At 71.1% G+C, this 55570-nt stretch carries 56 protein-coding genes and 1 pseudogene (2 of these 57 only partly in view); 29 read left to right on the forward strand and 28 right to left on the reverse strand.

Features of this window, described 5'->3' with window-relative positions:
- From hpf to MUY14_RS44350, 3 genes are all read left to right on the forward strand, one after another.
- A protein-coding gene (hpf, locus tag MUY14_RS44340) for a ribosome hibernation-promoting factor, HPF/YfiA family (RefSeq protein WP_247018838.1) crosses the window boundary here: on the forward strand, positions 1 to 139 show its 3' end. 548 nt of this gene lie to the left of the window's left edge; the window shows 139 of its 687 coding nt (coding positions 549-687); its start codon lies beyond the left edge, outside the window; the stop codon is at positions 137 to 139.
- 206 nt (positions 140 to 345) lie between these two features.
- The gene (gene secA, locus MUY14_RS44345) at positions 346 to 3231 is read left to right on the forward strand and encodes a preprotein translocase subunit SecA (RefSeq protein ID WP_247018839.1); all 2886 of its coding nucleotides are present in this window, start codon (positions 346 to 348) and stop codon (positions 3229 to 3231) included.
- 66 nt (positions 3232 to 3297) lie between these two features.
- Positions 3298 to 4500, forward strand: a complete 1203-nt coding sequence (locus MUY14_RS44350) for a cytochrome P450 (protein ID WP_247018840.1) — start codon at positions 3298 to 3300, stop codon at positions 4498 to 4500.
- 510 nt (positions 4501 to 5010) lie between these two features.
- Here MUY14_RS44350 and MUY14_RS44355 read toward each other — a convergent pair.
- Complete coding sequence (locus MUY14_RS44355) at positions 5011 to 5469, reverse strand: Rv3235 family protein (protein WP_247018841.1); 459 nt, start codon at positions 5467 to 5469, stop codon at positions 5011 to 5013.
- Positions 5470 to 5656: 187 nt separating this feature from the next.
- Between MUY14_RS44355 and MUY14_RS44360 the strand changes: the two genes are divergently transcribed.
- A complete protein-coding gene (locus tag MUY14_RS44360; RefSeq protein WP_247025530.1) occupies positions 5657 to 6031 on the forward strand; it encodes an HAD-IA family hydrolase in 375 nt (124 codons plus the stop codon).
- A gap of 4 nt (positions 6032 to 6035) precedes the next feature.
- Here MUY14_RS44360 and MUY14_RS44365 read toward each other — a convergent pair whose 3' ends face one another.
- Positions 6036 to 6797: an RNA methyltransferase gene (locus tag MUY14_RS44365; protein ID WP_247018842.1), complete on the reverse strand. Its 762-nt coding sequence runs from the start codon at positions 6795 to 6797 to the stop codon at positions 6036 to 6038.
- 34 nt (positions 6798 to 6831) lie between these two features.
- On the opposite strand from MUY14_RS44365, the gene MUY14_RS44370 reads away from it, so the two are divergent.
- Complete coding sequence (locus tag MUY14_RS44370) at positions 6832 to 8238, forward strand: wax ester/triacylglycerol synthase family O-acyltransferase (RefSeq protein ID WP_247018843.1); 1407 nt, start codon at positions 6832 to 6834, stop codon at positions 8236 to 8238.
- Positions 8235 to 8726: a DUF6912 family protein gene (locus MUY14_RS44375; protein ID WP_247018845.1), complete on the forward strand. Its 492-nt coding sequence runs from the start codon at positions 8235 to 8237 to the stop codon at positions 8724 to 8726. The genes MUY14_RS44370 and MUY14_RS44375 overlap by 4 nt, the downstream gene beginning before the upstream one ends.
- Before the next feature lie 39 nt (positions 8727 to 8765).
- Here the strand turns inward: MUY14_RS44375 and MUY14_RS44380 are convergent, their stop codons facing one another.
- The 4 genes from MUY14_RS44380 to rsgA all read right to left on the reverse strand — a co-directional run bounded on the left by MUY14_RS44380 (position 8766) and on the right by rsgA (position 12528).
- Positions 8766 to 9647, reverse strand: coding sequence for an NAD(P)-dependent oxidoreductase (locus tag MUY14_RS44380; protein WP_247018847.1), 882 nt, complete (start codon positions 9645 to 9647; stop codon positions 8766 to 8768).
- Positions 9648 to 9697: 50 nt separating this feature from the next.
- Positions 9698 to 10444 (reverse strand): hypothetical protein, encoded by a 747-nt coding sequence (locus tag MUY14_RS44385; RefSeq protein WP_247018849.1) that lies wholly within the window; start codon positions 10442 to 10444, stop codon positions 9698 to 9700.
- A 69-nt stretch (positions 10445 to 10513) separates the two neighbouring features.
- Complete coding sequence (locus tag MUY14_RS44390) at positions 10514 to 11404, reverse strand: LppX_LprAFG lipoprotein (protein WP_247018850.1); 891 nt, start codon at positions 11402 to 11404, stop codon at positions 10514 to 10516.
- A gap of 101 nt (positions 11405 to 11505) precedes the next feature.
- Positions 11506 to 12528 carry a ribosome small subunit-dependent GTPase A gene (gene rsgA / locus MUY14_RS44395; protein WP_247018853.1) on the reverse strand — a complete coding sequence of 341 codons (1023 nt, stop codon included), beginning with the start codon at positions 12526 to 12528 and terminating at the stop codon, positions 11506 to 11508.
- 116 nt (positions 12529 to 12644) lie between these two features.
- Between rsgA and MUY14_RS44400 the strand changes: the two genes are divergently transcribed.
- The 3 genes from MUY14_RS44400 to MUY14_RS44410 are packed head-to-tail and all read left to right on the forward strand — an operon-like array spanning position 12645 to position 14340.
- Positions 12645 to 13391, forward strand: a complete 747-nt coding sequence (locus MUY14_RS44400) for an SOS response-associated peptidase (protein WP_247018854.1) — start codon at positions 12645 to 12647, stop codon at positions 13389 to 13391.
- Positions 13388 to 13996, forward strand: coding sequence for an alpha/beta family hydrolase (locus tag MUY14_RS44405; protein ID WP_247018855.1), 609 nt, complete (start codon positions 13388 to 13390; stop codon positions 13994 to 13996). The genes MUY14_RS44400 and MUY14_RS44405 overlap by 4 nt, the downstream gene beginning before the upstream one ends.
- Positions 13963 to 14340 carry a Pycsar system effector family protein gene (locus tag MUY14_RS44410; RefSeq protein ID WP_281506230.1) on the forward strand — a complete coding sequence of 126 codons (378 nt, stop codon included), beginning with the start codon at positions 13963 to 13965 and terminating at the stop codon, positions 14338 to 14340. The genes MUY14_RS44405 and MUY14_RS44410 overlap by 34 nt, the downstream gene beginning before the upstream one ends.
- 20 nt (positions 14341 to 14360) lie before the next feature.
- Here MUY14_RS44410 and ybaK read toward each other — a convergent pair whose 3' ends face one another.
- Positions 14361 to 14837, reverse strand: a complete 477-nt coding sequence (gene ybaK, locus MUY14_RS44415; RefSeq protein WP_247018857.1) for a Cys-tRNA(Pro) deacylase — start codon at positions 14835 to 14837, stop codon at positions 14361 to 14363.
- A gap of 194 nt (positions 14838 to 15031) precedes the next feature.
- Between ybaK and MUY14_RS44420 the strand changes: the two genes are divergently transcribed.
- Positions 15032 to 15655, forward strand: a complete 624-nt coding sequence (locus MUY14_RS44420) for a sigma-70 family RNA polymerase sigma factor (RefSeq protein WP_125312718.1) — start codon at positions 15032 to 15034, stop codon at positions 15653 to 15655.
- Positions 15652 to 15972 (forward strand): mycothiol system anti-sigma-R factor, encoded by a 321-nt coding sequence (gene rsrA, locus MUY14_RS44425; protein WP_247018860.1) that lies wholly within the window; start codon positions 15652 to 15654, stop codon positions 15970 to 15972. The genes MUY14_RS44420 and rsrA overlap by 4 nt, the downstream gene beginning before the upstream one ends.
- A 64-nt stretch (positions 15973 to 16036) precedes the next feature.
- On the opposite strand, the gene MUY14_RS47440 is transcribed toward rsrA, so the two are convergent.
- Positions 16037 to 16111: a 50S ribosomal protein bL37 gene (locus MUY14_RS47440; protein WP_371827656.1), complete on the reverse strand. Its 75-nt coding sequence runs from the start codon at positions 16109 to 16111 to the stop codon at positions 16037 to 16039.
- A 100-nt stretch (positions 16112 to 16211) separates the two neighbouring features.
- Between MUY14_RS47440 and MUY14_RS44430 the strand changes: the two genes are divergently transcribed.
- A complete protein-coding gene (locus tag MUY14_RS44430; protein ID WP_247018862.1) occupies positions 16212 to 16424 on the forward strand; it encodes a biotin/lipoyl-binding carrier protein in 213 nt (70 codons plus the stop codon).
- 2 nt (positions 16425 to 16426) lie between these two features.
- A complete protein-coding gene (locus MUY14_RS44435) occupies positions 16427 to 17947 on the forward strand; it encodes a sensor histidine kinase (protein WP_247018863.1) in 1521 nt (506 codons plus the stop codon).
- Between the two features lie 305 nt (positions 17948 to 18252).
- Here MUY14_RS44435 and MUY14_RS44440 read toward each other — a convergent pair whose 3' ends face one another.
- Positions 18253 to 18507, reverse strand: coding sequence for a WhiB family transcriptional regulator (locus tag MUY14_RS44440; RefSeq protein ID WP_043777259.1), 255 nt, complete (start codon positions 18505 to 18507; stop codon positions 18253 to 18255).
- A 275-nt stretch (positions 18508 to 18782) separates the two neighbouring features.
- Positions 18783 to 19769 carry a diacylglycerol kinase family protein gene (locus MUY14_RS44445; RefSeq protein WP_247025531.1) on the reverse strand — a complete coding sequence of 329 codons (987 nt, stop codon included), beginning with the start codon at positions 19767 to 19769 and terminating at the stop codon, positions 18783 to 18785.
- Between the two features lie 313 nt (positions 19770 to 20082).
- Here MUY14_RS44445 and MUY14_RS44450 point away from each other — a divergent pair, with 313 nt between their 5' ends.
- Positions 20083 to 20553 (forward strand): hypothetical protein, encoded by a 471-nt coding sequence (locus tag MUY14_RS44450; protein WP_247018866.1) that lies wholly within the window; start codon positions 20083 to 20085, stop codon positions 20551 to 20553.
- A 14-nt stretch (positions 20554 to 20567) separates the two neighbouring features.
- Here the strand turns inward: MUY14_RS44450 and MUY14_RS44455 are convergent, their stop codons facing one another.
- The gene (locus tag MUY14_RS44455; RefSeq protein ID WP_247018867.1) at positions 20568 to 21050 is read right to left on the reverse strand and encodes a GNAT family N-acetyltransferase; all 483 of its coding nucleotides are present in this window, start codon (positions 21048 to 21050) and stop codon (positions 20568 to 20570) included.
- A 1-nt stretch (position 21051) separates the two neighbouring features.
- On the reverse strand, positions 21052 to 21642 hold the full coding sequence (locus MUY14_RS44460) for an acid phosphatase (protein WP_247018868.1): 591 nt from the start codon (positions 21640 to 21642) through the stop codon (positions 21052 to 21054).
- An 83-nt stretch (positions 21643 to 21725) separates the two neighbouring features.
- On the opposite strand from MUY14_RS44460, the gene MUY14_RS44465 reads away from it, so the two are divergent.
- On the forward strand, positions 21726 to 22199 hold the full coding sequence (locus MUY14_RS44465) for a hotdog fold domain-containing protein (RefSeq protein ID WP_247018869.1): 474 nt from the start codon (positions 21726 to 21728) through the stop codon (positions 22197 to 22199).
- Here MUY14_RS44465 and MUY14_RS44470 read toward each other — a convergent pair.
- Positions 22196 to 22864, reverse strand: coding sequence for a hypothetical protein (locus MUY14_RS44470; protein WP_247018870.1), 669 nt, complete (start codon positions 22862 to 22864; stop codon positions 22196 to 22198). The genes MUY14_RS44465 and MUY14_RS44470 overlap by 4 nt on opposite strands.
- A gap of 136 nt (positions 22865 to 23000) precedes the next feature.
- On the opposite strand from MUY14_RS44470, the gene MUY14_RS44475 reads away from it, so the two are divergent.
- A complete protein-coding gene (locus MUY14_RS44475; protein WP_247018871.1) occupies positions 23001 to 24611 on the forward strand; it encodes a GMC oxidoreductase in 1611 nt (536 codons plus the stop codon).
- Here the strand turns inward: MUY14_RS44475 and MUY14_RS44480 are convergent.
- From MUY14_RS44480 to MUY14_RS44490, 3 genes are all read right to left on the reverse strand, one after another.
- Positions 24601 to 25035, reverse strand: coding sequence for a MarR family winged helix-turn-helix transcriptional regulator (locus tag MUY14_RS44480; RefSeq protein WP_247018872.1), 435 nt, complete (start codon positions 25033 to 25035; stop codon positions 24601 to 24603). The two genes, MUY14_RS44475 and MUY14_RS44480, sit on opposite strands and share 11 nt — an antisense overlap.
- A complete protein-coding gene (locus MUY14_RS44485) occupies positions 25032 to 25445 on the reverse strand; it encodes an SRPBCC family protein (protein WP_247018873.1) in 414 nt (137 codons plus the stop codon). The genes MUY14_RS44480 and MUY14_RS44485 overlap by 4 nt, the downstream gene beginning before the upstream one ends.
- 65 nt (positions 25446 to 25510) lie before the next feature.
- Positions 25511 to 26116: a dTDP-4-dehydrorhamnose 3,5-epimerase family protein gene (locus MUY14_RS44490; RefSeq protein WP_247018874.1), complete on the reverse strand. Its 606-nt coding sequence runs from the start codon at positions 26114 to 26116 to the stop codon at positions 25511 to 25513.
- Between the two features lie 357 nt (positions 26117 to 26473).
- Here MUY14_RS44490 and MUY14_RS44495 point away from each other — a divergent pair, with 357 nt between their 5' ends.
- Positions 26474 to 27655 (forward strand): NADP-dependent malic enzyme, encoded by a 1182-nt coding sequence (locus MUY14_RS44495; RefSeq protein WP_247018875.1) that lies wholly within the window; start codon positions 26474 to 26476, stop codon positions 27653 to 27655.
- Between the two features lie 126 nt (positions 27656 to 27781).
- Here MUY14_RS44495 and MUY14_RS44500 read toward each other — a convergent pair whose 3' ends face one another.
- Positions 27782 to 29191 carry a bis-aminopropyl spermidine synthase family protein gene (locus MUY14_RS44500; RefSeq protein WP_247018876.1) on the reverse strand — a complete coding sequence of 470 codons (1410 nt, stop codon included), beginning with the start codon at positions 29189 to 29191 and terminating at the stop codon, positions 27782 to 27784.
- A 93-nt stretch (positions 29192 to 29284) separates the two neighbouring features.
- Here MUY14_RS44500 and MUY14_RS44505 point away from each other — a divergent pair, with 93 nt between their 5' ends.
- The 4 genes from MUY14_RS44505 to MUY14_RS44520 are packed head-to-tail and all read left to right on the forward strand — an operon-like array spanning position 29285 to position 32596.
- Positions 29285 to 30370, forward strand: a complete 1086-nt coding sequence (locus MUY14_RS44505; protein ID WP_247018878.1) for an ABC transporter ATP-binding protein — start codon at positions 29285 to 29287, stop codon at positions 30368 to 30370.
- Positions 30367 to 31035, forward strand: coding sequence for an ABC transporter permease (locus tag MUY14_RS44510; protein WP_247018880.1), 669 nt, complete (start codon positions 30367 to 30369; stop codon positions 31033 to 31035). Before MUY14_RS44505 ends, MUY14_RS44510 begins: the two co-directional genes overlap by 4 nt.
- Positions 31032 to 31715, forward strand: a complete 684-nt coding sequence (locus MUY14_RS44515; RefSeq protein WP_247018882.1) for an ABC transporter permease — start codon at positions 31032 to 31034, stop codon at positions 31713 to 31715. Before MUY14_RS44510 ends, MUY14_RS44515 begins: the two co-directional genes overlap by 4 nt.
- On the forward strand, positions 31712 to 32596 hold the full coding sequence (locus MUY14_RS44520; RefSeq protein WP_247018883.1) for an ABC transporter substrate-binding protein: 885 nt from the start codon (positions 31712 to 31714) through the stop codon (positions 32594 to 32596). The genes MUY14_RS44515 and MUY14_RS44520 overlap by 4 nt, the downstream gene beginning before the upstream one ends.
- Here MUY14_RS44520 and MUY14_RS44525 read toward each other — a convergent pair.
- The 4 genes and pseudogenes from MUY14_RS44525 to MUY14_RS44540 form a co-directional block, all read right to left on the reverse strand.
- Positions 32593 to 33888, reverse strand: coding sequence for an erythromycin esterase family protein (locus MUY14_RS44525; RefSeq protein WP_247018884.1), 1296 nt, complete (start codon positions 33886 to 33888; stop codon positions 32593 to 32595). The genes MUY14_RS44520 and MUY14_RS44525 overlap by 4 nt on opposite strands.
- A gap of 94 nt (positions 33889 to 33982) precedes the next feature.
- Positions 33983 to 34180: pseudogene (locus MUY14_RS47175) on the reverse strand (LysE family transporter); the annotation flags it as partial.
- Positions 34177 to 35136, reverse strand: coding sequence for an LLM class flavin-dependent oxidoreductase (locus MUY14_RS44535; protein WP_247018885.1), 960 nt, complete (start codon positions 35134 to 35136; stop codon positions 34177 to 34179). The gene MUY14_RS44535 and the pseudogene MUY14_RS47175, both read right to left, overlap by 4 nt.
- A 13-nt stretch (positions 35137 to 35149) precedes the next feature.
- Positions 35150 to 35668 carry a GNAT family N-acetyltransferase gene (locus tag MUY14_RS44540; RefSeq protein WP_247018886.1) on the reverse strand — a complete coding sequence of 173 codons (519 nt, stop codon included), beginning with the start codon at positions 35666 to 35668 and terminating at the stop codon, positions 35150 to 35152.
- A 232-nt stretch (positions 35669 to 35900) separates the two neighbouring features.
- Between MUY14_RS44540 and MUY14_RS44545 the strand changes: the two genes are divergently transcribed.
- Both MUY14_RS44545 and MUY14_RS44550 read left to right on the forward strand, forming a co-directional pair.
- Complete coding sequence (locus tag MUY14_RS44545; RefSeq protein WP_247018887.1) at positions 35901 to 37442, forward strand: S8 family peptidase; 1542 nt, start codon at positions 35901 to 35903, stop codon at positions 37440 to 37442.
- An 86-nt stretch (positions 37443 to 37528) separates the two neighbouring features.
- The gene (locus MUY14_RS44550; protein WP_247018888.1) at positions 37529 to 38233 is read left to right on the forward strand and encodes a hypothetical protein; all 705 of its coding nucleotides are present in this window, start codon (positions 37529 to 37531) and stop codon (positions 38231 to 38233) included.
- 55 nt (positions 38234 to 38288) lie between these two features.
- Here the strand turns inward: MUY14_RS44550 and MUY14_RS44555 are convergent, their stop codons facing one another.
- The gene (locus MUY14_RS44555) at positions 38289 to 41993 is read right to left on the reverse strand and encodes a multifunctional oxoglutarate decarboxylase/oxoglutarate dehydrogenase thiamine pyrophosphate-binding subunit/dihydrolipoyllysine-residue succinyltransferase subunit (protein WP_247018890.1); all 3705 of its coding nucleotides are present in this window, start codon (positions 41991 to 41993) and stop codon (positions 38289 to 38291) included.
- A 259-nt stretch (positions 41994 to 42252) separates the two neighbouring features.
- Here MUY14_RS44555 and MUY14_RS44560 point away from each other — a divergent pair, with 259 nt between their 5' ends.
- Complete coding sequence (locus MUY14_RS44560; RefSeq protein WP_247018892.1) at positions 42253 to 42525, forward strand: hypothetical protein; 273 nt, start codon at positions 42253 to 42255, stop codon at positions 42523 to 42525.
- Here the strand turns inward: MUY14_RS44560 and MUY14_RS44565 are convergent.
- The 4 genes from MUY14_RS44565 to MUY14_RS44580 form a co-directional block, all read right to left on the reverse strand.
- Entirely contained in the window at positions 42522 to 43127 is a 606-nt protein-coding gene (locus tag MUY14_RS44565; protein ID WP_247018894.1) for a DUF4291 domain-containing protein, read from the reverse strand. The genes MUY14_RS44560 and MUY14_RS44565 overlap by 4 nt on opposite strands.
- A gap of 50 nt (positions 43128 to 43177) precedes the next feature.
- Positions 43178 to 46924 carry an ABC transporter transmembrane domain-containing protein gene (locus MUY14_RS44570; protein ID WP_247018896.1) on the reverse strand — a complete coding sequence of 1249 codons (3747 nt, stop codon included), beginning with the start codon at positions 46922 to 46924 and terminating at the stop codon, positions 43178 to 43180.
- Between the two features lie 97 nt (positions 46925 to 47021).
- Positions 47022 to 47903, reverse strand: coding sequence for an ABC transporter permease (locus MUY14_RS44575; RefSeq protein WP_247018898.1), 882 nt, complete (start codon positions 47901 to 47903; stop codon positions 47022 to 47024).
- Positions 47903 to 48937 (reverse strand): ABC transporter ATP-binding protein, encoded by a 1035-nt coding sequence (locus MUY14_RS44580; RefSeq protein ID WP_247018899.1) that lies wholly within the window; start codon positions 48935 to 48937, stop codon positions 47903 to 47905. Before MUY14_RS44580 ends, MUY14_RS44575 begins: the two co-directional genes overlap by 1 nt.
- Before the next feature lie 419 nt (positions 48938 to 49356).
- Between MUY14_RS44580 and MUY14_RS44585 the strand changes: the two genes are divergently transcribed.
- Genes MUY14_RS44585 through MUY14_RS44595 form a run of 3 tightly spaced genes read left to right on the forward strand, consistent with a single transcriptional unit; the run spans position 49357 to position 52525 of the window.
- On the forward strand, positions 49357 to 50022 hold the full coding sequence (locus MUY14_RS44585) for a response regulator transcription factor (protein ID WP_247018902.1): 666 nt from the start codon (positions 49357 to 49359) through the stop codon (positions 50020 to 50022).
- Positions 50015 to 51367 carry an ATP-binding protein gene (locus MUY14_RS44590; RefSeq protein WP_247018904.1) on the forward strand — a complete coding sequence of 451 codons (1353 nt, stop codon included), beginning with the start codon at positions 50015 to 50017 and terminating at the stop codon, positions 51365 to 51367. The genes MUY14_RS44585 and MUY14_RS44590 overlap by 8 nt, the downstream gene beginning before the upstream one ends.
- Positions 51368 to 51412: 45 nt before the next feature.
- Positions 51413 to 52525 (forward strand): acyltransferase, encoded by a 1113-nt coding sequence (locus tag MUY14_RS44595; RefSeq protein WP_247018906.1) that lies wholly within the window; start codon positions 51413 to 51415, stop codon positions 52523 to 52525.
- A gap of 1 nt (position 52526) precedes the next feature.
- Here MUY14_RS44595 and ald read toward each other — a convergent pair whose 3' ends face one another.
- Positions 52527 to 53642 (reverse strand): alanine dehydrogenase, encoded by a 1116-nt coding sequence (gene ald, locus MUY14_RS44600; protein WP_247018908.1) that lies wholly within the window; start codon positions 53640 to 53642, stop codon positions 52527 to 52529.
- Positions 53643 to 53814: 172 nt separating this feature from the next.
- On the opposite strand from ald, the gene MUY14_RS44605 reads away from it, so the two are divergent.
- Entirely contained in the window at positions 53815 to 54750 is a 936-nt protein-coding gene (locus MUY14_RS44605) for a zinc-binding dehydrogenase (RefSeq protein WP_247018909.1), read from the forward strand.
- Between the two features lie 124 nt (positions 54751 to 54874).
- The gene (locus MUY14_RS44610; RefSeq protein ID WP_247018911.1) at positions 54875 to 55195 is read left to right on the forward strand and encodes a hypothetical protein; all 321 of its coding nucleotides are present in this window, start codon (positions 54875 to 54877) and stop codon (positions 55193 to 55195) included.
- 65 nt (positions 55196 to 55260) lie between these two features.
- Here MUY14_RS44610 and MUY14_RS44615 read toward each other — a convergent pair whose 3' ends face one another.
- Positions 55261 to 55570: the 3' end of a zinc metalloprotease gene (locus MUY14_RS44615; RefSeq protein ID WP_247018914.1), read on the reverse strand. It continues 599 nt past the right edge of the window; the window shows 310 of its 909 coding nt (coding positions 600-909); the start codon falls outside the window, past its right edge — the gene reads right to left on this strand; the stop codon is at positions 55261 to 55263.

The following is a 55570-nucleotide window of genomic DNA, read 5'->3' on the forward strand; positions in this document are numbered from 1 at the left end:
CATGACGGTGGACCAGGCTCTCTACGAGATGGAACTGGTCGGCCACGACTTCTACCTCTTCAACGACTCCGAAGCGGGCCGGCCCAGCGTGGTCTACCGGCGGAAAGGCTTCGACTACGGCGTGATCCGGCTCGGCTGAGCCGGCTCTAAGGAGGCCTCTGCGGACGGCCCGCACGCGCTCGCGTGCGGGCCCTCCGCATGTCAGGACGTACGGCGTGTGCACACGACGGCCACCGTTCCCTACGATGGGGGTGGGAAGGTGGTGCCGAACACGGCGGCCACCGCGGGAGAACCTGCCCGGGACCGGCCTGGGCGTGCTCATATTCAGCTAGTGAGGTCGACCGGATGGTGCTGAACCGCCTGCTCCGCGCGGGTGAGGGCAAGATGGTGAAGCGGCTGCGCAACATCGCCGATCACATCAACACCCTCGAAGACGACGTCAAGGACCTGACCGACGCCGAGCTGCGGGCCAAGACCGAGGAGTTCCGCAAGCGGAACAGCGACGGCGAGTCCCTCGACGACCTGTTGCCGGAGGCCTTTGCGGTCGTCCGGGAGGCCGCCAAGCGGGTGCTCGGCCAGCGGCACTTCGACGTCCAGCTGATGGGCGGCGCGGCCCTGCACCTCGGTCAGGTCGCCGAGATGAAGACCGGTGAAGGCAAGACGCTCACCTGCGTCCTCCCCGCCTACCTCAACGCGATCCCCGGCAAGGGCGTCCACGTCGTCACGACGAACGACTACCTCGCCAAACGCGACTCGGAGTGGATGGGCCGCATCCACCGCTTCCTCGGCCTCGAGGTCGGCGTCATCCTCTCGGAGCAGCAGCCGGACGTGCGGCGCTCCCAGTACAACGCCGACATCACCTACGGCACGAACAACGAGTTCGGCTTCGACTACCTGCGCGACAACATGGCGTGGAGCCTCGACGACTGCGTGCAGCGCGGGCACAACTTCGCCGTGGTCGACGAGGTGGACTCGATCCTCATCGACGAGGCCCGGACGCCGCTGATCATCTCGGGCCCGGCGGACCAGTCGTCGCGCTGGTACGTCGAGTTCGCCCGGCTGGCGCCGCTGATGCAGGGCATCGACACCACCACGATGGGCTCGCGCGAGCGCGTCGAGAAGACGAACCTGATCAACTCGAAGTACCACTACGAGGTCGACCAGCGGAAGCGCACCGTCGCCGTCACGGAGAAGGGCGTCCGCTTCGTCGAGGACCAGCTCGGCATCGAGAACCTGTACGAGGCCGCGAACACGCCGCTGGTCGGGTACCTGAACAACGCGCTGAAGGTCCAGGAGCTCTTCCACAAGGACAAGGACTACATCGTCCGCAACGGCGAAGTCATGATCGTCGACGAGTTCACCGGGCGCATCCTGGCCGGCCGCCGCTACAACGAGGGCATGCACCAGGCGATCGAGGCCAAGGAAAAGGTCGAGATCAAGGCCGAGAACCAGACCCTCGCGACGATCACGCTGCAGAACTACTTCCGCCTCTACAAGAAGCTGGCCGGCATGACCGGTACGGCCGAGACCGAGGCCGCCGAGTTCCACCAGACCTACAAGCTGGGTGTGGTGCCGATCCCGACGAACCGGCCGATGGTCCGCGCCGACCAGCCCGACCTGATCTACAAGACCGAAGACGCGAAGTACGAGGCGGTCGCCGAGGACATCGCCGAGCGGCACGAGAAGGGCCAGCCGGTCCTGGTCGGCACGACGAGCGTCGAGAAGTCCGAGCGGCTGTCGAAGCTGCTGGTGAAGCTGAGCGTGCCGCACGAGGTGCTGAACGCGAAGCACCACGACCGGGAGGCGCTGATCGTCGCCCGCGCCGGCCAGAAGGGCGCCGTCACGGTCGCCACGAACATGGCGGGCCGCGGTACCGACATCGTGCTCGGCGGCAACCCCGACCTCATCGCCGACCACGTGCTGCGCGAGCGGGGCCTGGACCCCGTCGAGCACTCCGAGGAGTACGAGGCCGCGTGGCCCGAGGTCCTGGAGCAGGTCAAGGCGGAGTCGAAGGCCGAGGCCGAAGAGGTCCGCGAGGCCGGCGGCCTGTACGTGCTGGGCACCGAGCGGCACGAGTCGCGCCGCATCGACAACCAGCTCCGCGGCCGGTCCGGCCGCCAGGGCGACCCGGGCGAGTCCCGCTTCTACCTCTCGCTCGGTGACGAGCTCATGCGCCGCTTCAACGCGACCATGGTCGAGCGCGTCATGACGACCATGCGGCTGCCCGACGACGTGCCGATCGAGCACAAGATGGTCTCCAAGGCCATCAAGAGCGCGCAGACCCAGGTCGAGCAGATCAACATGGAGCAGCGCAAGGACGTCCTCAAGTACGACGAGGTCATGAACGAGCAGCGCAAGGTGATCTACGCCGAGCGCCACCGCGTACTCGCCGGCGAGAACATGCGCGAGCAGATCGAGGGCATGCTCGTCGACGTCGTCAACGCCTATGTGGACGGTGCGACGGCCAACGGCTACGCCGAGGACTGGGACCACGAGAAGCTGTGGACGGCGTTGAAGACGCTGTACCCGGTGAGCATCGACTGGGACGACCTCATGGAGGACGGCGACCTCGACGAGGCCACCCTGCGCGAGGCACTGGTCCAGGACGCCCGCAACGCCTACGACAAGCGCGAAGCGGAGATCAACGCGCTCGTCGGGCCGGACGGCATGCGGACCCTGGAGCACCAGGTGATGCTGACGGTCCTCGACCGCAAGTGGCGCGAGCACCTGTACGAGATGGACTACCTCAAGCAGGGCATCGGCATGCGGGCGCTCGCGCAGCGCGACCCGCTGATCGAGTACCAGCGCGAGGGCTTCGACATGTTCCGCGCGATGCTCGACTCGCTGAAGGAGGAGGCCGTCGGCTTCCTGTTCAACCTGCAGGTCGAGCGGGCCGAGGCGCCGCCGGCGGAGGAAGCCGCGGCGCTGCCGACGGGCGTCGCCGCCGGCAACGGCCAGGCGGCCGAAGGCCGGCACGCGCGGCCGGCGCCGCCGCAGCCGCCGACGACCGACACCGAGTCCGTCCCGGCCGCCCTGCGCGGCAAGGGCCTCGGTGGCGGTGGCCAGCAGCCGGGGGTGACGCTGTCCGGTCCGGGTGAGGACGGCGAGGTCGAGTCCCACGCCGAAGGCGGCGCGCAGGCCGCGGGCGGTGGCGGCGGGGGCACCCGCCGGGATCGCCGCGCCGCGCAGCGCGACGCGCAGAAGAAGGGCAAGAAGGGCCCGCGTCGCTGACGTCGGGTGTGCACACCGGGGCGCGTGGCCGAGCCACGCGCCCCGGTGTCGTGAACGGGGGTTGTCATGACGCAGGTCGCGGCGGAGCCGCAGGAGTTCTTCGCGCCGTTCGGCGCCGATCACCGGCCGGACCCGTACCCGGGCTACGGGCGGTGGCGCTCGCGGTGGCCGGTCGCGGCGCTGGCGCCGCAGATGTTCGCGGTCAGCGGCATCGCGGAAGCCACGCAGGTGCTGCGCGACCCGGCGTTCGGTCACCCGGAACCCGAGTACCTGGACCCGGCGGACCGCCTCCCGGACCAGCCGGTCGACGAGTCAGGACGCGTGGTCCGGGCGTTTCTTTCGTTGAACCCGCCCGACCACACACGGCTGCGGCGCCTGGTGGCGAAGGCGTTCACGCCGCGGATGGTGGAGCAGCTCGCGCCGCGGATCGAGGCGCTCACAGCGTCGCTCCTCGACGGCGTCGGCAGCTCGTTCGACCTGATGACGTCGCTCGCGAAGCCGTTGCCGGTGGAGGTGATCGCGGAGCTGCTGGGCGTCCCGCTGGACGACCGCGAGCAGTTCGCGGCGTGGTCGCACGCGATGGCCAGGGCCCTGGACCCGCCGTTCCTGCAACACCCGGACACGATCGAGCCGGCGGTCAAGGCGCGGCAGTCGTTCGTCGGCTACTTCCGCGAGCTGGCGGCCCGGCGCCGGAGCGAGCCGGGGGAGGACCTGCTGTCGGCACTGGTGGCGGTTTCCGACGCGGGTGACGTCCTCACCGAGGGCGAGTTGCTGGTGACGCTCACGCTGCTGCTGATCGCGGGCCACGAGACGACGACGAACCTCATCGGCAACGGCGTCCTGGCGCTCCTGAACCACCAGGACGGTGTGCGAGCCGCGGCGGCCGCGCCGGACCGGGTGGTGGAGGAGGTGCTGCGCTACGACTCACCGGTCCAGCTGACGGCCCGCACGGCCCTGCGCGACACGACACTCGGCGACGTGCCGATCCCGGCGGCCAGCCAGGTGATCATCGTGCTGGGCGCGGCCAACCGCGACCCGGCGGCGAGTCCCGATCCGGACGACTTCGACCCAGCCCGGCCGACGGCCCGTCACTTGGCGTTCGGCCAGGGAATCCACTTCTGCTTGGGCGCCCCGCTGGCGAGGCTGGAGGGCCGCATCGTGTTCCGCGAGTTGGCCCGGCGGTTCCCGGACTTGAGGCCGGCGGGCACGCCCGAGTGGAACCCGACGACGACCCTGCGCGGCTTGGCGACGCTGCCGGTCGCGCTCTGAAGGCCACCGCGCGGTTCCACCCGCAGGGCGAGTTCGCCGGGCCTCGCTTGTCCCGCAGGCCCGGCTCGTGAGTGGTGGGCCGGTCCGAACCGGCTCACCACCCACGCCCGCCCACCCCGCCGCACTCATCGCCCCGGTGGTGACCGTGCCGCACCCACCTCGCTCACGCCGCCCGGCGAAGCGGCCTGCGCCGCGGCCGATTTGGCCGGCGCCTGCTCGACCCGCCGGTCCGGCAGACGGCTCGTGGGTGGTGAGCCGAGTCCGAACCCGACCCGCCACCCAGCCCCGCCGCACCCATCACCTCGGCGGTGACTGTGCCGCGCTCACGGCGCCCGGCGAAGCGGCCTGCGCCGCGGCCGAGCGGCCGTCCGCGGGGCGAGTTGGCCGGGCCTGCTTGTCCCGCCGGTCCGGCAGACGGCTCGTGAGTGGTGAGCCGAGTCCGAACCCGACCCACCACCCAGCCCCGCCGCACCCATCACCCCGGCGGTGACCGTGGCGCGCTCACCTCGCTCACGCCGCCCGGCGAAGCGGCGTGCCCGGGTGCTGCGGCTTCAGCAACGCGAAGCGCACGCACCGCCACCCCGTCGGTGTCCGCGTGAACCGGGCCGCCAGAGCGAACGACCGGCCGTCCGCCTCGACCCGGGCGCACGCCTCGATCACGTCCGGGGCCGGGGTGCACGTGTGGATCGTCTGCGTCCGGTGGCGCGGCCGTGTCCTACTGGGACCGCTGAACCCCGCGTACACCTCCGGCGCCACCAGCGCGCGCACCTGCGTCGCCGGGCGGCGGCCGTCGTAGGCCTCCAGCAGCATGGTCAGCACGCGGCCCACCTCGCTCGCTTCGAGCTGCCGGGGCGCCGGGCACCGGGTGCCGCCGCGGCGGTGTTCCAGTGGTGTCACCGACGGCGGCGGGTCCGCCCTCCTGGCCGCTTCGCAGTGGATGAGCGTTCGCAGGCGGTGTTCCTCGATCATTTCGTCCCCTCCTGGACTCGGCATTTCCCCACCTCCGCCGCTTAGAGGCGGGAACGGGCCGGAAAGGCGACGGGAATCGCACAATCCGGGCGAGATCCGCCGAAGCGGAGGAATCCTCGGCAGTGTTGCGCTATGCGAGACAGCGGGTTGCCGCCCGGCTATGGTGTGCCGGGTGCTGAAAGGGCTATTGGTCGATTTCGCCGGAGTTCTCACCGACCCCGATGCCGGCCGGTTCTACGACTACCTGGCGGCCGCGCGCGAGCGAGGCGTCCGCACCGCGCTCCTGTCGAACGCCCCCGGGGCGTCGGCCGAGGTCAAGAACACGATGTTCGACTACTTCGACGCCCTGGTGTTTTCCGGCGAGGTCGGGGTGGCCAAGCCGGACCCGGCGGTCTACCTGATCGCGGCGGACCGCCTCGGCCTGTCCGCCGTGCGCTGCGCGTTCGTCGACGACTCCGCGACGAACATCCGCGGCGCCGTGCAGGCGGGCATGGTCGGCGTGCACCACCGGTCGGTCGAAGAGACGCTCTCCGAACTGAACGTGTTGTTCCCGGACGGCTGAGTAGTCAGCGGGTGCGGCGCACCAATTCGAATGACAAGACCGCCGCGGCGGCCGAGACGTTCAGCGACTCGACGTCACCGGGCATGGGAATCGACACCCATTCCGTGACGAGCTCGCCGACTTCTCCGCCGACACCGGCCGTCTCGCCGCCGAGGACGAACGCCGCGCGCTGCGGCAGGTCGACGTCGAACACCGTGGTGCGCGCCGAAGCGCCGAGTGCGTAGAGCGCGTAGCCGGCTTCGGTGAGCAGCTCGGCCGCTTCGCGCGCGGAGCCGCAGCGCAGCACCGGGGCGCGGAACGCGACCCCGGCCGAAGCCTTGACCACCAGCGGGTCCAGCGCGGCGACGCCGCGGCGCGGCACGATCACGCCCTCGAGCCCGGCGGCGGTCGCCGTCCGCAGGATCATGCCGACGTTCGCCGGGGTGGTGATGCCGTCCAGCAGCAGCACCCGCGACGGCGGCCGCCGGTCGGCCAGCGCCGCGGAAAGCGCACGCATCCGCGGCGCGACGACGTCGGCGAGCACGCCCTGGTCCTGCTTGCCGTTGCCGGCGAGCACCTTGACCCGGTGCGCGCTGGCGCGCTGCACCGGCACGCCGGCGTCCTTCGCGGCGCGCTGGATCTCGGCCGCGCCCGGACCGCGGGCGGTGTCGGCGAGGATCACCTTGTCCACCCGCAGGCCGTCGTCCGCCAGCGCTTCGAGCACCGGCTTGCGGCCGTACACGGTCAGGAAGCGGTCCTTCGGCGAGATCGTCGACTCATCACCCACACCCGGCAGTCTCGCATTGTGTAAGGATCGGCCCATGCCCGACCGCCTTTCCGCGCTGGACGCCTCGTTCCTCTACGTCGAGGACCACGCGACGCCGATGCACGTCGGCGGGGTGGCGATCTTCGAGCGGCCCCGGTCCGGGTTCGGCTACGCGCAGCTGCTCGACCTCATCGGCGCGCGGCTGGCGTACCTGCCGCGCTACCGGCAGCGCGTGGCCGAGGTGCCGGGCCACCTCGCGCGGCCGGTGTGGGTGGACGACGTCGACTTCGACCTCAACTACCACGTCCGGCGCTCGGCGCTCCCGCAGCCGGGCAGCGACGAGCAGCTGTTCGACCTGGTCGCGCGGCTGATGTCGCGGCGGCTGGCGCCGGAGCGGCCGCTCTGGGAGGCGTACTTCATCGAGGGGCTGGCCGGCGACCGCGTCGCGCTGGTGACGAAGACCCACCAGTCCGTTGTGGACGGTGTCGGCACGATCGAGCTCGGCCAGCTCATCCTCGACCCGACGCCGGCCGAGCCGGAGCCGTTCGAGGACATCTGGACGCCGCGGCGCGAGCCGAGCCGCACGCAGCTGGTGCTGGACGCGGTCAGCGAGGGCGTCCAGCGGCCGGGCGAGGTCGTCGAGAACGTCCGCTCGGCGGCGAACGACGCGTTCGCGGCGGCGGGCAAGTTCGCCGAGACGGTCGGCGGCGTGGCGTCGACGCTGCGCACGCTGGTGCGGCCGGCGCCGACCGGCCCGCTGAACGTCCGGGTGTCCGGCGGCCGCGTGTTCTCCGTGGTCCGGACGCGGCTGGAGGACTACCGCAAGATCCGCGCGGCGCACGGCGGCACGGTCAACGACGTCGTTCTCGCGGCGATCACGGGCGCGCTGCGCGAATGGCTGCTTTCGCGCGAGGAGCCGCTGACCCCGCACACGACGATCCGCGCGCTGGTGCCGCTGGCGGTCCGCGACGCGGAGACGGCCGAGTTCTCGACGCCGGCGCTGATCGGCAACCAGGTGGCCGCGTACCTGGTCGACCTGCCGGTCGGCGAGCCGAACCCGGTGCTGCGCCTGCAGCACATCGGCCACGCGATGGCCGAGCACCTGGACTCGGGCCGTTCGGTGGCGGCGCGCGGCCTGCTCAAGGTCGGCGGCTTCGCCCCGGCTACGCTCCATTCGCTCGGCGCGCGAGCGGCGGGGTCGCTGTCGGGGCGCATCTTCAACGTCATGGTGACCAATTCGCCGGGCCCGCAGGTGCCGATGTACGCGGGAGAGGCCAGACTGGTCGAGATGTTCCCGGTGATGCCGCTGATGCGCACCCAGGCGCTGGCGATCGGGGTGACGTCCTACCACGGCGGCGTCTACTTCGGACTGAACGGCGACCGCAAGGCCGCCTTCGACGTCGACCTGCTGGCCGGGATGATCGAAGAATCCTTGGAAGAGCTGAAGGGTGCGCACTGGTGAGGGTCTATCTGCCTGCGACGATCGCGATGCTCCGCGACCTCGAGTCGTCGGGCGAGTTCCGCGCCCGCAGCGGAACGGCGTTCGCGCTGACGCCGGCGTTGCGCGAGGCGTACGTGAGCGGGTCCGACGAGGAGCTGGAGTACGCGGCCCTGCTGGACGCGGCCCGCGCCTCCCTGCGCCTGATCGCGGCGGAGGAGAAGGGCGAACCCCGCCGGGTGGTGATTTCGGCGGACGTCGAGGGGCTGACGCTGCGTCCGGACCTGGACGCCCCGGTGGTCCGCATCGGCGGCCCGATCCCGCTGTCGGCGGTGGCGGCGATCCACGTGGACGCCCCGGAGGCCGCCGAAGCGGTATCGGCGGCGGCCGCGGTGATCGACGCGGCGGACCTGGGGGACCCGGACGCGGAGTTCACCTTGGGCGATGCCGAGGATCACGAGCTGGCTTGGTACGCGCCGCAGGAACTGCCGTTCTTGCTGGAGCTGCTCTGAGTTGTCCACAGGTGGGTTCACCTGTGGACAACTCGGGGATCAGTCCTCCGTGAACCAGTCCGGGCCCGGCACCGGCCGTTCGCACTTCCAGCCGGTCGCGTCCACCAGCTTCGTGGAATCCACCCGCTGCGAGCGCCCCATCGGCTCGGCCAGCGGGATCCGCGACACCAGCCACTTCGGCAACGCCCGCGCCCGGCGTACCCCGGCCGCCGCGGCCATCGCCGCGCCCAGATCGGCCTTCAGCAACGGTGGCGCGCCCACGTTGTAAACCCCCGATGGTGCCTCCAACGCCGCCACCGCGGCCGCGGCCGCGTCCGATGGGTGGATCGCCGTCGTCCAGTCCGTGCGTGCGCCCATGATCAGTGGCCCACCTCGGCGGGCGGCCGCGAGCAGGGCGGACGTCATCGGGTCCGGGCCCAGCAGCGTGCCGATCCGCAGCCGCACCACCGTGCGGTCCGTCAACGCCGCCACGTTCGAGTGCGCCTCCACCGATGACGCCGTAACCAGGCCCGGACGCAGCGGAGCCTCCTCCGTCAGCAGCGCCGAACCCCCGTCGGCGTACACGAACGAGATCCCCTCCTGGACCAGGATCCGCACCTCTTCGACCTGCCGGACCGCCGCCGCCAGAGCCGCGCTCCCCGCACGGCGGACCTGGTCGTTCAGCGCCCACGCCGCCTTGCTCGTCACCTTCGCCGGAATCCGCGTCGCCAGGTTCACGACCGCGTCGTGGCCGCGCAACGCCGCGACCAGCGAATCGGCCGAGAACAAGTCGCCTTCCACCGGCCGGGCACCCGTCGCCGACACCGCCGGCACGCGCGAAGCCGCGCTGGCCAGACCGCTCACCTCATGGCCGCCGGCCAGCAGCCGCGTCACCGCCGGCCTGCCCAGCACGCCCGTCGCCCCGATCACCAGCACCCGCATGTCCTTCTCCCTTCGTCGGAGAACGGACGAGGCAGCGAGCCGAAACGTGACTACCCCACTTCGCCCGGGGGCGGCGGCTGGATGTCGACAGGCGTGCCCCAGTCCGAATAACGCGTGGTGATGCGGGCATCGGAGCCCGGCAGGATCGGGGTCAGGTCCAGCACGATCCGGAGCGGCCGGTGGGTGTCGTCGAGCCACAGCTCCACCGGGAACTTGCCGAGCCGGCCCGCCGACTCCGGGGGCAGGCCCGCGGGCAGGTCGGTGCCCAGGCGGGCCAGGTCCAGGTCGACGCGGTAGTGCTCCGCCGCCACGCCGTCGAGCTGCGTGCGTTCCGACGAGACGATCGTGCCCGCCGTCCGGATCTCGCCCAGGGTGTGCGCCGGGTCGTTCTGCGCCGCCAGCTGCGTCAGGCTGCCGCCGAGCACCTGGGAGAACGGGTCGCTGCCGTCCGCCGCGACCAGCACCCACGGCTTGTCCGCGCCGACCTCGTCGCGCGAACCCTCCGGCACCTTCGCGTACAGCTTGCCGGCCACCAGGCGCAGCTCCAGCGGCTCGCCGAGGAAGTCGGTCGTCATCACCTGGGACATCCCGCCGGCACCGAAGCGCGCCTGGCCCTGGCCCTTCGACCGGACCGAGCCGACGGCGACGTCCGCGGCGAACTTCGCCGAGCCGCCGCTCGTGGTGGCCGCCGTCGCGGCGTCGGCCAGTGCCCGCGCGTCGGTGAACGCGGCCGGGGGTGGCGAACCGGAGCAGCCGGCGAGCAGGACGACCAGCAGCACCACGGCGGCTTTGCGCATGGCGCCAACAAAAACACAGCGGCTCCCCCGAACTCGTTCGGGGGAGCCGCTGCTACTCAGAGTTTCCGGTCAGCGACCGGCCTTCTTCATCAGCTCGCCGAGGTCGACGACCTGCTCGGCCGGCGGGGCCGTCACGTCGACCTGGGTGCCCCAGTCGCTGTACTTCATCGTGAACTTCGCGTCGCCGGCCGGCGCGCCCAGCGCCTGCATCATCGCGCCCTGGTCCATGGTGACCTGCACCGGCAGGTTGTCCTTGTTCAGCCACAGCTCGGCCGGGATCTTGAGGTCCTTGCCCTTGAGCTTCTCGTTGATCTGGTCGCGCGCGGCGGCCGGGACCTGGCCGGTGAACTGGTCGATGGCCTTGGCCACGTCGAGCTCGACCTTGTAGTGGTTGACCTGCTCGCCGTTCAGCTCGGTCTGGTCGGACGAGATGATCCGGCCCGCCTTGGAGACCTGCTCCAGGATCTTGCTCGGGTCGCTCTGCTCCGCCGACTGCGAGAGCGCGCTCCCCATCGCCTGCGAGATCGGGTCGGTGCCGTCGGCCGAGATCTTGGCCCACGCCTTGTCGGTGCCCATCTGCTTCTGCTGGTCGGCGGGCAGCTTGAGGTACATGACCTTGTCGACCATGCGCATCTCGGTGGTCTGGCCGGCCGCGGTGCTCGTCATCGAGAACTTCGTGTTCGCGCCGTCGAAGGCCATCGCGCCGGTGGCGCTCATGGCCTGGCCGGCGGCGGAGCCCTCCATGGTGAACTTCGCCGACTTGGACTTCTCGGTGCCCTGCTTCGACGCCGACGCCAGCTGGAACGCGTCGGTGAACGGCGAAGCGAGACCGCTGCTGCTGCCACCGGACTGCGACTGCTCGCCGGCCGGGGCGGCGGTGCCCGTGGTGGAGTTGCCGCTGCACGCCGTCAGCGTCAGAACCAGCGCGGCACCGGCCGCGACCAGGGTGGTCTTGCGCATGTACATCCCCTCAGGATTGGATCTTCCGCTGGGCATATCGCCCGAACGGGCGAATCATTACCTCTGTGACGGTGACGATCCGCGTTCGGTTCCCGGTTGCCTCAGGACTCCGTGGGCCGGGTCACGTCGTGGCCGCCCCGCGAGGCCAGCAGGCGCCGCAGCGACGCGAGCCGCTCGGCGCTCGCCGTGCCGTCGGTGACGACGTCGTCGAGCGCGCAGCCGGGGTCCTCGGGCGGGCCGAGGTGCCCGCAGCCCGACGGGCACTCCTCGGCGGCCGCGGCGAACTCCTCGAAGGCGTCGACGATGTCGTCCGCGGTGACGTGGGCCAGCCCGAACGAGCGCACGCCGGGCGTGTCGATCACCCAGCCGCCGTTCTGGAGCGGCAGCGCCACCGCCGCCACGGACGTGTGCCGCCCCTTGCCGACCGAGCTGACCACGCCGACGGCCAGCCCGGCGGCGGGTACCAGCCGGTTGACCAATGTCGACTTGCCGACCCCGGAGTGGCCGACGAGCGCCGTCACGCGGTCTTTCAGCAGCTCGTCGAGGCCCTCGGGCTGCTCGTCGAAGCGGCTGACGATCACCGGGACGTCGAGGCCCGCGTACCCGGCCAGCAGCTCGTCCGGGCTGGCCAGGTCGGCCTTGGTCAGGCACAGCACCGGCTCGACGCCGCCGGCGTAGCAGGCGACCAGGCAGCGGTCGATGAAGCCGGTGCGCGGCGGCGGGTCGGCCAGCGCGGTGACGATCAGCAGGCGTTCGGCGTTGGCGACGACCAGCCGCTCGTACGGGTCGGTGTCGTCGGCCGTGCGCAGCAGCGAGCTCGTGCGTTCGTCGACCCGGACGATCCGCGCGAGGGTGTCGGGCTTGCCGGAGACGTCCCCGACCACGGCGACGAGGTCGCCGACGACCACCGGCGTCCGGCCCATCTCGCGGGCCCGCATCGCGGTGATCACCCGTTCGGGGTCGGCGTCGATCGCGCAGGTCCAGCGCCCGCGGTCCTTGCCGATGACCATCGCGGAGACGGCGTCGGCGTGCTCGGGACGGCGCTTGCTGCGGGGGCGGGTGCCCTTGCTCGGACGCACGCGGACGTCGGACTCGTCCAGCTTGCTCCAGTCGTTGCGCGCCAAACCTTCGTCCTCTCGTGCACCGGTGCCCACCCGAATGATCCCACGCCGCTCGCCACGGCCCTGGCCTGCGTGTAACGATGGCGTCCCGGATGCAGCCGGCACGAGGAGGTAGGCGCATGTGCGGCCGCTACGCCGCCACGAAGGACCCGGCGAAGCTGATCGAGGAGTTCGAGGCGATCGACCTCACCGAAGGCCACGCGCGCGCGGACCACAACGTCGCGCCGACGAAGAACGTCGTCACGGTGGTGCAGCGGCACCCGCGTGACGAAGACGGCCAGGTCCTCGAGGACGAGCCCGCCGAGCGCTCGCTGCGGATCATGAAGTGGGGCCTGGTGCCCTTCTGGGCGAAGGACCCGTCGGTCGGCTCGCGGATGATCAACACGCGCGCCGAGACCGCCGCCGAGAAGCCCGCCTTCCGCCGCGCGCTGGTGTCCCGCCGCTGCCTGGTGCCCGCCGACGGCTGGTTCGAGTGGCGCCGCACGGGCAAGGAGAAGGAGCCGTTCTACATGACGGCCCCGGACGACTCGTCGATCGCGTTCGGCGGGATCTGGGAGAGCTGGCACCCGAAGGACGACAAGGACGCGGCACCGCTGATCACGTTCTCGATCATCACGACCGACGCGGCCGGGCAGCTCACCGACGTCCACCACCGGATGCCGCTGATCGTGCCGAAGTCGCACTGGGACGGCTGGCTCGACCCCGACCGCGAGGACGTCAAGGACCTGCTGGTGCCGACGCCGGACGACATCGTCGCGTCGCTGGAGCTGCGGCCGATCTCGACCAAGGTCAACAACGTCCGCAACAACGGGCCCGAGCTGCTGGAGCGCGTCGACCCGGCGCACGAGGGCACCCTCTTCTCATGACGGCCCTCGAGATCGGCACCGCCTACGGCCCGGCGCGGGCGTACCTGCACTGCGCCGAGGAGGGCGAGGCGGTGCTGATGCTCGGCCACGGCGCGGGCGGCGGCCTCGGCGCGAAGGACCTGGTGGCGGTGACGCGCGCGGCCCAGGCGGCCGGCGTCCACGTGGCGCTGGTCGAGCAGCCGTACCGGGTGGCGGGCCGCCGCGCCCCGGCCCCGGCGAACCAGCTGGACACGGCGTGGCTGACGATCGCGGACGACCTCTCGGAGCGCTTCGACGCCCTCCCGTTCGTGTTCGGCGGACGGTCGTCGGGCGCGCGGGTCGCCTGCCGGACGGCCGCGCAGGGCCAGGCGGTGGCGGTGCTGTGCCTGGCGTTCCCGGAGCACCCACCGGGCAAGCCGGAGAAGACGCGCCAGCCGGAACTGGACGCGGTCGAGGTCCCGGTGCTGGTGGTGCAGGGGGAGAACGACCCGTTCGGGCGCCCCTCGGCGGGGCCGCACCACGAGATCGTGGTGGTGGAGGGCGACCACAGCCTGTCGAAGGACCTGGAGGGCGTCTCGCGGGCGGCGACGGAGTGGCTGTCGCGGGTGCTGCGCCCGCTGGCCTGAACCCGCAGGTCCGGTCCGTCAGCTCCCCGCGTGGGACGGTCCCCGGGGCACTCTCCGTCGTCACCTTGTCCCTGGCCGTCGCGCTGGGTTCGGTCAGCGTTCTCCTGGCCATCTGGACGGTGGTTCCACGGGCGAAGTGGCTGAAAACCCGTTCCGTCGCCCACTACGGGACCATCGCCGCCTTCACGTCGGCCGGGGACTGCCGGACGGCCGCGCAGGCGATCCTCGGTGACCCCGATCGCCTGGCCGAGAACCTCGCCCAGCACATCTGGGCCCTTTCGAAGGCGGCCCAGCGCAAATACCGCTTCGTGACCTGGGCGATCTGGCCGGCGCGGTGGGCTTGATCCTGGCCTGAACCCGCTGGTCAGGCCGCGATCGGCGCCACCACCGCACCCGTCAGCCGGATCAGTTCCGACGGCGCCAGCTCCACCTCGAGTCCCCGCCGCCCCGCCGAACAGAACACCGTCTCGAACGTCGGTGCCGAAGCGTCGATCACCACCGGGAGCCGGCTCCGGTGGCCCAGCGGCGAGATCCCGCCCAGCACGTACCCGGTCGCCCGCTGGGCCGCCGCCGGGTCGGCCATCTTCGCCTTCTTGCCGCCCGACGCCGCCGCCAGCGCCTTCAAGTCGAGCTGGCCCGTGACCGGGACCACGCCGACCACCAACCGGCCGTCGACCTCGGCGACCAGGGTCTTGAACACCCTCGCCCGGTCCAGGCCGAGGGCCTCCACCGCCTCCAGGCCGTACGACTCCGCGCGCGGGTCGTGGTCGTACGCGTGCAGCGTGTGCGCCACCTTCTGCTTGCCCAACAACGCCGTCGCCGGGGTGCCCTTGCCAGCCATGGGCCGGAAGTCTAGGGAATGCCCGCCCGCCCCGGACGGTTGTACGGGACGTGACACCAACGCTCGCCACCACACGCTCTCGCAGCCGTCGTCGTCCCCAGGCACCGGCGAACCGCGGCGTGCCCGGTCCCCGCGTAAACTCGGGTCTGCCGTATGCGCGCACGCGCATCGACGCCGAGCGGGAAGGGAACGGTTTGCCGAGCACGCAGAACTCAGCGCCGGAGGAAGCGACCGAGGCCGAGCGCGCCGAGCGCTTCGAACGGGACGCCATGCCGCTGCTCGACCAGCTGTACTCGGCCGCGATGCGGATGACCCGCAACCCCGCTGACGCCGAGGACCTGGTCCAGGAGACCTACCTGAAGGCGTACGCCGCCTTCGCGTCCTTCAAGGCCGGCACGAACCTCAAGGCCTGGATGTACCGCATCCTGACCAACACCTACATCAACGGCTACCGGAAGCGGCAGCGGCAGCCGGTGCAGCAGCCCACCGAGGAGATCACCGACTGGCAGATCGCCAAGGCGGAGAGCCACACCTCCAGCGGGCTGCGGTCGGCCGAGGTCGAGGCGATGGACAACCTCCCCGACACCGACGTCAAGGCCGCGCTGCAGAAGCTGCCCGAGGAGTTCCGGCTGGCCGTCTACCTGGCCGACGTCGAGGGCTTCGCGTACAAGGAGATCGCCGAGATCATGGACACCCCCATCGGCACCGTGATGTCCCGCCTCCACCGCGGCCGCGCCCAGCTGCGCGACCTGCTCGCCGACGTCGCGCGGGAACGCGGTTTCATCCGGGGTGCCAAGGAAGAGGTGGCCGGGCGATGAACGACATGTGCGAGGGCGCGTCCGACAAGGTCCGCTGCGAAGAAGCGCTCGCCGACATCTACCTGCTGCTCGACCGCGAGTGCAGTGCCGAGCGGGACGCCGCGTTGCGCGCCCACATCGAGGACTGCCCGCCGTGCCTCGAGGAGTACGGCATCGACGAGCACATCAAGCAGCTGCTGGCCCGCAAGTGCGGTGGTGACCACGCACCCGCTGACCTGAAGACCAGGCTGCGCGCGTCGATCCGCCAGACCGTCGCCTCCCGCGGCGGTGTGACGGTGGAACGCACCGAGATCACCGTCGAGCAGCGCTCCGAGTAGCGCCCGAGCACGACAAAGGCCCCCGCACTTCGGTGTGGGGGCCTTTTGCGTGCCGACGCCGGGTTCAGGAGTTGGGCTTACCGCCGTGGTTCGCGCTGTTCTTCTTCCGGCTGCGACGCTTGCGGGCGCGCTTCGACATGTTCACTCCTCGTCGTCAAAGCTGGTCAACCTCTCAAGTGTGTCATGACGTCCCGTTCTGGTTGGATGGGGTGGTCGGGCGAGCACGAGGAGGGGTGGCGATGGCCGAGATCCGCGCGGAGATGGTCGGCACCGTGCTCGAGGTCGTCGCGGCGCCCGGCACCGCGCTGAACGCCGGTGACACCGTCCTGATCCTGGAGTCGATGAAGATGGAGCTGCCCGCCGTGAGCGAAATGGCCGGCACGCTGACCAGCCTCGTCGTCGCCAAGGGTGACCGGGTCCAGCAGGGCGACGTCCTCGGGACGGTCGAGTAACCGTGTCGACGCTCGCCGAACTGCTCGCCGACAACACCGGCCTCCCCGGGGCGGCGGCGGACCACCTCCAGACCGTCGTCGCCGAGTGGCAGCTGCTGGCCGACCTGTCCTTCGCGGACTTCCTGCTCTGGGTCCCGGTGACCGAGGAGCTGCAGCCGGACGGCGGCGACTTCGTCTGCGTCGCGCACGCGCGGCCGACGACGGCGCCCACCGCGCACCCCGAGGACGTCGTCGGCACCCGGTTCACGGTGGAGGAGCACCCGCAGCTGGCCAAGGCCATGCGCGAGGTGCGGATCTGCCGCGAAGAGGACCCGCACTGGTACCGCGACCTGCCGATGCGCCGCGAGGCCATCCCGGTGCGCTTCCACGACGAGGTCGTCGCCGTGATGAGCCGCGAGACCAACCTGGCCGCCCCGCGCGTGCCTTCGCCGCTGGAAATCGCGTACCTGGGCAGCGCCGGCGACCTGTGCCAGATGATCGTCGACGGCACGTTCCCGCCGAACGGCACGAACGCGACCGACACGCACACCTCGCCCCGGGTCGGGGACGGGCTGATCCGGCTCGACTCGAGCGGCACGGTCGTCTTCGCCAGCCCGAACGGCCTGTCCGCCTACCACCGGATGGGGCACGAATCCGACCTGGTCGGCACCCGGCTGGCGCCGCTGACGCGCTCGCTGATCCGCGACCCGTTCGACGCGACCGAGGTCTCGCACCGGATCATCGAAGCGCTCGACGGGAAGCCGTCGAGCCGCACGGAGGCCGATTCCCGGCGCGGCGCCGTGGTGCTGTTCCGCGCGCTGCCGCTGCGCCCGGCCGGGCAGGCGGCGGGCGCGCTGGTGCTGGTCCGCGACGTCACCGAGGTGAAGCGGCGCGACCGTGCGCTGCTGTCGAAGGACGCGACGATCCGCGAGATCCACCACCGGGTGAAGAACAACCTGCAGACGGTGGCCGCGCTGCTGCGCCTGCAGTCCCGCCGGACGTCGTCGGAGGAGGCGCGGCTCGCGCTGGCCGAGTCGGTGCGCCGGGTGACGTCGATCGCGCTGGTGCACGAGGCGCTGTCGATCTCGGTGGACGAACGCGTCGACCTCGACCAGCTGCTCGACAACGTGCTGCCGATGGTCGGCGAGGTCGCCACGGCGGAGTCGCAGGTCGGGCTGAAGCGCACGGGCTCGTTCGGGGTGGTCGTCGCGGAGATCGCGACGCCGCTCGTGATGGTGCTCGCCGAGCTGGTCCAGAACGCCATCGAGCACGCGTTCCCGGCCGGCCGCTCGGGCAAGGTCGAGCTGATCGTGGAGCGGTCGGCCCGCTGGCTGGACGTCGTGATCCGCGACAACGGCCGCGGCTTGCCGGCGGGATTCTCGCTGGAGCGCTCGGACGGCCTGGGGCTGCAGATCGTGCGGACGCTCGTGGAGTCCGAGCTGCGCGGCTCGCTTTCGCTGCGGAAGGTGCGCGTGGAGGAGTCGTCGACCCGGGTGACGGGAACCGAAGCGGCGCTGCGCATCCCACTTTCGCGTCGGTTGTAGACAGTCGCGTTTGGACTCGATCGGCGCCGGGCATTCCCGCGGCAGCGACGTGATCGGGTGCGGATCGCGGGAGGGAAACACGCTGAAGGCCCGGCACCTGGTTCAGCTCGGTGCCGGGCCGTTCAACGTTTCGCGGGAGGACTTGAAGTCCCGGTGAGGTTTCAGCACACCCGTCTCCGGGTGGTTTCGCCTCGGTTGTTAAGCTTGAGCTGAGTAGGTATCACCCCAGACGGCGTGGGCACGGAAAAGGCCCGCCGGGTGAAATTCCTACCTGGCTCGGGTGGTTCGGTGGATCTATGGGAATGTCAGGCGTTGGTACGCGTGCCGATGTGCGTACGGCGGCGCTTGAGCGCGCGTCGCTCGTCCTCGCTCATGCCGCCCCACACGCCGGCGTCCTGGCCGCTGGCCAAAGCCCAGGCCAAGCAGTCGGAAGCGGAGGGGCAGCGGTGGCACACGGCCTTCGCCTGAGCTACCTGCGACAGAGCCGGACCGCTGGTTCCCACCGGGAAGAACAGCTCGGGGTCCTCGTCTCGGCAGGCCGCGTCGTGGCGCCAGTCCATGTTCGTGAGCTCCTTACACATGGCGCGGGAGGGCCGCGCCACAGTCGTCAATGGCGGTCGTGTTCTTGGGTGCTTGTGAATGCTTTCACGAAGCACCGCTTTCGACAAGGGTTTCCGGAAGATCGGTGAGTCAGCTCACCCGGCCGAGCGACGCTTCTGACCTGCGGTTTCTCTCCGAAACAGCCCGCCCGGGGGAAGGCTGATGCGCTGAGTGGAGCTTCTGCGTCGACGAACGGCAGATTGCACTTTGCCGCAGGCGATCAGCTGTCCCGTCGTTACACGATTACGGTGAGTGCATCCGGCACGCTGAAGAACTCCACTCGGGTCCGCTGGCCGACGAGGTCGCCGTCCACCTGGAAGTTTACCGGTTCAGCTGCGTCGATGCGGATCATCGGCAGGTCATCGTGACGCACGAGACGCCGGCCTTTTTGGTTGCTCTTCGTAGCCAAAGCACGGCGTACATGCTTGAACACCGTGGGCAACCCCAGACCGTTCAACGCGAACAGGCCCAATCCCGTCTCGAACGAGCAACCCGGGTTGAGGTGAATCGGCCGCTCGCCCAGGTAGCTCCACGGATCGGTGTTGGACACGAAAGCGGTCAGCGCTTCGGTGGGTTCCTCACCCGGGACACGGATGGTGAGCGCCGGACGGCCCAGCGGCGGCCGGAAGTAGGAGCGGACGGCGGCCCGCAGGTAGAGGCCCGCCGTCGTCTGCTTGCCGCGGCGCTTCGCCACGCGGCCGACGACGTCGGCGTCCCAGCCGAGGCCGGCGTTGAAGGTGAACCAGTGCCCGTCGGCCAGGCCGAGGCCCACCCGGCGCGAGCGGTCGTTCTCCAGCGCGTGCAGCAGCTGGTGGGTGGCTTCGACCGGGTCCGAGGAGATGCCGAGGGCGCGCGCGAACACGTTGGCCGAGCCGCCGGGCACGACGCCCAGGGCGGGGATGCGGCCTATTCGGGTCGGGTCGCCCCACCCTCTTGCGGAGGTCCCGGTGGCGGCGCCCCCGGCCTGGGGCGGAGCTCCGGATGTGGCCGCGTCGGCCAGCAGGCCGTTGACGACCTCGTTGACCGTGCCGTCGCCACCGTGCGCCACGACCAGGTCGATGCCGTCCCGCGCGGCCGAGCGGGCGACGGCCATCGCGTGGCCGCGGTAGTCCGTCTCGACCACGTCGAGCTTGACCTGGCTGGCGAGCGCGTGCGCCAGCACGTCCCGGCCACCTGCGGTGGTCGAGGTGGCCTGCGGGTTCACGACGAGGATTGCGCGCACCACCGCAGGGTAGGTGACTTCCGGCGGCCCGAGAACCTTCCGGACCCGCATGGTGACCGGCGCAACCCCGGCGAACAGCACCTTCGCGACCCTGTGGCGGGCGGCCCTCCTTCACGTGCGGGTGTCCGCGCGTCGTGACAAGTGCACCCGGGCCGACCGCCCGCTCATCGACGACTCTTGAATTCTCAGCGCCCGGGCGGTCCCGGGAAAACGGCCGACCGGGTGGCATACGATCGAATCAGCTCACGCACGGTGACCCGCCCTGGTCGAGTCCACTGTGCTCCCCGCGAAAAGACCTTCCGGAAGGCCCCCAGTGAAGCTCTCGCCCGCTCCCCGTGAGGTCCGGCTGGCCGGCTTGGTCACCGCGGTGCCGTCGCTCGCGCTGCTGGTGTTCGGGGTGATCGTGCTGGTGAACGGCCTCGGGTCGCCGGCCCAGCCGGGGAACAACGTCTTCGTCGAGTCGGGCACGTTCATCGTGGTCGCGCTGGCGTTCCTGGCCGCGTCGGCCGGCCTGGTCCTCGGCCAGACGTGGGCGCGCTCGCCCGGCGTGGTGATCGCGCTGATCGTGATCGGGCTCGGCTGGTACCTGCTCGGCCCGTCCGGCGAGCCGGCCTGGGGCGTACCGGTGGCGCTGTTCGGCATCGCCGCGCTGGCGCTGCTGTTCCGCCGCCCGGCCCGCGCGTGGGCGCTGGGCCTGCGCGAGGGCGAGACGGAGACGGAAGCCGCCGAACGCGGCGGGATGGCGGGCCGCCGTGCCGAGCGCGAAGGCCGCGAAGAGGACTGAGCCCCGGCACCGGGTCAGGCTTGGGCGGCGAGGGAACGCAGGGGTGCGTCGGTGAGGCGGTTGACCGTCCACTCGTCCATCGGGACCGCGCCGAGGGCCTTGTAGAACTCCGTCGCCGGGTTCCAGTCCAGGACCGACCACTCGAGCCGCGCGTAGCCGTTCGCGACGCACTCGGCCGCCAGCGCCGCCAGCAGGGCCTTGCCGAGGCCGGAGCCGCGGTGCGCGGGCAGCACGAACAGGTCTTCCAGGTAGATCCCGTGCACCCCGCGCCAGGTGGAGAAGTTGAGGAACCACACCGCGAAGCCGACGATCTCGCCGTCCACCTCGGCCACGTGCCCGAACAGCTTCGGCGCTTCGCCGAACAACGCGGAACGCAGCTGCTCGGCCGTCAGGTGGCACTCGTCGGGCGCGCGCTCGTAGTCCGCCAGTGCGTAAGCCAGAGCGACGGCGGCCTCGACGTCGTCGGGTCCGATCCGGCGGATGCGGTCGTCGGGCACGTCAGTCCTCCAGGGCGGGCAGCAGGTTGAGGTGTTCGATCTGCGGCTCGCCGCGCTCGTCGCCGAGCACCGCGATGCCGGCCGCGTCGAGTCCGAAGTGGACGCCGGCGGTCGCGGGCATGGCGAGCCAGCGGGCCACCAGCACGCGGCTGAAGTGCCCGTGCCCGACCAGGATCACGTCGCCCGATTCGCTCGCGCGGCGGGCGCGCGTCAGGACGCGGTCCGCACGCGCGGAGACGTCGTCCGCGCTTTCGCCGCCGGGGCTCGGGTGGGTCCAGACCGTCCAGCCCGGCACCGTCTCGCGGATCTTCGGCGTGGTGATGCCCTCGTAGTCGCCGTAGTCCCACTCGGCCAGGTCTTCGGTGACTTCGTCGACGCGCAGCCCGGCCAGCGCGGCGGTCCGCAGCGCGCGGGCGCGCGGGCTGGACAACACCAGTGACGGCCCGCCGACCAGGCTGCGGAGCGTGCCACCCGCCGCGAGCGCTTGGCCCTCGCCCGCCGGTGTCAGCGGGATGTCCGTGCGGCCGGTGTGCCGCCCGTTCAGCGACCATTCGGTCTGCCCGTGCCGGAGGAGGAAGAGACGGTTCGCCACGCGGCCGAACATACCCGGCCGTTTGCGCGCGAGCAGGTCGTCTGCTTTGCTACTGAGCAGTAGCTTAGCCCGAGGAGAACCCCATGTCCGAGACGCCGACGTTCGCGCTGTGGCACAAGCTGGCCGCGAAGCCGGGCGGGAAACAGCTGTTCAGCGCCGCGATGTGCCTACGGGTGCCGTACTTCCGCACGGTGCTGCCCTCGGTGCGCGAACTGCGGCCCGGTCACTGCGAGGTCAGCGCGCCGAAGTGGTGGGGTGTTTACAACCACATCCGCACGTTCCACGCCATCGCCGCCTGCAACCTCGCCGAGATCGCGATGGGGATGCTCGCCGAGGCGACGGTGCCCACGACCCACCGCTGGCTGCCGAAGGGCATGAACGTCCAGTACGTCGCCAAGGCGGAAACCGGCCTGCGCGCGGTCGCGTCGCTGCCCGAGCTGCCGGAGTTCGGCGACGAGGGCTTCGAGCTGGGTGTCCCGGTGACCATTTCGGACTCCGACGGCAAGCCGGTGGTCACCGGGACGATCACCATCTGGGTGACGCCGAAGAAGCGTTAGAGCGGCTTGTACTGGACGTAGGACGCCTGCTGGAACGCGTTCTCGCCGGACGGCGACGGCAGGCCCAGCCGCCGGTCGACGAGCTTGCCGAGGGGGCCGCAGCCCTGCGTCGCGGGGAGGGCCAGGTCCGCGTCGATGACGCCGGAGAACGCCGTCCGCGGGTTCTCCGAGATGATCCGCGGGGGCACCGAGGGATCGTCGTGGACGACCGTGTGCAACGGCGCCGAAGCCGTGCCGATGCTGCAGTCCTTGTGCAGCAACGGGTGCCGCACCACGGCGTAGACGTCGAGCTCGCCGCGGCGCACGTCGTCGCTGTGGAAGTCGGAGTAGCCGCCGTAGCGCAGCTGGATCGTGGCGCCGGCCAGGCCCGGGATGGGCGCGGGAGCGTGCCGCAGCGCGCCGAACACCTGCGCGTACTCGCCGTTCACGCGGCCTTCGCTGAACGTCAGCCGCACTTCCCCGAGCGGGATCTCGGTGCGGTCGATCGTCAGTTTTCCCTGGGAGACAAAGGCTTCGCAGCGCCACGTGCCCGGGTCGGCGTTCGCGGGCGGTGCCGGGCAGTCCGTGAGGTCGAACGTCGGCAGCTCGTCGGCGGACGCCGCCGGCGGCACGACCCCCAGTGCGGCGACGGCGGCCGCGGCCGCCCCCAGTGCGAGAAGTTTCATGCCGGTGAGCCTGCTCGCACCGTGCGGCCGCGACATCCGGGATCGCCCCCAGGGGAGACCCGAGGATTTCCCTCGACCGGGTGAAACCTGTTCCAATAGTTAACACCGTTCACTGAACTGGGTCATGATCGGGTGCATGTCTGCCTTCTCCCGCCGCCGCTTCCTCGGCCTCGCCGCGCTGAACTCCGCCGCCGCACTCGGGCTGACCACGGTGTCGACGCGGCCCGCGGACGCCGCGACGCTGCCCGGGCACGTCCCGGCGGTGGTGATCGGCACCGGCTACGGTGCCGCCGTGACGGCGTTGCGGCTCGGCGAAGCCGGGATCCCGACGCTGATGCTCGAGATGGGCCGGCTGTGGAGCACGCCGGGCGCCGACGGCAAGGTCTTCTGCCCGATGCTCACCCCGGACGAGCGGTCGATGTGGTTCAAGGACCGCACCGAAGCGCCGCTCGCGTCCTTCCTCTGGCTCGACCTCGCCAACCGCGACATCGGGCGCTACGCGGGCGTGCTGGACCGGGTGAACTTCGGCGACATGGCGGTGTACCTCGGCCGCGGCGTCGGCGGCGGTTCGCTGGTCAACGGCGCGATGGCGGTGACGCCGAAGCGCTCCTACTTCGAGGAGATCCTCCCCGGCGTCGACGCCGACGAGATGTACGGCAAGTACTTCCCGCGGGCCCGCGCCCAGCTGGGCGTCAACGTCGTCGACCCGGCGTGGTTCGAGACCTGCCGCTCCTACAAGTACGCCCGCGTCTCGCGGAAGGCCGCCCGCAAGGCCGGCTTCGACACGGTGTTCGTGCCCAGCGTGTACGACATGGACTACCTGCGGCGCGAGGAGGCGGGCACGGTCCCGCGCTCGGCCGACGCGTCCGAAGTCATCTACGGCAACAACCACGGGAAGCGCTCGCTCGACAAGTCCTACCTCGCCGCCGCGCTCGGCACCGGCAACGTGACGATCCAGGCGCTGCACGAGGTCCGCGAGGTCAGCCACCGGCCCGACGGGACGTACGCGCTGGTCGTGCGCGAGATCGACGAGCACGGGACGGTGCTCGGCACCCGGCACGTCACCACGAAGCACCTGTTCCTCGGCGCGGGCAGCCTCGGCTCGACCGAGCTGCTGGTCCGCGCCCGCGAGACCGGCCGGCTGCCGGAGCTGAACGACGCCGTCGGGCTCGGCTGGGGCACCAACGGCAACGTCATGCTCGGGCGCGCCAACCACGTCTGGGACACCACCGGCAGCCTGCAGTCCGGCATGCCCGCGCTCGGCATCGACAACTGGGCCGACCCGGTGCACCCGGCCTTCGCCGAGATCGCGCCGGTGCCCGCCGGGCTCGAGACGTGGGTCAGCCTGTACCTGGCCATCACCAAGAACCCCGAACGCGGCCACTTCACCTACGACGCGGCGAGCGACTCGGCGAAGCTGCGCTGGTCGGCGTCGCAGGGGCAGCCGTCGATCGACGCCGCGAAGGCGCTGTTCGACAAGGTCAACCGGGCGAACAAGACGATCTACCGCTACGACCTGTTCGGCGACACGCGCACGTTCGAGAACCGCTTCACCTACCACCCGCTGGGTGGGCTGGTGCTCGGTGAGGCGACCGACGGGTACGGCCGGGTGAAGGGCTACCGGAACCTGTACGTCACGGACGGCTCGCTGATCCCCGGCAGCACCGGCGTCAACCCGTTCGTGACGATCACGGCGCTGGCCGAGCGCAACATCGAGCGCGTCCTCGCCGAAGACGTCAAGGGCTGAGCCGGGCCAGCGACTCGGTGAAGCCGTCGCCGACGCCCTCGAAGAAGGTCGCGTCGGCGGCCTCGACGTCCTTCAGCGCCTTCGCGACCAGCTCCAGGCCGGCCGGGGTGACTTCCAGCCGCTTCGCGCGGGCGTCGGCCGGGTCGTCGGCGCGGGCCAGCAGGCCGCGCTCGGCGAGCTTGCGGACGACCTGGCTGGTCATCATCGTGTCGGTGCCCGCCTGCTCGGCGAGCTGCCGCTGCGACGGTGGCTCGCCCGAGCGGGTGAGCCACCACGTGGTCGTCAGCAGCACGAACTGGACGTGCGTGAGCTCGTGCGGGGCCAGCGCGGCCCGCATCGCCCGCTGCCAGGCCAGTGTCACGCGCCACAGCAGGAAGCCGGGGCTGCGCTCGGGGCCGGGCAGGCGGGACTCGGGCGTGGTCATACGCGTGAGCTTGCCTCAGCCAGCCGGGCCAGCGCGCGCATGGCGTCCGGGGTGTCCTCCGTGACCTGGGGGCCGAAGCCCTCGGGGCCGTCGATCGTGACGCGGTAGGTGATCCGCGTGCCGCCCTCGACGTCGGTCAAGACGTGCTCGAACCGCAGGAACGCGTCGGGGAGGCGGGTCTCGTCGGTGAAGCTCCGGCCTTCGGTGACCTCGGTGAGGGTGAACGGGATCGGCGGCATCCCGTCCATCGTCATCGTGCCGCCGGTCCCGACGGCGAAGGGGCCGTCGACGACCACTGACCGGACCCCGGCGTCCCACTCCGGCCAGCGGGTGGTGTCGGCCCAGAGCGGCCAGATCGCGGCGGCGGGTGCGGTGGACGTCTCGCTGTGCTCGTACTCGTAAAGTGCCATGCAGGCAGACTATATGCGCACTTACTAAATTGGCAAGCGGCTTCGCGGCGGAAGCGGGGGACGGCTCAGTTCGTCGAGCGCAGCTTGTCGTAGTAGGCGACGCAGTCCTCGTACACCGGCAGCAGGCCGCTTTCGCGAGCCTCGGCCAGGGTGGGCGCGGCGAGGTCCTTGGGGGAGAGGACCGGCTCGAGCCCGGCCGGCCACGGCAGGTCCAGCGCCGGGTCGAGCGGGCTGATGCCGTGCTCACCCGTGGGCATGTACGGCTCGGAGCAGAGGTAGGCCATCACCGTGTCGTCCTCGAGCGCGATGAAGCCGTGGCCGAGGCCCTCGGCGACGTACACGGCGCGGTACTCGCTCGAGTCGAGGCGGACCGCGTCCCACTCGCCGAAGGTCGGCGAACCGACCCGGAGGTCGACGACGACGTCGAGCAGCGCCCCGCGCGGGCAGTAGATGTACTTGCCCTGGCCGGGCGGGGTGTCGGCGAAGTGGATGCCACGGATGGTGCCGCGCCGGGACACGCTGTGGTTGGACTGGCCGAGCCGCATCGGGTGGCCCACGGCGGCGCGGAAGGCCTCCTCCTGGAACGGGGCCACGAACACGCCTCGATCGTCGGGGAACGCCCGGGGGAAGAACTCGAAGGCGTCCGGGACGCTCAACCGGCGGAATTGCATGGCTTCATCATATCGGGTGCCAAGAAAACCGGACAGACGTCTTGGGAATTGCCGGAATGGGGCTTCGGTGTGACATCAACCGCACCGAGGGGTCCATGCCGCGACCGGACCTGTCACACTGACTGGACCGCCGCGTCCGCGGCCATCGCCAGACCCACGGCACCGATGGCCGACGTGACGCCTCGCCGACAGGCCGGCGCTACCGCGCTGGGCTGCCGTGCCGGGAATCACCACGGTGTCCCCTGTAGCCGTGGCCCCCCGCTCGCAGGCCCAGGAGAAATTCCAGTGACACACGTTCGATCCGCGAGTTCCGTCATTCCCACTGGACGAATGACGGAAACGACGACAGGAAACCCCATGAGCGACCCCACCGGCGCCGTCGCGCCGGTCACCGACGAAGAGATCTTCACCGGGCACGAGGGCGGCAAGCTCTCGGTGGCGGCCACGCGCCCCATCTCCAGCCCGCGTGACCTTTCGATCGCGTACACCCCGGGTGTGGCGAAGGTGAGCCGCGCGATCGCCGAGGACGCGGCCAAGGCCAAGCGGTACACGTGGGCGGACCGGCTGGTCGTCGTGGTCAGCGACGGGACGGCGGTGCTCGGCCTCGGCGACATCGGCGCGAGCGCGTCGCTGCCGGTCATGGAGGGCAAGTCGGTCCTGTTCAAGACGTTCGGCGGGCTCGACTCGATCCCGCTGGTGCTGGACACCACCGACGTCGACGAGATCGTCGAGACGCTGGTGCGGCTGCGGCCGTCCTACGGGGCCGTCAACCTGGAGGACGTTTCCGCGCCGCGCTGCTTCGAGCTGGAGGACAAGCTCAAGGAAGCGCTGGACTGCCCGGTCATGCACGACGACCAGCACGGCACGGCCATCGTCACACTGGCCGCGCTGCGCGGCGCCAACCTGGTGCTCGACCGCGCGATCGCCGACCAGCGCGTCGTCGTCTCCGGAGCCGGCGCGGCGGGGGTCGCCTGCGCCAAGATCCTGCGGGAAGCCGGCATCGGCGACGTCACCGTCCTCGACTCGCGCGGCATCATCCACGACGGCCGCGACGGCCTGAACCCGGTCAAGCAGCGCCTCGCGCAGACGACGAACAAGGCGGGCCTGCGCGGCGGGCTCGCCGAGGCGCTCGAAGGCGCGGACGTGTTCCTCGGCCTGTCCGGCGCGACGATCGACGAGTCGCTGCTCGGCCGCATGGCGGGCGGCGGCATCGTGTTCGCGCTGTCGAACCCGGACCCGGAGGTACACCCGGAGGTCGCGGCGCGCTACGCGTCGATCGTGGCCACCGGCCGCAGCGACTTCCCGAACCAGATCAACAACGTGCTGGCCTTCCCGGGCGTCTTCCGCGGCGCGCTGGACTCCGGCGCGCGGGCGATCACGGAAAACATGAAGCTGGCGGCCGCCGAGGCGATCGTCTCGGTCGCGACCGACGACCTGGGCCCGGACCGCATCGTCCCGAGCCCGCTCGACCCGCGGGTGGCCCCGGAGGTCGCGGCGGCGGTGGCGAAGGCCGCGGAAGCCGACGGCGTCACAGCCTGACCCTCCTCGCTCCCGACGGCGGCACTTTCATAGGGAAAGCTGCGCTTTGAACCGCAAAGCCGCACTTTCCCTATGAAAGTGCCGCTTTGCGTCGCAAACCCGCACTTTCACGTGAAAGTGCGGGTCTCAACCCAAGAGCTGGGCGAGGCGGTGCCGGGGGACGTCGACCAGGCGCAGGTCGACCAGGTCCTCGGGGACGTCGAGGGAGACGTTCGCCAGCCGGGCGTGCGCGCGGGTCAGCACCTCGTCCTGGTGCTCGACGGCGTCCGCGACGACCACCGCGTGCCGGTTGTCCGGGGTGCTGCGCAGGTACCGCAGCGCGTACTTCCCCCGGACGAGTGAAGCGAGCGCCTCCTGCGACGCCTGGTCCGCGAGGTCCGGGTGCGCGTTCGGGACCAGCAGCGCCAGGCGGCGGGCGTTCGTGCCCAGCAGCGTGCGCAGCAGCCACGGGCCCGGGTCGCCGGTGAGGTCCATCGCGATCGCGTCGCCCTCGGGGCCGGAGCCCGACCAGTCCACCGGCCGCGACTCCAGCGCGAGCCCGCCGGCGGCCGCGATCTCCTTCAGCTTCTCCACCAGCGCCGGCTTCGTGCCCGCCGCCTCGACCGACTGCGGGCCGTGCGTGTAGATCGCCTTGGCGCCGCGCACCTTCTTGGCCTTCGCCGTCGGCTGGCAGACGTACAGGTCGGCCGCGCTGCCGATCGCCTGCGCGCCGAAGTAGCGGTTGAAGCCGGGCAGGATCGCCTGGTACGTCAGCCCGAGCGTGGCCAGCGACCGCTGCACCTGCGCGCCCAGCGCCGGGTGGCGCGGGCTGTAGCCGTAGGCCAGCAGCAGCCGTCCCTCGCTCGGCTCCCGCAGCGCCTGCACCCCGCGCGTGGCGAACAGGCCCATGCCTTCGGGCGTGTACGGCGGATCGCTGAACACCAGGTCGAACCGGCCGGTGAAGGCCGGGGGCAGGCCGACGCGCAGGTCCGTGTGCGCGGTCGCGATGCCGCGCTCACCGCGGTCGTCCAGGTAGGCGAGCACGCGCTCGTCGAGGTCGACGACCGTGAGCGACGCCGACGGGCAGACCGCCCGCACCGCCAGCGACGTCAGGTCGTGGTCGCCGAGGAAGAGCACATGCGCCGAGGCGAGGTCGTAGTGCGCGTCGAGCCACAGTGCCCGGCGCAGCACGGTTTCCGGCGTGGCCTGCACGTGGTCGAGCGCGGCCAGCGGCGCGGGCACCTCGGCCACCCACCCGGCGATCTTCGGCAGCAGTTCGTGCCCCGCGACGGCCTCGTCGAGCGGGTCGCCGTAGCGGGGGACGCTGTACCGCAGGTACGACGCGGCGACGCCGGGGGCGATCCGCAGCCGGTCGCCGCTGCGGTCGAGGTCGTCGCCGAGCGCGGTCAGGACGTCCTCCACGCTGCGCCGCGGCGCCGTGGACAGCCGCACCAGCTCACCGAGGTCGTGGTCGCCGGTGCGCAGGAGGTCGATGACGCGGTACAGCGGGCGGACGCCGACGCCGTGCGCGGCGAGGACGTCGTCTAGTGCGCTCACGGGCTCTGAGCGTAGTCACCACCCTGCGGAACAGCGTGCCAACCACCGCCGACTCGGCTACGGTCGGAACCGACCGGGACATGGGGAGTGGCAGTGACCATCGAATTCCGCGACGTGACCAAGCAGTATCCGGATGGGACGGTCGCCGTCGACAAGCTGAACCTGACGGTCGAGGACGGCACGATCACCGTGTTCGTCGGCCCGTCCGGCTGTGGCAAGACGACGTCGCTGCGGATGATCAACCGGATGGTCGAGCCGACCGGCGGGCAGGTGCTGCTCGACGGCAAGGACGTCGCCGAGGGCGACCCGGCGCTGCTGCGCCGCGGCATCGGCTACGTCATCCAGCACGCCGGGCTCTTTCCCCATCGGACGGTGCTGGACAACATCGCCACCGTGCCGCTGCTTTCGGGCTGGGACAAGGCGAAGGCGCGCCAGCGGGCCGCCGAGCTGCTCGAGATCATCGGGCTGCCGGCCGAGCTCGGCAAGCGGTACCCGGCGCAGCTTTCGGGCGGCCAGCAGCAGCGCGTCGGCGTCGCCCGCGCGCTCGCCGCGGACTCGCCGGTGCTGCTGATGGACGAGCCGTTCTCCGCCGTCGACCCGATCGTGCGCGAAGACCTGCAGAACGAGCTGCTGCGGCTGCAGTCGCAGCTGGGCAAGACGATCGTGTTCGTCACGCACGACATCGACGAGGCCGTCCGGCTCGGCGACAAGGTCGCGGTGATGCGCGTCGGCGGCAAGCTCGCCCAGTACGGCACGCCCGCCGACGTGCTGCGGCACCCGGTGGACGACTTCGTGGCGTCCTTCGTCGGCCGCGACCGCGGCTACCGCGGCCTGTCCTTCCTCTCCGCCGAAGGCGTCGAGGTCAAGGAGATCGAGCTCGTCGAGATCGGTTCGCCGGTGCCCGCGAGCGACGGCTGGCGGCTCGGCGTCAACACCGACAAGCAACCCCGCGGCTGGCTGGCGCCGAACTCCACAGTGGACGGCTCACTGTCCGAAGAGGACCTCATGGCCGGCGGCTCGCTGTGGATCCACGGCACCCCGATCCGCGGCGCGCTCGACGCGGCCCTGTCGTCCCCGGCCAGCCTCGGCGTGGTCGTCGACGAAGACCACCGCGTGCTCGGCGGCGTCGTCGCCCGGCAGGTCCTGGACGTGATCGAGGCCACGCCGCAGGCGTCATGAGCTTTTTCGACGAGCTCGGGCGGTACCTGAGCAGTGCGAACAACCGCGTCCAGGTCCTCGGCGACCTGGGTGACCACGTGTACCTGGCGCTGCTCCCGCTGGTGCTCGGCATCGTGCTGGCGATCGCGGCGGGCTGGGTCGGCCACCGCTGGCAGCCCGTGCGCCAGGTCCTCATGGTGCTGGCGAACCTGCTCTACACGATCCCGTCGCTCGCGCTGTTCGTCGTGATCCCCGGCCTGATCGGGTCGAAGATCCTCGACAGCGTCAACGTCGTCGTCGCGCTGACGATCTACACCACGGCGCTGCTGGTCCGCCCGGTGCTCGACGCGCTGGACGCGGTGCCGCCGTCGGTGATCGCCGCGGCCACCGCGGTGGGCTACAAGCCGCTGCGCAAGTTCTTCGCCGTCGAGCTGCCGCTGTCGGTGCCGGTGCTCGCGGCCGGCGTGCGGGTGGCGTCGGTGAGCAACATCAGCCTGGTCAGCGTCGGCGCGCTGATCGGCACCGGCGGCCTCGGCGTGCTGTTCACCGACGGCTTCCAGCGCGAGTACTTCTCGCCGATCGTCGTCGGCATCGTGCTGACGCTGCTGCTCGCGCTCGTCGTCGACCTGGTCCTCGTGGGGATCCGGAACCTGCTGACACCGTGGGAACGGGTGACTGCCGCATGATCACCGACCTCTTCCACTGGTTCGGCGACCCGGCGCACTGGTCCGGGCCGGACGGCATCCCGCAGCGGTTGCTGGAGCACTTGGGCTACGTCGCGCTGTCGTTGGTGATCGCGCTGGTCATCGCTGTCCCGTTGGGACTGTTCGTCGGCCACACCGGACGCGGCGGCGTCGCTTTGGTGAGCGCGGGCAACGCGATCCGCGCGCTGCCGACGCTGGGGCTCGTCACGTTCCTGTTCCTGCTGTTCACCGAAAGCGTCACCTCGACGATCATCGGGCTCGTCGTGCTGGCCGTGCCGCCGATCCTGGCCGGGACGTACGCCGGGCTGCAGGCGACCGACCACGGCGTGGTCGACGCGGCCGAGGGCGTCGGGATGACCGGCTGGCAGCGGCTCTGGAAGGTCGAGGTGCCGATCTCGCTGCCACTCGTGCTGGGCGGCATCCGCAACGCCGTGCTGCAGCTCGTGGCGACGGCCGCGGTGGCCGCGTACGTCGGACTCGGTGGCCTGGGCCGGTTCCTGCTCGACGGACTGGCCATTTTGGACTATTCCGAGGTGATCGCGGGCGCGCTGCTGACGACGTTGCTCGCCATCGTCCTGGACGTGCTCTTCGCGTTGCTGAACCGGGCGTTGGTGCCCCGGGGCGTCCGGCTCGCGGCGGCGGTGAAGAAGGTGACGGCGTGAAGCGTTTTCTGGCGGCCGCTGTCCTGCTCTTGGCCGCGGGTTGCGGCAATCCCCTGGCGGGCGGCGGCGAGGGCGGGGCGACCGGCGACATCATCATCGGCGCGTCCGACGTCGGGGAAAGCCTGCTGCTGGCCCAGATCTACGCCGGCGCGCTGAAGAACGCGGGCGCCACGAACGTGACCGTGCGGCCGCCGGTCGGCAGCCGCGAGGTCGTCGTCAAGGCGCTGCAGGACAAATCGCTGTCGGTCGTCCCGGACTACAGCGGGAACCTGTTGCGGTACTTCGACAAGGACACCCAGGCGACGACGTCGCAGGACGTCTACGCGCAGCTCCGCCAGAAGGTCCCGCCGGGGTTCGAGGTGCTGGCCCAGGCACCGGCCGAGGACAAGGACCTGCTCGTCGTCGGCCCGCAGCTGGCGGCGAGCGGCGTGAAGACGTTCTCGGACCTGGGAAAGCGCTGCGGCGAGCTGGTGTTCGGCGGTCCGGGCCAGTGGAGCAGCCGCTGGAAGGACAAGATCAAGTCGTTGTACGGCTGTGAGTTCAAGGAGATCCGCACGACCGACACCGGTGGCCCGGTGACGGTGGCGGCCCTGAAGTCGGGTGACGTCCAGGTGGCGGATCTCTTCAGCACGTCGTCGACGATCGCCGCGAACGGCTTCGTGCCGTTGGTCGACGACAAGAACATGTTCCCGGCCCAGAACATCGTCCCGCTGGTGGCGCGCGGGACGTTGTCCCCGGGCGAGGTCTCGGCGCTGAACCGCGTGTCGGCGGCGCTGACCACCGAACAGCTCACGCGGCTCAACGTCGAGTTCACCGAGGAGAAGCGCAACCCGCTGGACATCGCGGAAGACTTCCTGGCGCGCAACAACCTGCGGTCTTAGCTCGCTTTCGCCGCGCGCACCTCGTGCAGGTGCACGACGACGTCGAACGACCGCGCGAGCGCGATCCCTTCCGGTTCGGAGGGGAACTGCGTGCCGATGTTCCACGTCGGCCGGGCGACCCCGAGCCAGGCGCGGGCGGTGGCCGGTGCGGTGCGGGCGTCGAAGTAGTAGTCGCGGTAGGGCACCCGGTCAAGGGTGTGCTCGTTCGAGCCGGGTGCGGCCGGGGGCACGGTGAACCGCTTCCAGTCACCGCCGATCGCGGTGTCCTTCGACAGGAAGGCGCCGCGGTCGAACGTCATCGCGATGGCGACGTAGTCCTTCCCGAGCCGGTCGCGCAGGAACGACCCCTGGGTCTTCGGGTAGAGCGCCGGGTTGCCCGCGGCGTAGCCGGTGTGGTCGTTGTGCGCCGACACCAGCACCTTCTGGCCGGTGTGCTGCCGCCACCAGAGGACGTTGCGGGCCATCTCCTCGTCGCGGAAGCGCTCCATCGCGGCGAGGCCGGCCGGGTCGGTCAGGTCGACGGTCAGGAACTCCGTCGTCTTGGCGATCGACCGGGCGTTCTGCTCGGCCCATTCGGCGTTCTTCCCGTTGACGCCGTCGACGAGGTCGAACGCCTGGCGCGCGCGGTCGGCGAGGCGCTTGCGTTCGGCGATGGGCTTGCCGAGGTAGGCCACGATGTCGTCGAGCGGGCGCAGGCCGGTGTAGAGCTCGTCGAGCCGAGCGGCTTTCGCGGGCGCGTTTTCCCGCACGTACGCGGTCACCTTGCCGAAGAAGGCGTCGCTCAACGTCGGGGCGCCGAGGTCGTCGCCGAGGAAGTGGACGGTCCGGCCGGGGTGCCGCCGGTTGTAGTCGCGCATCCACTCGACGAGGTGGACGAACTCCTCGCGGTCCCACGGGGAACCGGCCAGTTCCTGCTTGAGGATCGTGCGCGCGTCCCCGGCGCCGGTCTGCAGGTACTCGTCGATCCGGAGCCCGGCGGACCAGCTCAGTTCGAGCGCGAACGTGGTGAACCCGCGCTCTTCGACGAGGTGGCGGAAGACCCGCTCCTTCATGGCGAAGAACTCGTGCGAGCCGTGGGTGGCTTCGCCGAGCCCGGCCACCGGGGCGTCGCCGACCATGGCGCCGAGCGCCCGGAGATCGGCGGTGCTCCCGCCGGGTTCGGTGGTGCGGAGGGGGTGGGCCACCTGGGTCAGCGCGCGGACCGGGTCCCGCGGTGCCGCTTCCGCCGTCGCGGGTACTGCCGTCAGCGTGATCACCGCGGCGGCGAGCAGTGCCGTGCTTTTTCTTTTCATGGCGGGAAGTCTGGCCGGAACTCCGGGTTCGCGGCATGGGGTGCGCCGCCGGGTTCGGGGTGGTGCAGGCGCTACCTGTCGACGGCCGGCGCCGACGATGGCGAACCGCAGCAACGCCGAGGTGGATGAGGTAGGCCGCCCCGGCGATCCGGACGACGGTGAAGGCCACGGGCACGGGGGCGAAGAGCGCGGCCGGCCCGGCCGCGGCGACGGTGACGTGAATGGCCTCACTGGTGGCGACCCCGGCGGTGGCGAGCAGCCCGGCTTTGGGCCCGCCCGGACAACGGCTCAGCCGCGCACGGCCGCCGCTACCCGGGCGGCGTCCTCAATGGCCTGCTCCGGTGGCTCCTCCGGCAGCGGCAGCAGCACCACCGACCCGCTCCCCGCTTCGTGAAGCGCCCGCACCGAAGCCACGCACTCCTCCAGCGAACCGCAGATCGCCAGCTTGCTCAGCCACTCCGGGCGCAGGCCCGCGGCCAGCTCGTCCACTGTGGACGCCGAATCGAGCAGCTCCAGCAGCTCCGCCGCGAACGGCAACCCCTCCACCTGGACCCGCGAACCCGGCGTCAACGACTCCGCCACCGTCCGGCGGGCCCGCTCGGCATCGCCCAGCGCCAGCCAGTTGTACGTCACCACCGCGTGCGGGCCCGGCGCCGCGATGTCGGACAGCGCCGTTCGGACGAACTCCGGTGGGGACGGCTCCGCCAGGATCGTGCCGTCCGCCGTCGCGCCCGCGATCGCCAGGGACTTCGGGCGGCGGACGCCCGCCAGCAGCGGGGGTGCTGACGACGGTGGGAACACCAGCTCGACCTCGTCCAGCGACACGTGCCGCCCGGTCATCGAGACCCGCTCGCCCGCGAGCAGCCGGCGGACCGCCACCAGGGTTTCCTCCAGCGCCGCCAGCTGCGACGCCGGGTAAGCGCCGATCTGGCGCATCCACGACGCGACGCCGTGGCCGAAGCCGCCGATCAGGCGGCCCGGGTGGAGCTCGGCCAGCGCTGCCAGCTCCATCGCCGCGATCGCCGGGTTGCGGGCCACCGCCGGGAGGACGCCGATGCCGACCTTGATCGTCGACGTCACCGCCAGCGCGGTCGCGACCGTTGCGATGCCGGCCGCCCAGAAGCAGTCCTCGACCAGCCAGACTTCGTCCAGGCAGGCGGCTTCCGCCTGGCGGGCCAGCTCGACCAGCTTGGCCGGCGGCTGCTCACGGTTGATCCGGACTCCCACGGACGTGGTCGGTGCGTACATCGGCGACTCCTGTTCAGATCCGCGAAAAAGCCGGCGCGTACTCGAACGCGCCGGCCTGGGTGGACTTGTACCCCGTCAGCGTCCGGGCCTGGAAGTTCTTGCTCCAGGCCGGATCCGGCGGGGTGATCGAGAGCGTCGACGCCGTCACGAAGCCGAAGCGCGTGTAGTAGGCCGGGTTGCCGAGCAGGACGACCAGGCCGTGGCCGAGCGCGTCCGCCGCGCCGAGGACCGCGTGCATCAGGGCCGAACCGACGCCACGAGCCTGGTGCGCGGGCAGCACGCCGAGCGGGCCGAGGCCGACCGCGGCCGCCGGGTCGTCGGCGACGCGGGCGCGGCTGCAGCACACGTGCCCGACGACCTCGCCGTCGTGGAGCGCCACCAGGGACAACGCGTCGATCAGGTCGCCGTCGGCGCGCAACTCGTCCACGAGCGGCGCCTCGCCCGGTGTCACGTCGGCCTCGCGCCGGAACGCTTCGCTGTGGACGCGGTGGATCGCGGCCTGGTCGGCGGGGGTCTCGCGGCGGATCAGCATGGCCGTCACCTTGCCGCGAACCGGCGCCGAGCGGAAATCGTTTTCGCGGGCAGACTTTGGTAGGGGACCGTTCGAGTGGTCTTGAACTGCGCAAACCGGACGATCTACCGATCTGGGCAGGGTGCGACCTAAAGTTCCGTCCACGTTCCACGTGAACGCGCTTCACGTCTCACCCCTGGCGACCCGGCGGCCGTGCACCGCCCGGTCGACCCTGCCCAGAAAGGGACGAACCATGCGTCTGCTGACCAGAATCGGGGCTATCGCCGCCGTTTCGGCGTTGACCGCCTTGAGCGGCAACGCCGTCGCGACGGCGAGCGAAGGAACGATCGTCGGGGCCGGCGGCGCCGACGCCGTCAAGGACAGCTACATCGTCGTCTTCAAGGACGGCACGGCCGCGGAGAGCAAGGCGAAGGAAGTCACGAGCCGCCACGGCGGCACGGTCGCCAGGACGTTCTCCGCGGCCCTGCGCGGCTTCACCGGCACGATGTCCGAGACGCAGGCGAAGCGCATCGCGGCCGACCCCGCGGTGTCCACTGTGGAGCAGAACAAGGTCGTGCGGGCGAGCGCCGACCAGCTGAACCCGCCGTCCTGGGGGCTGGACCGGGTCGACCAGCGGAACCTGCCGCTCGACCAGAAGTACAGCTACAGCACGACGGCGCCGAACGTGCACGCGTACGTGATCGACACCGGCATCAACCTCACGCACAGCACCTTCGGCGGGCGGGCGACCTCGGGGTACGACTTCGTCGACAACGACAGCAACGCGACCGACTGCCAGGGCCACGGCACGCACGTCGCCGGCACCATCGGCGGCTCGCAGTACGGCCTGGCCAAGGAGGTCAAGCTGGTCGCCGTGCGCGTGCTCAACTGCAGCGGCTCCGGCACGACGGCCGGCGTCATCTCCGGCGTCGACTGGGTGACGGCGAACGCGGTCAAGCCGGCCGTCGCGAACATGAGCCTCGGCGGCGGCGCATCCAGCACGCTCGACGCCGCGGTGCAGCGCTCGATCTCCGCGGGCATCACCTACGGCCTCGCGGCGGGCAACGACAACGGCGCCAACGCGTGCAACGGCTCCCCGGGCCGCGTCGCGGCGGGCATCACCGTCGGCGCGACGACGTCCACCGACGCCCGCGCGAGCTACTCCAACATCGGCACCTGCCTCGACATCTTCGCGCCGGGCAGCAGCATCACGTCGTCGTGGATCGGCAGCACCACCGCCACCAACACGATCAGCGGCACGTCGATGGCGACCCCGCACGTCGTCGGCGCGGCGGCGCTGTACCTGGCCGCCAACCCGGGCGCGACGCCGCAGCAGGTCCGCGATGCCCTCGTCGCGAACGGCACCACCGGCAAGGTGACGAACCCGGGCTCGGGCTCGCCGAACGTCCTGCTCTACACCGGTACCGGCACGACCCCGCCGCCGCCGGCCTGCGGCACCGTCACCAACGGCACCGACGTCGCCATCCCCGACCGCGGCGCCGCGGTGACCAGCTCGGTCAGCGTCGCGGGCTGTAGTCGCAACGCGTCCGCGACGACGGCCGTGGAGGTCCACATCGTCCACACCTACGTCGGCGACCTGGTGATCGACCTGGTCGCACCGGACGGGTCGGCGTACCGGCTGAAGAACTCCGGCAGCGACTCCTCGGACAACATCGACACGACCTACAGCGCGAACGTCTCGGGTGAAGCCGCGAACGGCACCTGGACGCTGCGGGTCCAGGACGTCGCCGCGGCCGACACCGGGCGCATCGACACCTGGTCGCTGACCGTCTGAGTGGTGCACCGCTGTGCGGTTTGCCCTGCTGTGTGATTTGCCTGAAACGCCCGCCCCGGTCGCACGAATGGCCTAGTGTCCGGTTCGTGCAGCAAGGACCCCAGTACCCGTACCCCCAGCAGCCCCACCCCCAGCAGCAGTACCCCGGCTACCCGCCGCCGAAGTCCGGCGGGAAGACGGCGCTGGTGGTCGTGCTGGTGGTGGTCGGCGTGCTCGTCCTGGCCGGGGCGGGCGTCGGCGCGTTCTTCCTCCTCACGGCGGACGACAAGGGGTCCACCGCCGCGCCGCCCACGACGTCCGCGAGCGGCGAGCCGGACAAGTACACGTCGCTGCCGCTCTGCAGCGAGGTCGGCAGCCGGATGAACAACCTGCCGCCCCTGTCGAGCGACGCCCCCGCCGAGCCGGCGACCACCTCGGACGACAAGATCCAGCTTTCGCAGCTGAGCTGCTCGTGGACGAAGTCGGGCTCGTCGTCCGGCACGCTGTCGATGATGCTGGCGAAGTCGAACGAGCCGGGCTCGGGGAACGGTCCCGGGTACGCGAAGGCCGGCTACGACATCGAGGTGGAACGCGGCGCGAAGCCGATCAGCGAGAAGATCGGGAAGGCGACGAAGGCGGCGGACATCGACTACGGCTCCAGCGGCACCCTGCAGTGCGGGGTGCGGTTCTACCAAGGCAACGTCGACGCGACCGTGATCGTCACCGCGGCCGACCCGGCGGACCGGAACGTCGAACGCTGCCGCCGCAACGCCCACAGCCTGGCCAAGGCCGCTTCCGAATCGCTCAGCTGAACGACGAAGGCCCCCGCACCGGAAAATGCGGGGGCCTTCGCCGTGGCTCAAGCGATCAGTCGAACGCCTTCGAGATCAGCGCCTTCTGCTCGACCTCGTGCACCTTCGACGAACCCGCCGACGGGGCCGCCATCGGGCGGCGCGACACGACCTGCAGGCCCGAGAGCAGCTCCGGGAACTTCCGGGGCAGGTTCAGGCCGAAGAACGGCCACGCGCCCTGGTTTTCCGGCTCCTCCTGGACCCACGCGACCTGCTGCGCGTTCGAGTACCGCTCCAGCGCCGCGACCAGCTTCTTCTTCGGCAGCGGGTAGTACTGCTCGATCCGCACGATCGCGACGTCGTGCGCCTCGCGCTTCGTCCGCTCCGCGACCAGCTCCCAGTACAGCTTCCCGGAGGTCAGCAGCACCTTCCGGATCTTCGCCGGGTCCGGCGTGACGTCGTCGATGACCGACATGAACCGGCTCTCACCGGTGAAGTCCTCGGTCGGCGACGTGGCGGCCTTGTTGCGCAGCATCGACTTCGGCGTGAAGACCACCAGCGGGCGCTGGATGCCGTCGAGGGCGTGCCGCCGCAGCAGGTGGAAGTAGTTCGCCGGGGTGGACGGGACCGCCACCGTCATCGAGCCCTCCGCACACAGCGAGAGGAAGCGCTCGATGCGGCCGGACGTGTGGTCCGGGCCCTGGCCCTCGTGGCCGTGCGGCAGCAGCAGCACGACATCGGAGCGCTGGCCCCACTTGGCCTCGCCGGAGGAGATGTACTCGTCGATGACGGTCTGCGCGCCGTTGACGAAGTCACCGAACTGCGCTTCCCACATGACCAGCGACTCGGGGTTGGCGACCGAGTAGCCGTACTCGAAGCCGACGGCCGCGTACTCCGACAGCGCCGAGTCGTAGATCATCACGCGGCCCTGGCCCTCGGCCAGGTTCTGCAGCGGCGAGTACTCCTGGCCGGTCTTGCGGTCGATGAACACCGAGTGCCGCTGGGTGAACGTGCCGCGGCGGGAGTCCTGGCCGGACAGCCGGACGAGCCGGCTCTCCATCGCCAGCGACCCGAACGCGAGCAGCTCGCCGAACGCCCAGTCGATGTCGCCCTCGCGGGACATCTTGTGGCGCCGCTCCATGACCGGCTTGACGCGCGGGTGCGGGGTGAAGCCCTCGGGCACGTTCACGAAGGCGTCGCCGATGTGCTCCAGCGTCTCCTTGGTGATCGCGGTCGCGACCTTGGCCGGGACCTGCTGCTCCTCCTCGACCGAGGGGCTCGCCTTCGCCGGGTGCTTCTCCAGCTCCCGGACCTCGTTGAAGACGTGCTCCAGCTGGCTCGAGAAGTCGCGCAGCGCGGCTTCGGCCTCCTCGACGGAGATGTCACCGCGGCCGATCAGCGACTCGGTGTAGGTCTTCCGGACCGAGCGCTTGGTGTCGATGATGTCGTACATCGCCGGCTGCGTCATCGAGGGGTCGTCGCCCTCGTTGTGGCCGCGGCGGCGGTAGCAGATCAGGTCGATGACGACGTCCTTGTGGAACGCCTGCCGGTACTCGACGGCCAGCTTGGCCACCCAGTGCGCGGCTTCGGGGTCGTCGCCGTTTACGTGGAAGATCGGCGAGCCGATCATCTTCGCGACATCGGTCGCGTACTGCGACGAGCGCGAGTGCTCCGGCGCGGTCGTGAAGCCGACCTGGTTGTTGACGATGACGTGCACGGTGCCGCCGGTGCGGTACCCGCGCAGCAGCGACAGGTTCAGCGTCTCGGCGACGACGCCCTGGCCCGCGAAGGCCGCGTCGCCGTGCATCAGGACCGGCAGCACGGTGTAGCCCTCGCCGCCCTTGTCCAGGAGGTCCTGCTTCGCGCGGACGATGCCCTCGAGAACCGGGTCGACGGTCTCGAGGTGCGACGGGTTCGCGGTCAGGGAGACCTTCGTCTCGCCGTCGCCGAACATGCGGAAGTACTTGCCCTCGGCACCGAGGTGGTACTTCACGTCACCGGAACCGTGCGCCTGGCCCGGGTCGAGGTTGCCCTCGAACTCCTGGAAGATCTGGCTGATCGGCTTGCCGACGATGTTGGCCAGCACGTTCAGGCGGCCGCGGTGCGGCATGCCGATGACGACCTCGTCGAGCTCGTGCTCGGCGGCCTTGTCAAGCAGCGTGTCGAGCAGCGGGATCGCCGTCTCGCCGCCCTCGAGCGAGAAGCGCTTCTGGCCGACGTACTTGGTCTGCAGGAACGTCTCGAACGCCTCGGCGGCGTTCAGCTTCGAGAGCACGTACTTCTGGACCGCGGGGTCCGGCTTCTCGTGCGGGATCTCGACGCGCTCCTGGATCCAGCGGCGCTCCTCGGGGTCGAGGATGTGCGTGTACTCGATGCCGACCGTGCGGCAGTACGAGTTGCGCAGCACGCCCAGGATGTCGCGCAGCTTCATCCGCTCCTGGCCGGCGAAGCCGCCGACCGGGAACTCGCGGTCGAGGTCCCAGAGCGTCAGGCCGTGGGACAGGACGTCGAGGTCGGCGTGGCTGCGCTGGCGGTAGTTCAGCGGGTCGGTGTCGGCCATCAGGTGGCCGCGCATCCGGAACGCGTCGATGAGCTCGATCACGCGGGCGGTCTTGTCGACCGGGCCCTCGGGGATGTCGGCGACCCAGCGGATCGGCTCGTACGGCAGGCGCAGGCTGGTGAAGACGTCGTCGTAGAAGCCGTCTTCGCCGAGCAGCAGCTGGTGGATGCGCTTGAGGAACTCGCCGGACTCCGCACCCTGGATGATGCGGTGGTCGTAGGTCGAGGTCAGCGTCATGATCTTGCTGATGCCGAGGTCGACCAGCGTCTTCTCGCTGGTGCCCTCGAACGCCGCCGGGTACTGCATGGCGCCGACGCCGATGATGGCGCCCTGGCCGGCCTGCAGACGCGGCACCGAGTGGTTGGTGCCGATGCCGCCGGGGTTGGTCAGCGAGATCGTGGTGCCCGCGAAGTCGTCCGCGGTGAGCTTGTTGTTGCGGGCCTTCTTGACGATGTCCTCGTACGCCTGCCAGAACTGCAGGAACGACATGTCCTCGACGCCCTTGACCGAGGCCACGACGAGGTTGCGGGACCCGTCCTTGCCCTTCATGTCGATGGCGAGCCCGAAGTTGACGTGCTCCGGCGTGATCGCGAACGGCTTGCCGTCGATCTGCTGGTAGTGCCGGTTCAGGTTCGGGAAGTCCTTCAGCGCCCGCACCATGGCGTAGCCGATGAGGTGCGTGAAGGAGATCTTGCCGCCACGCGTGCGCTTGAGGTGGTTGTTGATGACGATGCGGTTGTCCGCCATCAGCTTGGCCGGGACCGCGCGCACGCTGGTCGCGGTGGGGACGCTCAGCGAGGCGTCCATGTTCTTGGCGATGGCCGCCGCGGCGCCTCGAAGCTGCTTCGACTCCGGCTCATCCTTCTTCGCGTCGGCCTTCGGCTCGGCCTTCGCGGCGGCGGGCTTGGGAGCCGCCTTCGGCGCCGGCTTCGCGGGGGCCGGCGTCTTCGTCGGGGCCGCCTGCTTGGCCGCCGACTCCGCGTTCTGCACGGCCTTGGCCGAAGGCTGCGCCGCGGCCTGGCCGTTGGTGGCCGGCTTGGCTTCGGCCTGCTGCCGGGCGTTGTCCGCCTTGGCCTGCGCGTTCTGCGTCGGCTTGAAGTCCGCGAAGAAGTCGTGCCATGCGGCATCGACTGAAGAAGGGTCGGCGAGGAACTGGTCGTACATCTCCTCGACCAGCCACTCGTTGGGGCCGAATTGTGACGCAGGGCTGCTGCTGGACACGGCTGGGGCTCGCCTCTATCCGTCTCGATCTCGATCTTGAATCCGCTGATGCGCCTACCAGGCTAACCCCCTCGGTGACCGCGATGTGATGGAACCGGCCTGTGTGAGGCGTGGCGCACTAGGGGATCGGTCACTGACTCGATCAAGATGTGCTAAGGGAACCTTAAGCGCTGGACCCGGTACAGGGTTTCGCGGTGTCTTTTTTCCCGGTTCGCCCGGCTGCCGCCGAGCGTTCACCGCGGCGGGTTCCCATGGCGGGATGTGGCTGGTCGAATGTCCGTCGTTCTGGGACCAGGGCCTGGTGAGGCCGCTGGTCACCGAGTCCGGCACGGTCGTGCTCCGGTGCGATTCGTGCCACGCGGTCTGGCCCACGCTGGCCGACTTCGAGGAGATGGAGTGGGTCGAGCCCGACGAGCCGGACTGGCTGGTCGGGGCGGGAGTCCACGTGCGGCCGGGGACGGTCCGGTGGGCGTCGCGGCCGGATGTGGAGGCGGCGGGGCTGGGTTCGCTGAAGTGGCGGGCGCTGCCTTAGCCGGTGGCGTCGACGGCGGCGGCCAGCTCGGATGACAGCTCGTACGGCGGCTCGTGGGGGACGAGCTTCACCGCTTTGTGCAGCTGGTCGGTGGCCAGCAGGCCGGAGATGTCGCGCATCACCGGGGTGACGTCGGTGATGGTGGTGATCCACTCGTCGAGGTAGTGGTCGACCGCTTCGCCGCTCAAGCCGATCTGGATGGCCCGGAAGTTCTGCGCGTTGTGGTGGAGGTCTCGCTCCGGGTCCCACTGGATGCGCACCGGGCTCGTCTTGAGCTCCCGCTGCCAGGCGTCCTTGGCCTGATCACGGCGTGGGTGGCTCAGCGCGGCGTGCGCGAGGGCCCACTCGAAGCCTTCGCGGGTGATGTCGATCGCCAAGATGCGCTCCTGCCCCGGCTTCTTGCCGTAGCCGCAGCGGTAGGCCATCCACCGGAACGAGGGTTTGATCCACGTCATCCGGTCGCGCTTGAACGGTTCGACGAACGTCTGCTTCTCGAGCGCGGCTTCGGCGATCGACGGTGAGTACGCCTGGTAGACCCGGAGCGTGGTCTCGGTCTGGGCCGCTCGGATCTGCCGGTCGGGCACCCGCTGCTCTTCGAACATGTCCGCCATGCTCCCAGCGCCCCGGCCACCTGGCCACGGACTTTCGGTGTTCAGCCCAGGGCCCACAGCCTTGCGTAGTGCCCCTTCGCCGCCAGGAGCTCTTCGTGCGTTCCCGTCTCGGCGATGCGGCCGTGGTCCAGGACCACGATGCGGTCCGCGCGGGCCGCCGTTGCCAGGCGGTGGGCCACCACGAACGTCGTGCGGCGGCGGGCCACCGTCTCCGTTGCGCGCAGGACCGCCGCTTCCGTCGACGGGTCCAGGGCTGCCGTTGCCTCGTCCAGCAGCAGGACGTCCGGGTCCACCAGCTCCGCTCGGGCCAGTGCCACCAGCTGGCGCTGGCCCGCCGACAGCGAGCGGCCGCGTTCGCCCACCGGTTGCAGGAAGCCCGCCGGCAGCGCCGCGACGCCGTCGAACGCGCCCACCGCGCGGACCGCCGCCTCCACCTCCGCGTCGGAGGCGGACGGGCGGCCGTAGCGGACGTTGTCGGCCACCGTGCCCGAGAACAGGTGCGCCTCCTGCGGCACCACGCCCATCCGGCCCCGCAGGCCGGCCAGCTCGTACTCGCGGACGTCCGTGCCGTCGATCCGGACCTCGCCGCCGGTGACGTCGTAGTAGCGCGCGACCAGCTTGACGACCGTCGACTTCCCGGCGCCGGTCGCGCCGACCAGCGCGATCGTCTCGCCGGCGCTGACGTCCAGCGAGAACTGCTCCAGCGCCTTCGCCTCGACACCGGTGTAGGAGAAGTCGACGTCCTTGAACGCCACCTCGCCGCGCAGCCGCTCCGGTGCCGCGACCGAGTGCTCGGCCGCCGGGACCGACGTCGGCGTGCGCAGCAGGTCGCCGATCCGGGAGAGGCCGACGCGGGCCTGCTGGTAGCCGTCGAACACCGACGACAGCTGCTGGATCGGCGAGAAGAACTGCTGCAGGTACAGCAGGAACGCGAGCAGCACGCCGGCCGACAGCGTGCCCGCCGCGACGCGGCTCGCCCCCACCACCAGCACCGTCGTGGTCGCCAGGTCGGACAGCAGCGCCACCAGCGGGAAGTACGTGGCGACGTACTGCTGGGCGCGCAACCGCGAGCGCCGGTACGAGTCGCTCAGCGAAGCGAACGCCTCCGCGGACCGGTCTTCGCGCGAGTACGCCTGCGTGACGCGCAGCCCGCTGACGTTCTCCTGCATGTCCGCGTTGACGACGCTGACCCGCTCGCGGGCCTCGTTGTACGCCTTCGACGCCGCCCGCCGGAAGATCACCGTGGCCACCGCCAGCACCGGCACCATCGCCAGCGCGAACAACGCCAGCCCGGCGTCGGTGACCAGCAGCGCCGCCGCGATCCCGGCCAGCGTCAGCGCGCTGACCACCGCCGTGGCGAGCCCGGTCTGCAGGAACGTCGAGAGCGCGTCGACGTCCGTCGTCATCCGGGTCATGATCTTCCCGGACAGTTCCCGCTCGTAGTAGTCGAGCCCGAGCCGTTGCAGGTGCGCGTAACTGCGGACGCGCAGCGAGTACAGCACCGTCTCGCCGACCCGCGACGTCAGCCGGGTCTGCGCGAACACCACCAGCCAGTCGGCCGCGATCACCAGGGCGCCGATGCCGGCCGCCAGCCAGACCACGTACTCGACGCCCGTGCGGACACCGTGGTCGACGCCGAACTGGTACAGCGCCGGCAGCGCGATCGACGCCAGCGCGTCCGCCGCCACCAGGCCGACGACCACCGCCAGCGGCCAGCGGACCGGCCGCAGCAGCCGGGCCAGCCGGAAGCCGGGGTCGGGTGCCGTGACGTCCACATCGGACAGCCGCGGCTCGTCGACGGCCGGCGGGAGCTGCCGCACGCCCTCGATCAGCTCCGGGGTCGGCGGCATGTCGAGGCCGGCGCCGCCGCGGCCGACGAACCCGCTGCTGTTCGGGTCGCCGCTGCGCAGGCGCGCCGCGTCGGCCAGCTCGTCGACCTCGTCACGTTCTTCGTGCGGCCACAGCGACGGCGTGACCCCGGCCGGGCCGAGGTCCAGGCCCTCGCACCGGTGCTTCTCCTCGACGCCGTCTCCCGGGCCCGCGATCAGCTCGCGGAACAGCGGGCAGCGCGCCATCAGCTCGGCTTCGGTGCCGACGTCGACCACGTGACCGTTGTCCAGCACCGCGATCCGGTCGGCCAGCGCCAGGGTCGAGCGCCGGTGCGCGATCAGCAGCGTCGTCCGGCTCGCCGTGACCGAACGCAGGGTGTCGTAGATCGCGGCTTCGGTGACGGTGTCGATGGCCGAGGTCGCGTCGTCGAGGATGAGGACGCGCGGGTCGGTGATCAGCGCCCTGGCCAGCCCGAGCCGCTGCCGCTGCCCGCCCGAGAGCGTCAGCCCGCGCTCGCCGACCAGCGTCTCGTAGCCCTCCGGCAGCGCGCGGATGAACTCGTCCGCTTCTGCGGCGCGCGCGGCCGCGAAGACCTCTTCGTCGCTCGCGTCCGGCCTGCCGTACGCGATGTTGTCCCGGATCGTGGTGGAGAACAGGAACGCCTCTTCGAACACCACGCCGATCGCCTGGCGCAGCTGCCGCAGCGGCACGTCCCGGACGTCGAGGCCGCCGACCCGGACCGCGCCCGCGTGCACGTCGTAGAACCGCGGCAGCAGCAGCGAGATCGTCGACTTCCCGGAGCCCGCGGTGCCGACCAGCGCGAGGGTCTCGCCCGGGTGCGCGGTGACCGAAAGCCCGTTCAGCACCGGATCGCTGCGGGTGTAACCGAAGCGGACGGCGTCGAGCTCCACGCCCAGCGGCCCCTCCGGCATCGATTGCGCGTCGGGCGCGTCGACGACGTCCGGCTGCGCGTCGATCAGCTCGTACACGCGCTCGGCGCCCGCGCGGGTCAGCTGGGCCTGCACGACCAGGCTGGACAGCATCCGCGCCGGCCCGACCAGCGTCGCGAGGTAGGTCGCGAAGGCGAGGAACGTGCCGAGCGTGATGGCGCCGTTCATGGCGAGGACGCCCCCGATGCCGAGCACGGCGACCTGGCCGGCGGCGGGCAGGGAAGCGGTCGTCGCCGTCGGTACCGCGGACAGCTTCGCCGCGCGAAGCCGCTCCGCGAACAACTTGCGCGCGGTCCCCTCCAGCCGCCCGACTTCCCGCTTCTCCTGGCCGAAACCCTTGACCACGCGGACACCGGTGACGGTCTCTTCGACCTGCTGCGCGACATCGCCCGCGCGCTGCTGCGCCGACCACGTCGCCGGGAAGAGCCGCTTGCGCCCGCGCGCCACGATGATGCCGACCGCGGGCGTGACGACCAGCGCGATCAGCGTCAGCACCGGGGACAGCCAAAGCATCGCCGCGAACGAAAGCAGCGCGAAGAGCACCGAACCGAAGGACACCGGGATCTGCATCAGGATCCCGGTGACCAGCTGCAGGTCGGAGATCGCGCGCGAGACGATCTGGCCGGTGCGCATCGCGTCCTGCTTGCCGCCGTCCAGCCGCGAAACCGCGTTGAAGACCCGCTGCCGCAGATCGTGCTGGACGCCGAGGGCGAGCTTCCCGCCGACGTACCGGCGCACGAACGCCGTGCCGAAAGCCACCACTTGCAGCGAGATCAGGAAGACGGCCACCCCGGGCAGCCCGCCGGTCTGCCCCGCCACGGCGTCGTCGACCGCCGTGCGCACCAGCAGCGGGCTCACGGCCTGCACGCCGACGCTGAAGACGGCGGCGGTCAGCGAAAGCACGACGAGGGCGCGGTGCTCCCAGGCCGCGGCGGACAGCCGGCGGACCCAGCCGACGGTCTCGGCTGGTGGGAGCTCTTGACGGGAGCGGGGCGGAGCGGTGGTCACGTCATGACAGTAAGCGCGGCCACCGACAATTTATTTCCGCGAACGCCGTGAAGGCCACCCCGGCGACGACGGGGTGGCCTTCACGGACGGGTGAAACCTAGGTGATGTCGCGCTTCTGGTTGCCCAGCCAGCCGAGGCCGAAGAAGAGCATGGTCCAGGCGAAGAAGATCAGCGCCGACGCCCACCACGAGATCACGCCCGGCGCGCCCGCCGCGAGCTGCAGGCCCAGCTGCGACCAGTGGTCGACGCCGCCCGGCAGGTTCAGCGTGTTGATCCCGAAGGCGTCCGCCGCGATCCCGCCCACGATCCCGTTCGCGGTGCCGTTCGGCAGGATCCCGCCCAGGATGTCGACCGGGCCCCAGAGCGCGATGACCAGCACGTTCTCCACGATCAGGAACCACACCAGGAACAGCACCACGGCCAGCGGCACGCTGCGCAGCACCGCGCCGAACCCGATGCCGAACAGCGTCACCAGCACCGAGGCCAGGATCGTCCCGCCGAGCGCGGCCAGCCACTGACCCGCGCTGGGCCACCGGCCGGAGTCGACCGACGCCATCACCGCGACCGCCGAGACGCCGAAGCTCACCAGGCCGTAGATCGCGCCCCACGCCACGTAGGTGAGCATCTTCGCGGTCAGCGCCGTGATCCGGTTCGGCGCGGTCAGGAACGTCGTCGTGATCGTCTTGCTGCGGTACTCGCCCGCCAGCGCGAAGACGCCGAACAGGCCGGGGATGAGCTGCGCGATGTTCACGCCGTGCGCGAACGCCAGCAGCCCGACCGGCAGCTTGCTCGCGTCCAGGCCGACCGCGCCCGCGACCTCGCGCGCGTCGCTCGAGCCGATGAAGTCCGCGAAGTCGTTGGTGATCTTGCCCCAGACGAAGGTCAGCCAGAACGCCACCAGCGCCAGCGGGATCAGCAGCACCCACCACGTGTTCAGCGACAGCGTCTTGCGGAACTCCGCTTTGATCAGGTTGCCCATCACTGCTGCGGTCCTCCCCAGTGCTGCTGCTGTTGCTGCTGCGGGCCCGAAGGCGGGTACTGCTGCGGCGGGTACCCGGGCGGCGGGCCCTGGTACTGCGGCTGTGGCGGGTAACCCGGCGCGCCGGCGTACTGGCCCTGGGTCAGCTGGAAGAACATCCGCTCCAGGTCGGCGTGGTCCTCCTGCATCCCGTAGACCGCGATGCCGGCCTTCGCCGCGATGTCACCGATCTGCTGGACGCTCGACCCGGCGACCGCGACCCGGCCGTCCGGCGTCGGCGAAACGCCGGTGATGCCGTTCTCCTGCAACGCCTTCACGAGCGCCGACGGGTCCGCCGGCTGCACCAGCACCCGCGACTGCTGGCTCTTGCGCAGCTGCTCCAGCGGGCCGAAGTAGCGCGTGACGCCCTGGCTGATGATCACGACCTGGTCGATCAGCTGCTCGACCTCGTTGAGCAGGTGGCTCGACACCAGCACGGTCCGCCGCTGCTCACGCGCGTACGAACGGAGGAAGTTCCGCAGCCACAGGATGCCTTCGGGGTCGAGGCCGTTCGTCGGCTCGTCCAGCACCAGCACCTGCGGGTCGCCGAGCAGCGCGGTGGCCAGCGCCAGCCGCTGCCGCATGCCGAGCGAGAACCCGCCCGCCTTCCGGTCCGCGGCGCTGCCCAGGCCCACCAGGCCGAGCACCTCGTCCGCGCGCTGGTCCGGCACGCCGATCGCCGCCGCGTACACCCGAAGGTGGTTCCGGGCCGTGCGGCCCGGGTGGAAACCTTCGTTTTCCAAAACCGAGCCGACCACCCGCGCCGGATTCCCCAGCTGCGAGTGCGGGCGGCCGTTGATCGTCGCCGTCCCCGACGTGGGCGTCACCAACCCGAGCAGCATGCGCAACGTCGTCGTCTTGCCGGCGCCGTTCGGGCCGAGGAAGCCTGTCACCGACCCCGGTTCGACCGTGAAGCTGAGGTTCTGCACCGCGTTCACCGCGCCGAACTGCTTGCTCAGGTTCTGCACCACAATCCGGCCACTGCCGTCGTGCATACCGTCCCCTAACGTTCCCCGCTGATGCGGCGTCATCCTGCCCTACCGCCGCCGCTCGCGCGCACGGAACTGCCGAACCGGCCGGGAGCGACCTTCGTCACGTTCCGCTACCGTCGATGTGCGTGACCTGAGGGTTTGCCGAGCGGCACAGATCAAGTTGGTAAACATTTCGTTCGACTTGGCGACCCGGTGCAGCGAAGTCGTGCAAAGACCTCTAAGCTGGGTATCGGCGGCCCGCTCCCAGTGACCCCCAGGCTGGTTGAGCGGGTCGCCCCTTCGTCTCTGCTCCGGGCTTCGCTCCGTCGCGCGACTTCGTCGTATTACCCGGGGGCCGAGCCCCCGGACCCCCACGGTGCGGTGCGCGCGGCGTCGGCCCTCTTCGCCGTGGCGCCGTGGCTTCCCTGTGGCATCGTGGCGCGATGCGGATCTTGCTCGTCGAGGATGAGCGGCGGCTCGCCGAGGCGCTGCGGGCCGGGCTGAGCGCCGAGGGGTACGCCGTCGATGTCGCGCACAACGGGCGGGACGCGCTCTGGCTCGCCGGGGAACACCCTTACTCCGCCATCGTCCTGGACATCATGCTGCCGGGGCTGAACGGCTACCGCGTCTGCCGGCGGCTGCGGGAACAGGGGAACAGCACGCCGATCCTCATGCTCACCGCCAAGGACGGGGAGGACGACGAGATCGAGGCGCTCGACACCGGCGCCGACGACTTCCTGCCCAAGCCCTTTTCCTACGGCGTCCTGCTCTCGCGGCTGCGCGCGCTCATCCGGCGGGGCGGCGCCACCCGGCCGGGGGTCCTCAGGCTGGGGGACCTCGAGCTCGACCAGGCCGCCCGGACCTGCCGGAGCGGCGGAGCCGACATCGCGCTCACCACCAAGGAGTTCGCCCTGCTCGCCTACCTGGTGCAGCGGCCGGGACAGGTGGTCACCAAAGCCGAACTGCTCGACAACCTCTGGGACTTCGCCGCGGCCGCGACCGCCAACCTCGTCGAGGTGCACGTCAGCGCGCTGCGGCGCAAGCTCGGCGCCGAAACCATCCGCACCGTCCGCGGCGCCGGCTACCTCGTGGTGACCGCGGGTGCCTAGGTTCCTCCGCTCGACCCGCTTCCGCGTCGCGCTCACGGCGTTCGCCGCGTCGGTCGTGGCGCTCGGGGCGGTTTCCGTGTGGTTCGTGCTCCAGGCGGAGAGCCGGCTCCGGAACGCCGCCGCGCAGCTCGCCGACGCCCACGCCGACGCGATCGTCCAGCTGCTGAACACCGGTGCCAGGCCGGCCGACCTGACACTGCTCGTGCGAGATTCGATCTACGAGGTCACCGATCGCGCCGGTAAGCGGCTCGTCTCCTGCCCCGTCCTGGACGGGGCCACGCTCGCCGCGTTCGACACCGATGTCACGCTCCAGCCGTACGAGATCGTCCGGAGCGACCAGGCCTCCGTCGGGTGCGCGCCCGAACTGCGCGACCTCGACGAAACCCTGACCGTGCACGTCGTCCACGACGTCAGCGGGGACAGCGAGTACGACGTCTTCGCCGGCGTGGAGATCGACGCCGAGGGCCAGGCGGCCGTCGACTCCGTCCGGACCGTGCTCACCGCCGGCGTTCCCGCGGTCGCGCTGCTCATCGGCGTCATCGCGTGGCTCGCCGTCCGCCGGTCGCTGCGGCCGGTCGAGGCCATCCGCGGCGAGGTCGCCGAGATCGGTGCGCACGACCTGGGCCGCCGGGTGCCGGAACCGGGCACCGGCGACGAGATCGCACGTCTCGCCGGGACCATGAACACCATGCTCGCGCGGCTCGACGAGGCCGTCACCCGGCAGAGCCGGTTCACCGCCGACGCGTCGCACGAACTGCGCACCCCGCTCGCTTCGCTGCGGACCCAGCTCGAGGTCCTCCTCGCGCACCCGGACCGGCTCGACTGGCGGGACACCTGCGAGAACGCGCTGCTCGACATCACCCGGCTGCAGGATCTCGTCGCCGACCTCGTGCTGCTGGGCAAGCTCGACCACGCCGGCCCGGCCCGCCTCGAACCGGTGGCACTGTCCGAAGTGGTCGAAGCCGTCGCGGCCGGGCGCGCCGACGTCGAAGTCAGCGGGACGCCGATGGTGCGCGGGCACCGGTCGCGGCTGGAACGGCTCGTCCGCAACCTCGTCGACAACGCCGAGCGGCACGCGGTGTCCCGGGTCGCCGTCGCGGTGTCCGCTGTGGACGGACAGGTCGTGCTGACGGTCACCGACGACGGGCCCGGCATCCCGGAAGCGGACCGCGAGCGCGTTTTCGACCGCTTCGTCCGCCTCGACGACGCCCGTGCCCGCGACGACGGCGGGTCCGGGCTGGGCCTGGCCATCGTGGCCGACATCGCCCGCGCGCACGGTGGCACGGCCGTGGCCGAAGCGGGCAGCCGGTTCGTCGTCACGCTCCCGGAGCTGAAGACGTCTTAAGCTCGCTTCAGGTCCCGTTCAGCGTCCGCGGCCGACGCTGCGCGCATGATCATCTCTTGGCGGCCCCTCGACCACGCCGAATACCGATCGTCGTCGTGGTTCCCCGGCCTGACCGGCGTGCGCGCGCTCGCCGCGCTGGCCGTCGTGTTCTTCCACTACGGCGGCCCGGCGCTCGACCGGCTGCAGGGCTGGATCGCCGTCCAGCTGTTCTTCGTGCTGTCCGGGTTCCTGATCACGACGCTGGCGCTGCGCGAAGAGGACCGCACGGGCCGGATCTCGGTGCGCGACTTCTACCTCCGCCGCGTCTTCCGGATCATGCCGGTGTACTTCCTGCTGCTCGGCCTGACGGCGCTGGCGGTGACGCTCGCCGGGACGTACGGGAGCAGCCGGCTCGCCGACGCGATGCCGTACTACCTGACGTTCCTCAACGAAGTCGTCGACTTCAACACGCCGTACCCGACGTCGTGGTCTCTGGGCGTCGAGGAGAAGTTCTACCTCGTCTGGCCCGCGCTGCTCGTGCTGACGTCGTTCGCGAAGACCGGCAAGACCGCGCAGCGCCTGCTGATCGGCGCGGGCGCGCTGGGGTTCGTGCTCGGCGTCCTGCCGCTGGCTCCCGCGCACCAGTGGGCGAGCCTGTCCGTGCACTACGGCTCGCTGATCGTCGGCTGCCTGCTCGCGCTGGCGCTGCACCACCCGCGCGGGTTCGCCGTGCTGCGGCCGCTGACCAGCCCGGCCGCGGCGACGCTGGTGGCGCTCGGGTTCGGCGTGCTCCAGCTGTCGGTCGAGCCGCTGGGGCGGGCGCTCGGCGGGAACTGGCAGTTCGTCGTCCCGGTCTACGCGGTGGGCGCGGCGCTGCTGCTGGTCGCGGTGGTCTCGGCGGGGCCGGTGCGGAGGGTGCTCTCGAGCCGCGTGCTGACGTTCATCGGCGACCGCTCCTACGCGCTCTACCTGGCCCAGACGGGCGCGGCGGGCGTGACCGGCCTGCTGTTCCCGACCGGGCTGGGGAAGGCGGTCGCCACCTCCGCCGTGGCGCTGCTCTTCGCGTGCGGTCTCCGGAAGTGGGTCGAGCAGCCGGCCATCGCGTACGGGCGACGGCTGGTGGCAAAAGGGGAGCGGGCCCCTGCCGCGGAACGACAGGGACCCGCTCGGGTGAGGTAGGTCAGGCGAGGACGGTGTCCAGCGGCGTGTGCACCAGGTCGTGCGCCACCGCGACCGGGCCGTTGGTCAGGGCGCCGTCGTGGGTGTTGAGGCCCTTCGCGAGCGCGGCGTCGGCCTGCAGCGCGGCCTTCCAGCCGTGCTCGGCCAGCTGGACCGCGTAGGGCAGCGTGACGTTGGTGAGCCCGTAGGTCGACGTCCGGGGCACCGCGCCCGGCATGTTCGCGACGCAGTAGAAGACCGACTCGTGCACGGTGTAGGTCGGCTCGTCGTGGGTGGTCGGGCGCGAGTCGGCGAAGCAGCCGCCCTGGTCGATCGCGATGTCGACGAGCACGCTGCCGGCCTTCATGCGCGATACGAGCTCGTTCGAGACGAGCTTCGGCGCCTTCGCGCCCGGCACCAGCACCGCGCCGATGACCATGTCGGCCTGCAGCACGGACTCCTCGACCGACAGGCGGGTCGACGTCACCGTGCGGATGCGGCCGCCGAAGTCGTTGTCGATCTGGCGGAGGCGGTCGACGTTGGTGTCGAGGATCTCGACGTCCGAGCCGAGGCCCAGCGCGACGCGGGCGGCGTTGAGGCCGGCCACGCCGCCGCCGATGACGACGACGCGCGCCGGGTGCACGCCGGGGATGCCGCCGGGCAGGACACCGCGCCCGCCGCTCGGCTTCATCAGCGAGAACGCGCCGACCTGCGGGGCCAGCCGGCCCGCGACCTCGGACATCGGGGCGAGCAGCGGGAGCGCGCCGGTGGCGGTCTGCACCGTCTCGTAGGCGATCGCGGTGGTGCCGGCGGCCAGCAGCGCGTCGGTCAGCGGGCGGTCGGCGGCGATGTGCAGGTAGGTGAACAGGACCTGGTCGCGCCGGAGCCGGCCGTACTCCTCGGCGATGGGCTCCTTGACCTTGAGGACGAGCTCGCCCTCGGCCCAGGTCTCGTCGGCGGTGGCGAGGATCTTCGCGCCGGCGGCGACGTACTCCTCGTCGGAGATGGACGACCCGGTGCCGGCACCGGTCTCGACGAAGACGTCGTGCCCGCGCCCGACCAGCTCGTGCACGCCGGCCGGGGTCAGCGCGACCCGGTACTCGTGCCTCTTGATCTCACGGGGAACGGCGATACGCACGGTCGGCCTCCTGGGTCGGTCTGCGTCGAAAATCGGTGCGGTGGTGCCACTCACGGTGAGCCACCCGGACGGCGGTGTCATCGTGCTGCACGGACATTTTTTCGCCGGGTTCGTGGTGCTCGGCGGACAACACCATTGACTTCGACTTCACTTGAAGTTGCAGCGTGGGCGCATGAGAGCTGTGTGGTTGCGTGAGTTCGGCGGCCCGGAGGTGCTGGTCCCCGGGGACGCTCCGGATCCCGTCGCCGGGCCCGGTCAGGTGCTGGTCGAAGTGGCCTTCGTGAACACGACGTTCGTCGAGACGCAGCTGCGGGCGGGCGCGCCCGGGCCGTTCCGGGTGACGCCGCCGGTGATCCCGGGCAACGGCGTCGGCGGGGTGATCAGCGCGGTCGGCGAAGGCGTCGACCCGGGACTGGCCGGGCAGCGGGTGGTGACGTCGACCGGCGGTTCCGGTGGCTACGCCCAGCGCGTCGCGGTGGCCGCGACGGCGGTGTTCCAGGTGCCGTCTTCCCTGGAACTCGACGCGGCGGTGGCGGTGCTCGCGGACGGCCGCACCGCGACCGGCTTGGTGCATGCGGCCAGCGTGCGCCCCGGCGATCGAGTCCTGGTCGAGGCCGCGGCGGGCGGTGTCGGCGGCCTGCTGGTCCAGCTGGCGAAGGCGGCGGGCGCGGTCGTGATCGGCGCAGCGGGCGGTCCGGCGAAGGTGGCCCGGGTGCTCGGGGCGGACGCCGTGGTCGACTACCTGGCCCCGGATTGGGTGTCCGAGGTGGGGCCGGTCGACGTCGTCTTCGACGGCGTGGGCGGCCCGATCGGCGCGGCCGCTTTCGGTGCGCTGCGGCGAGGCGGGCGGATGGCGGTCTACGGGCTGGCGAGCGGTTCGTGGGCGGAAGTGTCCGAAGAGGACGCTGCCGCGCGCGGGGTTTCCCTGGTGCGCTCGATCGGGAGCCCGGCGGAGCTGCGGGCGTTCACGGAGTCGGCACTGGCGGAAGCGGCGGCGGGCCGGCTGGTGCCGGTGATCGGCCAGCGCTTCCCGCTGGAGAAGGCGGCGGACGCCCACGCGGCGATGGAATCCCGGGCCACGGTGGGGAAGACGCTGCTGGTCGCATGAGCACGTTCGACGTGGACGAGTTCCTCGCCCGGTCGCTCACCGCCCGGGTGGCCACGGACGGCCCGACGGTCCGGCCCACTCGGTACCTCTGGGAGGGCGGCGCGTTCTGGATCCTCAGCGGCGAGTGGTCGCGCCTGCCGGCGCGGATCGCGAGCGGCCGCGGATCGCGCTCACGGTGGACGTCTGCGAGCTGGACACCGGGCTGGTCCGGCAGGTGGTGGCGAGCGGTGCCGCGGAGTTGCGCCCGTTCGACGTCCCGCGCGGGCGCCGGAAGCTGGTGCGATACCTCGGTGCGGACGAGGAGCGGTGGGATCCACGGTTCCGGGCGTACCTGCACGAGAACCAGGACACCCTCTGGGTGCACCTGCGGCCTTCGCGGCTGATTGCGACCGACCTCAGCTACGAGGTTGTGAGAGCGTCCTTCGCGGCAAAACAGTGCTCCTGATCCGTGGTGCCGTGCAGGGCACCTCATGGACTTGAAAGCCATGAGGTGCCCTTCACGGAAACCGTTCAGGCGCGGTAAGCGGACCAGGAGCTGTTCATCCGCGTGCCCTGGCCCGCGGTGAACTCGTACATGCAGTTGTCGTAGCTGTAGTCCATGAAGTTGTGCACCGGGTCCTTGCCCGACGCCGTGCAGGTGTCCTTGGTCGTCGGGCAGCCCGACGTCGCCGTCGCTTCGGCCGGGGTGTCGGACACGTAGTCGCCCGAACCGGAGCAGCCGCCCTGGAACGTGTGGTAGAGCCCCATCCAGTGGCCGACCTCGTGCGTGGCCGTGTCGCCCTCGTTGTAGTTCGTCGCCGAGCGGCCCGGGAGGGACTCG

The sequence above is a fragment of the Amycolatopsis sp. FBCC-B4732 genome (assembly GCF_023008405.1).
GTDB classification, from domain to species: domain Bacteria; phylum Actinomycetota; class Actinomycetes; order Mycobacteriales; family Pseudonocardiaceae; genus Amycolatopsis; species Amycolatopsis pretoriensis_A.

Bases quoted from the DNA above. Each gene is read 5' to 3' on its own strand.
- secA (WP_247018839.1), top strand. From the start codon at position 346: ATGGTGCTGAACCGCCTGCTCCGCGCGGGTGAGGGCAAGATGGTGAAG.
- MUY14_RS44350 (WP_247018840.1), top strand. From the start codon at position 3,298: ATGACGCAGGTCGCGGCGGAGCCGCAGGAGTTCTTCGCGCCGTTCGGC.
- MUY14_RS44355 (WP_247018841.1), bottom strand. From the start codon at position 5,469: ATGATCGAGGAACACCGCCTGCGAACGCTCATCCACTGCGAAGCGGCC.
- MUY14_RS44370 (WP_247018843.1), top strand. From the start codon at position 6,832: ATGCCCGACCGCCTTTCCGCGCTGGACGCCTCGTTCCTCTACGTCGAG.
- MUY14_RS44380 (WP_247018847.1), bottom strand. From the start codon at position 9,647: ATGCGGGTGCTGGTGATCGGGGCGACGGGCGTGCTGGGCAGGCCGGCG.
- MUY14_RS44385 (WP_247018849.1), bottom strand. From the start codon at position 10,444: ATGCGCAAAGCCGCCGTGGTGCTGCTGGTCGTCCTGCTCGCCGGCTGC.
- MUY14_RS44390 (WP_247018850.1), bottom strand. From the start codon at position 11,404: ATGCGCAAGACCACCCTGGTCGCGGCCGGTGCCGCGCTGGTTCTGACG.
- MUY14_RS44400 (WP_247018854.1), top strand. From the start codon at position 12,645: ATGTGCGGCCGCTACGCCGCCACGAAGGACCCGGCGAAGCTGATCGAG.
- MUY14_RS44405 (WP_247018855.1), top strand. From the start codon at position 13,388: ATGACGGCCCTCGAGATCGGCACCGCCTACGGCCCGGCGCGGGCGTAC.
- ybaK (WP_247018857.1), bottom strand. From the start codon at position 14,837: ATGGCTGGCAAGGGCACCCCGGCGACGGCGTTGTTGGGCAAGCAGAAG.
- rsrA (WP_247018860.1), top strand. From the start codon at position 15,652: ATGAACGACATGTGCGAGGGCGCGTCCGACAAGGTCCGCTGCGAAGAA.
- MUY14_RS44430 (WP_247018862.1), top strand. From the start codon at position 16,212: ATGGCCGAGATCCGCGCGGAGATGGTCGGCACCGTGCTCGAGGTCGTC.
- MUY14_RS44440 (WP_043777259.1), bottom strand. From the start codon at position 18,507: ATGGACTGGCGCCACGACGCGGCCTGCCGAGACGAGGACCCCGAGCTG.
- MUY14_RS44465 (WP_247018869.1), top strand. From the start codon at position 21,726: ATGTCCGAGACGCCGACGTTCGCGCTGTGGCACAAGCTGGCCGCGAAG.
- MUY14_RS44470 (WP_247018870.1), bottom strand. From the start codon at position 22,864: ATGAAACTTCTCGCACTGGGGGCGGCCGCGGCCGCCGTCGCCGCACTG.
- MUY14_RS44475 (WP_247018871.1), top strand. From the start codon at position 23,001: ATGTCTGCCTTCTCCCGCCGCCGCTTCCTCGGCCTCGCCGCGCTGAAC.
- MUY14_RS44480 (WP_247018872.1), bottom strand. From the start codon at position 25,035: ATGACCACGCCCGAGTCCCGCCTGCCCGGCCCCGAGCGCAGCCCCGGC.
- MUY14_RS44485 (WP_247018873.1), bottom strand. From the start codon at position 25,445: ATGGCACTTTACGAGTACGAGCACAGCGAGACGTCCACCGCACCCGCC.
- MUY14_RS44490 (WP_247018874.1), bottom strand. From the start codon at position 26,116: ATGCAATTCCGCCGGTTGAGCGTCCCGGACGCCTTCGAGTTCTTCCCC.
- MUY14_RS44495 (WP_247018875.1), top strand. From the start codon at position 26,474: ATGAGCGACCCCACCGGCGCCGTCGCGCCGGTCACCGACGAAGAGATC.
- MUY14_RS44510 (WP_247018880.1), top strand. From the start codon at position 30,367: ATGAGCTTTTTCGACGAGCTCGGGCGGTACCTGAGCAGTGCGAACAAC.
- MUY14_RS44515 (WP_247018882.1), top strand. From the start codon at position 31,032: ATGATCACCGACCTCTTCCACTGGTTCGGCGACCCGGCGCACTGGTCC.
- MUY14_RS44525 (WP_247018884.1), bottom strand. From the start codon at position 33,888: ATGAAAAGAAAAAGCACGGCACTGCTCGCCGCCGCGGTGATCACGCTG.
- MUY14_RS44535 (WP_247018885.1), bottom strand. From the start codon at position 35,136: ATGTACGCACCGACCACGTCCGTGGGAGTCCGGATCAACCGTGAGCAG.
- MUY14_RS44540 (WP_247018886.1), bottom strand. From the start codon at position 35,668: ATGCTGATCCGCCGCGAGACCCCCGCCGACCAGGCCGCGATCCACCGC.
- MUY14_RS44545 (WP_247018887.1), top strand. From the start codon at position 35,901: ATGCGTCTGCTGACCAGAATCGGGGCTATCGCCGCCGTTTCGGCGTTG.
- MUY14_RS44560 (WP_247018892.1), top strand. From the start codon at position 42,253: ATGTGGCTGGTCGAATGTCCGTCGTTCTGGGACCAGGGCCTGGTGAGG.
- MUY14_RS44565 (WP_247018894.1), bottom strand. From the start codon at position 43,127: ATGTTCGAAGAGCAGCGGGTGCCCGACCGGCAGATCCGAGCGGCCCAG.
- MUY14_RS44575 (WP_247018898.1), bottom strand. From the start codon at position 47,903: ATGGGCAACCTGATCAAAGCGGAGTTCCGCAAGACGCTGTCGCTGAAC.
- MUY14_RS44580 (WP_247018899.1), bottom strand. From the start codon at position 48,937: ATGCACGACGGCAGTGGCCGGATTGTGGTGCAGAACCTGAGCAAGCAG.
- MUY14_RS44585 (WP_247018902.1), top strand. From the start codon at position 49,357: ATGCGGATCTTGCTCGTCGAGGATGAGCGGCGGCTCGCCGAGGCGCTG.
- MUY14_RS44595 (WP_247018906.1), top strand. From the start codon at position 51,413: ATGATCATCTCTTGGCGGCCCCTCGACCACGCCGAATACCGATCGTCG.
- MUY14_RS44605 (WP_247018909.1), top strand. From the start codon at position 53,815: ATGAGAGCTGTGTGGTTGCGTGAGTTCGGCGGCCCGGAGGTGCTGGTC.